Origin of the sequence: Aeromonas sp. S2(2024) (genome assembly GCF_041402505.1) — a bacterium.
GTDB lineage: Bacteria > Pseudomonadota > Gammaproteobacteria > Enterobacterales > Aeromonadaceae > Aeromonas > Aeromonas media.
This window is the reverse complement of sequence record NZ_JBGLRL010000001.1, coordinates 113,847-170,428: the sequence shown is the minus strand read 5'-3', so window position 1 is coordinate 170,428 and position 56,582 is coordinate 113,847. Positions and strand designations below refer to the sequence as shown.

Genomic DNA, 56,582 nt, shown 5'->3' with positions numbered 1-56,582 from the left:
GCGGGCGGGTTGACCCAGATGATGCGATCGCCGTGGGCCTGCGAGAGCGCGCGAGCGCAGCCCGGGTTGGTCTCGTGGTGCAGGATGCGCGACGCATGGGCGTAGAGCACCTTGTCTTCCTTCACCCGCTCGAACGCCGGCAGCTTGACGTAGGTCTTCTCCCAGGGTTTCTGCTTGGGCGGCTGCACCAGCACGGGCTTGGCCTCCTGCGCAGCCGGCGCGGTGCCTTCGTCGTCAGAGCAGGGCGCCCCTTCCATATAGGGGTTCATGATGGGATCGATGCGGCCAATCTGATCCAGCTTGCTCGAATCCACCCCGCGCCAGCCCGGCAGCGGCTCACGGCGGATGACGGCGGTGCCACGAATGTCCTGCATGGTGTCGATGGTCTCGCCACCCGCGATGCGGTGCGCCACCTCGATAAGCGGCCGCTCGGCGTTGCCGTAGATGAGGATGTCAGCCTTGGCGTCCAGCAGGATGGAGCGGCGGATGGTCTCGGACCAGTAGTCGTAGTGGGCGATACGGCGTAAGGAAGCCTCGATGCCACCGATCACCACAGGCACCTCTTTATAGGCTTCTTTGCAGCGCTGGGTATAGACCAGAGTGGCGCGATCCGGCCGCTTGCCGCCCACGTCGCCCGGGGTGTAGGCGTCGTCGTGGCGCAGCTTCTTGTCGGAGGTATAGCGGTTGATCATGGAGTCCATGTTGCCCGCGGTCACCCCGTAGAAGAGGTTGGGCTTGCCCAGGCGCATAAAGTCATCCTTCGATGACCAGTCCGGCTGGGCGATGATGCCGACCCGAAAGCCCTGGGATTCCAGCATGCGGCCTATGACCGCCATGCCGAAACTCGGGTGATCCACGTAGGCGTCACCGGTCACCAGGACTATGTCGCAGCTGTCCCAGCCGAGCTTGTCCATCTCCGCTCTGGACATGGGCAGGAAGGGCGCCGTGCCGTAGCACTCGGCCCAGTAGCGGGGATAGGAGAAAAGGTGGGTAACCGGCTGCATTTTGAACACCTGGAACAATTCGGGTCGCGCATTATACCGGCAGAGACAGGCGGGGGCGATGGCTTTTTGGCCCCACAATTCGCAGGGTAAGCGCGGGGTAAAGGCGAACCAGCCTGCGTAGGTGGCTCGCCTTTACGGAAGAAGGATCAGGCGGCCGGTTTGTCCCTCGTATTAGACGCGGCCTCCGGCGCCGGGGGGGCGCTGACGACATCAACCGCCAGCGCCTCGTCCACCAGCAGATCCCGCGCCCCCGTCATCCCCGCCCGTCTGGCCAGCAGGTGATAGATGGCGGGCACGATCAGCAGGGTGACCAGGGTCGCGAGCGACAACCCGAAGAAGACCACTGTGCCCACGGCCATCCGGCTCTCATACCCCGCCCCCATGGAGACCATCAGCGGCACCGCGCCTATGATGGCGGTCAGCGAGGTCATCAGGATGGGCCGCAGCCGACGCACCGAGCCTGCGATGATGGCCTCCTCGAAGGATTCCCCCCGCTGGCGCAACTGGTTGATGAACTCCACGATGAGGATGCCGTTCTTGGTCACCATGCCGATCAGCATGATCATCCCTATCTGGCTGTAGATGCTGAGCTCCTGTCCCGTCAGCCAGAGGCCAAGCAGGCCGCCGAAGATGCCGAGCGGCACCGTCACCATCACCACGGCCGGGGTCAGCAGGCTCTCGAACTGGGCCACCAGCACCAGATAGACCACCAGCAGGGCGAGGCCGAACACCATCACCATCTCCCCCTGGTTGTCGCGATAATCCTTGGACTCACCGGCGTAATCCACCGTCATGCCGGTGGGCAGGTGATCCGCGGCCCAGCCATCGAGGAAGTCGAGCGCCTCCCCCAGGGTGTGGCCGGGGGCCACGTCCGCGGTCAGGGCAATCGCCTTCTGACGCTGGTAGTGGTTGAGCCGCTGCGGGCTCGCCACCTGGGTGACGGTCGCCAGGGTGGAGAGGCTCACCATCTCGCCGCTGGCGGCCCTGAGATAGATGCGGCTCACATCCGAGATGCCGTTGAACTGGGCCTGGTTGGCCCTCAGGTAGACGTCATACTCCTCGCCTCTGTCCACATAGGTGGTCTGGCTGACGCCGCCGAGCAGGGCCTGCAGGGAGCTCGCCACGGTGGAGACCGGAATGCCGAGTTGGCTGGCCCGCTCCCGCTCTATGGTCACCTGCAGCTCCGGGGTCTTCTCGGCGTAGTCGAGATCCGGGGTCAGCATCAGCCCGCTCTGGCCGGCGGCCTGCTGCAGTGCCAATCCTTGCTGATAGAGCTCCCCATAGTCGGAGCCCTGCAGCACGAACTGCACGGCGGCGGTGGAGCCTCCCCTGAATCCGGGCTGGAAGGTGCGGATCATCACATCTGGAATGCCGGCCAGCCGCCCGCTCAAGCTGCGGCCAAAGTCGGTGGCGGTCTCGTCCCGCACCGCCCAGTCGGTGAGCTGGATGATGACCATCCCGGTCTGATCGCCGCCGCGCCCGAAGGCCGGGGTGCTGAAACTCATGGCCTGCACCACCCCCTTGCCGAGCAGCGGCATGATGGCTGCCTCCACCTGCTGCATGTTGCGCTTCATCCGCTCGATACTGGTGCCCTCGGCCCCTTTCACGAACACATAGATGACACCACGGTCTTCGGTCGGGGTCAGGCTCGCGGGCAGCTTGCCAAACAGGGCGCCGATGCCGCCGAGGCAGAGCAGCAGCACCAGCGGCATCCAGACGGAGCGGCGCAGCACGGCGCCCAGCAGGCGGCGGTACTGTGTCTCCACCCGGCCAAGGCCCCGATCCAGTAGCGCGGTCAGGGCATTGGGCTTGTCGACGGCACGCATCAGCCAGGAGCCCATGGCCGGGGTCAGGGTGAGCGCCACCAGGGAGGAGAAGAGCACCGCCAGGGAGAGCAAAATGGCAAATTCGGTAAAGAGCCGTCCGACCATGCCATCCATGAAGGCGATGGGCACGAACACCATCACCAGCACCGCCGTAGTGGCCACCACGGCAAAGCCCACCTCACGGGTACCGTGCCAGGCCGCCATCAGGGGGGATTCGCCCTGCTGCAGGTGGTGGTGGATGTTCTCCACCACCACGATGGCGTCATCCACCACCAGACCGATGGCGAGGATGAGCGCCAGCAGGGTGATGAGGTTGATGGAGAACCCCAGATACCAGGCGCCGATGAAGGCGGAGATAAGCGACACCGGTACCGTGATGGCCGGGATCAGCGTGGTGCGCCCCTGGCCGAGGAAGAGGTAGAGCACGGCAACCACCAGCACGGCGCAGATGGCGAGCGTCTCGTACACCTCGTCGATGGCCTGCTTGATGAAGACGGTGGAGTCGTAGTCCACCTCGAGCTGGGCCCCTTCCGGCAGGAAGCGCTGCATCTCGGTCATCTTGCGCTCTATGCCCTGGGCCACCGCCAGCGGGTTGGCGGTGGATTGCGCGACTATGCCTATCCCCAGGCTCTCGCGGCCGTTGCGCTGATAGGCGCTGTCTTCGTTCTTGGCCCCCACCTCCACGTCGGCGATGTCCGCCAGGTAGATGCTTTGGCCATTGGTGGCGGTCTTCACCGGCAGGGCACGAAAATCCTCGGCGCTATGGTAGAGACGGGCGATCTGCACCGCCATGGTCATGCTGTTGTTGCGGATCTCCCCCCCGGGCAGCTCGATGTTCTCCCGCTCGAGGGCATCCTGCACGTCGGCGACCGTGATGGCGCGGGCCGCCATGTCGGCGGGGCGCAGCCTGACATACATCACCTGGGTCAGATCGCCGGAGAGGGACACCTCGCTCACCCCGTCCACCAGGCTTAAGGAGTCGACCAGCATGCGGTTGGCATAGTCGGTCATGGCGGTGCGGTCCATCTGGGTGCTGCTGAAGTTGAGCCAGATCGCCACGTCACCGTTGCCGTTGTCCTTGGTGACCATGGGCTCGTCCGCCTCGTCCGGGAGCCTCGGCCGGGCGCGGGAGATGGCGTCGCGCACGTCCGAGGTGCCCTCCAGCATGTTCCAGCCGAGCTTGAACTCCACCGTGATGGAGGAGCGCCCCTTGCGGGTCACCGAGTTGATGTTCTTGATGCCGCTGATGCCGGAGAGCTGATCCTCGATGGGCTTGGTGACCTGGCTCTCCATCACCTCGGGGGCGGCCCCCTCATAGGTGGTGGTGATGGAGACGGACGGCGTCTGCACGTCCGGCATCTCCCGCACCGTCAGCTTGGCGAAGGCCACCAGGCCGAACACGGTGAGCAGGGCACTGATGACGACCGCCACCAGGGGGCGGCGCACAGACATATCGGAGAGCCACATCAGCCTTTCACCTCGGTCAGATCACGAACCAGGGCACCGTCACGCAGGTTGACCAGCCCCTCCACCGCGATGCGATCGCCGACGTTCAGCCCCTTGATGACCCAGACGGCCTCGCCGTGGGTATCGCCCAGTTCCACCGGGATGCGCTTCACCCGGCCGTCCGCCTCGAGACGGTAGACGAAGCGAAGCTCCCCCGCATACTCCACCGACTGGGCGGGGATCAGGGTCATCTTCTGGGCAGGCAGGGAAAGATCCACGTTCATCAGCATACCGGGCCGTAGCTGGCCGTCGGGGTTGGGAAGGATGACCCGCGCCTTGATGTTCTGGGTTTCGTTGGAGATGCGACTGTCGAGCGTCTCCAGCACGCCAGAGAAGGCTTGATCCGGCCAGGCCGAGCTGGTGGCCGTCACTGTCATGCCGGGTTTGAGGAGGGAGAGGTAGCGCTCGGGTACCGCCAGATCGAGCCGCAATCTGGCCAGTTCGTCCAGATGAAGCAGTACGTCACCGCTGTTGACCAGGGCCCCTTCGCTGAGATCGATCAGGCTGACGGTGCCGTCGAAAGGGGCCGCCAGGGTGCGCAGCGACAGCTCATAGCGCGCCGCATCGACCCGGGCCTGGGCCTGGGCCACGGTCGCCTTCTGCCCTTCCAGCTCGGAGGTGGTGATGGCACCGCGCGCCACCAGCCGGCGCATGTCCCGCAGCTTGCGGCTCTCGTCGCGCACGCTGGCGCTCTGCTCGGCGAGTTCCGCCTGCTGCTTGCCCGCATCCAGGGCGATCAGGGTCTGTCCCTGCTTGACCTGCTGACCGGAGCGCACCGCAATCCTGACGATGCGGCCGGTCACCTCGGGACTGACCACCACGGAGCGATTGGCCGCCAGCTTGCTGACCAGCTTGATGGAGGGCTCTGCCAGGCTCTGCCTGACCGTTTCCGCCCGGATGTTGACCTGCCTTGGGGCAGGTTTGCTGGCAGGTTCGGCCTGCCGAAGCGTCCAGGCGCCGGCCCCCAGCAGCAGGAGAAGGGGGACAAGCCACAGCCATATGCGCATTTTCATCAGACAATCCATGCAAGGTAAGAGAGAAGGAGAAGAGGAAACTTCATCAATGATGGCACCATGTTACCCCCTGACTATGCCGTGACTATGTATAAATGTGACAAAACGTAACAGCCCGGCGGGAAGATCATCAAAATCACATCCAGCTGAGACTGTGAATATTTTCTGCCTTACACTGATGTGCCGATCCCGTCATTTCCCGGTACGCCCATGCCCACACTGCCCCCTGCCTTTGCCAAATATCGCTTGCAGTGGCTGCTGCTGGGCTTCAGCCTGCTGTTGCTGCTGCTCGCCCTGCAACACGCATTTCGCCAGATCACCGAGCTGAACCGGCGCGACGTCATCAACACTGCGGCCCAGCTGAGCAACCAGCATCAGCGGATGGAGGCCTTCCTCGAGGCCATGCGCGGCCAGGCCGAGGAGCGCCTGCGCAGCAACCCCCAGTCAGTGCTCTCGCGCCAGCTCTATCAGGCGCTTCAGGTCGATGGGGAGCACGGCATCAACCTGGATCGCATCCCCGTCGATCTGCCGCCCGCCCTCATCGGCAACCTGACCGGGCTGAACCCGTTGCCCCATGGCGGCAGCCAGCGGGAGGCGAGAATGCATCTCGCCCTCAGCCTCTCTCCCCTGCTCGCCACCGCCAGCAAGCTGCTCGACAAGGACGTGGCCTGGATCTACTTCACCGGCACGGACGACTTCATCTATCTCTACCCCTGGGTGCCCTCCAGCCAGTTCCGTTTTGACCCCGCCATCTACCACAAGTCTTACTGGCAGGAGGTACTGGGCCGGCATCCGCCCTCCGAGCACGCCACGTTGTCACGCCCATATCAGGATTTTGCCGGCCGGGGACAGATGATCACCCTGTCCCAGCCCATCACCCAGAGTGACCAGATCATCGGCCTGCTCAGCATCGACATTCAGACCAGTACCCTGGAGCAGACCCTGCGCCGTCTCGCCCCCCAGATTGGCACCCTGTTTCTGGTCAATCAGCACCGGCAGATCCTGGCCAGCAGTCAGTCCGGCACGGCACCACCTCTGGCCAGGGAAGCCTCGCGGGAAGGGTATCACTGGCAGCAGAGTGCCTTGCAGCTGGTCTACCCCATTCCCGCTACGCCGCTCACCCTGATCCACCGCATCTCGCTGCTGCCCCTGCTGCAGATGCTGCTGTGGCAATCGGCAACGGCGCTCCTCACCTTGCTCTGCCTGGTGGTGGCGACGCTGTCGAGCCTGCGATCCCGCCGCCTCAACCGCCGGTTGAATTACCTGTCCAGCCACGATGCACTGACCGGCGCCTTCAACCGCCACCACTTCGACGCCGTCGAACGCCGTTACGCCCAGGCTGGCAGCCATCACATCGGGGCCATCATGTTCGATTGCGATCACTTCAAGCAGGTCAACGACCGCTTCGGGCACGGGATCGGCGATCAGGTGCTGATCCGGCTGGTTCAGCTCTGCCAACCCTTGCTGACCCGGGAGTGCACCCTGATCCGCTGGGGTGGTGAGGAGTTTCTGTTGCTGGTCGCAGACAAGGGTCTGCCCCTGGCCCCGCTAGCCGAACAGCTGCGGCTGCGCATCGCGGAACACGACTGGACCGAGATAGCCCCCGAGCTGAGGGTGACCATCAGTCTCGGCCATTGCCGTCAACGCCCGGAGATCAAGCTGCACGAGGCTATTCGTCGTGCCGATCTCGCCCTCTATCAGGCCAAGGCCAATGGTCGCAATCGCAGTGAAGGCTGGCAGGATGACGCACGGGGGAAGCAGGAGTAAGCTGAACCCCCAACTCACAGCAGGAGACGCACTGTGGCACGAAAACCCCGCCTGGGCCTGGCCCTTGGCAGCGGCGCCGCCCGAGGATGGGCGCACATCGGCATCATACGGGCGCTGGAGCGCCTCGGTGTCAAACCGGATCTGGTGGCCGGTTGCTCCATCGGCAGTTTCGTCGGTGCCGCCTATGCCGCCGGCGAGCTGGACAAACTGGAGTCCTGGGTACGCGGTTTCAGCCGCCTGCAGGTGATGGGGCTGCTCGATCCCGCCCTCTCCGGCGGTCTGTTCCGCGGCGACAAGGTGTTTGGCATCGCCGCCAACCATCTGGGGGATCCCGCCATCGAGAGCCTGCCGCTGCCCTTTGCCTGCGTCGCTACCGAACTCGATACCGGCCGCGAAATCTGGCTGCAAGAGGGGCCGCTGCGACAGTGCGTGCGCGCCTCCTGCGGCATGCCCGGCATTTTGACCCCGACCCGGATCGACGATCGCTGGCTGGTGGATGGCGCCGTGGTCAACCCGGTCCCCATCTCCCTGGCCCGCGCCATGGGAGCCGAGGTGGTGATCGCCGTCAACCTCAACACCGACCTGCATCAGCCCTGGACCGACGAGCCGGACCCGCCCGCACCGGGAGGCCTCTTCAGTCAGTGGCTGGGCCGGGGAGAACCCAGCACGCCCGGCATGTGGGGGGTGATGACCGGCTCCATCAACATCATGCAGGAGCGGATCACCCGCGCCCGCATGGCCGGGGATCCCCCCGAGATCCAGCTCTGCCCGCGCCTTGGCAGCCTCTCCATCATGGACTTCCACCGCGCGAGCGACGCCATCAACGAGGGGGAGGCTTGCGTCGAGCGCAACCTGGACCAGCTCAAGGAGGAACTCTCCCGACTCGGTCTGATATGAGGGCACCACCGGGACACGCCAATGAAAAAGAGCGCCATCAGGCGCTCTTTTGCTGTCCGGACCGCAGGCTCAGAACAGCCCCAGCCCCTTGAGCATCACGATCAGGATGAGCGGCGGCGACACGTAGCGGATGATGAAGAACAGCGGCTTGAGGATGGGCAGCTCCAGCTCGCCCCCATTGGTCAGCGCCGTCTTCATCCGCTCGAAGCCCCAGACCCAGCCCACGAACAGACAGAGGAAGATACCGCCCAGGGGCATCAGCACGTTGGAGGAGACGAAGTCGAACAGATCGAAGAAGGTCTTGCCGGCTATCTGCACGTCCGCCAGCGTGCTGTTGGAGAGCGCACAGGTCGACCCGACCGCCCCCAGCAGCAGCAGGTTGATCAGCGTCGCCCTCCTTCGGCTCATGTGAAAACGCTCGGAGAGCACGGAGACCGGCACCTCCAGAATGGAGAGCATGGCCCCCGTGGCCGCTATGGCGGAGAGCACGAAGAACAGCACCATGAACAGGTGGCCGAACGGGATGCTGGCAAACACTGCCGGAATGGTGATGAACAGCAGGGAGGGACCGGCGGTCGGCTCGAAACCGAACGCAAACACCGCCGGGAAGATGGCGATCCCCGCCAGCATGGAGACGAACAGATCGGCGCACATCACCCTGACCGTGGTGAGCGGAATGTGCTGATCGTCCCGAAAGTAGCTGCCATAGGTCATCATGCAGCCCATGCCGATGGAGAGCTTGAAGAAGGCCAGCCCCATGGCGGTCAGCACCACACCGGCGGTGACCTTGGAAAAATCAGGGGAGAACAGGAAATGCAGCCCCTCGCTCGCCCCGGGCAGGGTCAGACTGCGAATGCCGATCACCAGCAGCAGGATGAAAAGCACCGGCATCAGCCGCTTGGTGACCGCCTCTATCCCTTTCGACACCCCCATCAGCAATATGCCCCCCATCAGCGCCAGCACCAGCCACTGCCACAGCAGGCTCTGCAAGGGATCCGTGATGAGCGCATTGAAGGCCGCGCCGGTGACGGCGGGATCGGTCGAGAGGATCTCGCCACTGGCCGCCTTGAAGATGTAGGCGAATACCCAGGCCGCCACTTCGGAGTAAAACGACATAATGAGGAAGGCCGCCGTCACCCCCATGGCCGCGATCAGCCACCAGGGCTGCCCCTTGGGCGCCAGCTTGATGAGCCCGCTCACCGCATCGGATTTCGCCTGACGCCCCAGCATGATCTCCGAGATCATCACCGGCAGTCCCACCAGCAGGGTGGCGATGACATAGACCAGCAGAAAGCCGGCGCCGCCATTCTCCCCGGTCAGATAGGGAAACTTCCAGATGTTGCCAAGGCCGACCGCCGAGCCCAGGGTCGCGGCAAGCACGCCGAAGGTGCTGGTAAAGCCATCTCTGGCTTTGGGAAGGGTATTGCTCATGCTTGTCTCGCTCTGTGGATCAGGGACCTGAATTTAAAGGGTCGGAATTTTCCGGGGATTAATCCAGCTTGCCAAGATGATTTGGTTGAAATCGCCACATGAAGCACACAACGCATTACTTATTTAAATAACTGTCTGTTTTGACAAATAAAAAATGCCGCCTCGCGGGCGGCATTTTTATCAAGGCTCAGGCAATCAAGCCTTGGCAATATCGTCCGGACCGATCTGGCCGATTTCGGCGACTTTCTTGTCGGCCAGCAACCAGAGGGTGAACTTGTGCAGTTCAGGGTGATGAGCCAGGGCGACCAGGAAGGCGCCTCCAACTTCACGGTAACCCAGTTCATAGTTCTTCAGGGTAGTCGGGGGGACGCCCAGCAGATCGGCAAACTTGGGACGGCTCAGGCCAACCGCTTCGCGGATCTGACGGATCTTCTTGCCAACAGTTACGATATTTGAATTCATGTGTTCCATACTCCGTTCGGCGGATTCACTCCACCTTTATTTTTCGCGACGACTCGTAGTCAAGTGTATCAGTTTTGAACGGACTCGTTATGGTCGAGCCTCTATCTTTAATAAGCGTCTTTCGACGACAACCCTAACAAACCTCGGGGATGGTAATCGCAGAGTCGCCTCAGGTAAACAGTCTCGAAGAGAAACCTTTATTGTTGCCACGGCCATAACTCGTATAATTCGCCAGTTATCCCTTAAAGAGTATTCAGCATGGCATTCCCCGGCATCATCTCCCGACTTCACCCGGATTCAGACCCGGATTCCCTCCCCCGCCAGCTCCATCAGGGTCAGCAAACCCGGGCCGAGGCATTCTTGCTACCCGCCGTCATGCAGAGCGAGGCCGCTCCCGTGCTGGCTTCCCTCTCGGACAAGTGCAGCCTCTATCTCGAGCACCCCACCACGCTGTCCCTGCGCAGCCACGATGGGGTCTTTCTGGAAGATGGCTCCCTGCTGCTTGGCAATGGTAACCGCATGACACTGTCGACGGAGAAGAGGGATGGTGGACTGGTGCCCGAACAGGGCCTGCGCGAGATGGCCCAGTGGCTGGAAGCCGGTCATCAACATTTCATCTGTTCAGCCGCGATTCAGCCGGTCGCCAGGGCCATCCTCAATATCTGGCCCCTGGACCCCTATCTCGCCCGCCATTATTTACTCAGCTTCACACCCTTGCTGTGCGAAGCAACTGAGGCCGACTATCTCGCGGTTTTCGCGACCAGGGCCGCCATCGCCACCCCGCAGCACGCTTGGGCTGAGGCCTATATGAAGCTTGAGAGAAAGCTGCATCGCGCCTACTTGGATCACTAATAAATCCAGATAAACAGCCAGTTATCCATACGACACAATCTGCCCCACAGATTATCTGTGAGCTTGATCATGTTTTGAAATGAGCATAAAGTGCGCCACGTCATCGGAATGACATCGGCTGTTCGTGGCGAAGTATGCGCTCTCGATAGCGCAACTCGCACACTTGTGCACCCAGATAACGTGCCTCCTGGATGGATCTAGGATCCCTGCTCGGCGCAACCCTTGTTGCCCGGCAGAGCCAGCAGCTTACATAAATTACAAAGTGCGAAGCACGTGAACAACGTGCCATCTCAACGAGGATTAATTTTATGATGAAAATGGCTCCTTCCCTGATCGCCATCGCCATGGCTGCCATGGGTGCAACTGCTGCACACGCCGCTGATGATATCTACTTCGGTGCCGGTGTCGGTGCGACTCACTTCAACGGTCTGAACAAGATCGAAGGCGTGAACACTGGTGAAGAAGACGCGGCTGCTGCCAATGCCTTCGTCGGTTACAACTTCAACGAATACTTCGGTTCCGAGCTGGGCTACCAGTACACCGGCCGTGGCAACACCGATGGCAACCGTTACGAGAGCCAGGGTGCCACCCTGTCCGGTATCGCTCGTCTGCCGCTGGGCAACGATTTCTCCCTGTTCGGTGAAGCTGGCGCCTACTGGGGCCACACCGACGGTATGGGCACCAGCGATACCAAGGTATCCCCGCTGGCCGGTGCCGGTGTGACCTACAAGGTGAACGATGCGCTGGATCTGCAAGCTCGTTACCGCTACATGTGGGACGTAGCTGACCTGCACGCCGACAACGTACGCTACAAGTCCAACCAGAGCGTTGCGACCCTGGAAGCCGTTTACCACCCGTTCCGTACTTCCTACGTAGCACCGGCTCCGGCTCCTGTTGTTGAAGAAGCTCCGGCTCCTGCTCCGCAGATCGTTGAGAAGAACTTCGCCCTGAACTCCGACGTGCTGTTTGCCTTTGGCAAAGACAGCCTGAAGGCCGAAGGCGTGGAAGCCCTGAACGCTCTGTACCAGCAGATCGTCGAGTTCCAGCCGAAAGACGGTAACGCCGTTGTCGTTGGTTACACCGACCGCATCGGTTCCGACGCTTACAACCAGAAGCTGTCCGAAGCCCGTGCCCGCACCGTTGCCAACTTCCTGGTCAGCAAAGGTATGGCTGCCAGCAAGGTTGCCATCGAAGGTCGTGGCGAAGCCAACCCGGTTACCGGCACCAAGTGCAACGGCGTAACCGCCAAGGCTCAGCTGATCTCCTGCCTGGCCCCGGATCGTCGCGTAGAAGTGCGCGTATCCGGCGTACAGGAAGTTCAGCAGTAATCTGACTCCGTTCAGATAACGCGAAAAGGGGATGCCACGGCATCCCCTTTTGCATGTCTGTCACCGCAAACGTCACCTCCTGTCTCACCACCTTGTCTCCCCTTCCCTCTCTGGCCAGTCCGCATCCTCGTCGCACCAACCCCATCGCTGCATATCTGTGCAGAAACTTGATCAAGCTGGTTCAAAAGAATACAGTAGCAACGCTTGTAAGACATTGGATGAACTATTAAAAGTGCTTATTGCCCGGTTAGTTGTCCATGGAGAAACAGCTTCATGAGAATCCAGGTTACCATCCATTTTTTATTCAAGCCGTCCGTGACCAGGTCACGGAATCGCATCATGAAATGTCATCTGCGATCGGTATAACAAAGAGTGCGCAGTACGCCCGTAGCACGGCAACTCAACGAGGATAAAATGATGAAAATGAAAATGGCTCCAACCCTGATTGCTCTGGCTATTGCAGCCATGGGAACCTCCACCGCCCAGGCGGCCGATGACTGGTACACAGGTATGGGTGCAGGTTGGGCTTATGGCCATGACCTGGACTCCTTCGGTCTGGATGCCGACAAGGACGCCACCGCGATCTCCCTGTTCGGCGGTTACAACTTCAACGATTACTACGCGGCCGAGCTCGGTTATCTCTATGCAGGCAAGGGTGGCGTCGATGGCGTCGACTTCAAGACCCAAGGCGCCACCCTGTCTGCCCTTGGTCGTCTGCCGCTGGGTGACATCTTCTCCGTGTTTGCCGAAGGCGGTGCCTACTTCAACCATGTCAACGGCAACGGTGACAGCGACAACGGCACCTCGCCGCTGGCCGGTCTGGGCCTGAGCGCCAAGCTCACCGATCTGCTCGACCTGCAGGCTCGCTATCGCTACATCTGGGATCTGGGTGACGATCAGAAGACCTGGAAGACCGACATGAGCGTCACCACCCTGGAACTGGTGATGCACCCGAACCGCAAAGCCTATGTGGCACCTGTAGCAGCACCGGCTCCCGAGCCGGCCCCCGAGCCCGTCATGGTCGACAAGAGCTTCTCCCTGAGCTCTGACGTGTTGTTTGCCTTCGGCAAGTCCACCCTGAAGCCGGAAGGTACTGCCGCCCTCAACACCCTGTATCAGCAGATCGTCGACGTTCAGCCAAAAGATGGCAGCGCCGTGGTGGTGGGTTACACCGACCGTATCGGTTCTGACGCCTACAACCAGAAGCTGTCCGAAGCCCGTGCTCGCACCGTGGCCGACTTCCTGGTTGGCAAGGGTCTGCCGGCAGGCAAGGTCGCCATCGAGGGCCGTGGTGAAGCCAATCCGGTCACCGGCACCCAGTGTGACGGCGTCAAGGGCAAGAACCAGCTGATCGCCTGCCTGGCACCGGATCGCCGCGTCGAAGTGCGCGTCACCGGCGTACAGGAAGTGCAGCAGTAAGCGGTCAACCCGCAGCCAAACAAGGGGCCACTCGGCCCCTTTTTTTATTCGTTGCACCGCCCTCCACACCCTCTCACGGGGACCAAATAGTTGTCACCCTCCTCACAGATTTTCCATACAGGGTCGCCACTTAAGTGGTTAAACGTCTCATATGGCCTATACATAATGTTGGTTATACATAACAAAGGGCTGGGAGCCCTATAACACCCAACATCGACGAGGAAACGCGATGAACATAAGACTGAAACCGGTATGGATTGCATTGGCATTGGCGACAGGAGCGGCACAGGCGGCACCTGTCCATGACTGGTATATAGGGGCGGGGGCGGGCTGGGCATGGGCCCATGATCTCGATGACTTCAGCAAGGATGTCAGCAACGACGACACCGCGTACAACGCCTTCGCCGGCTACAACTTCACCGAAAACCTGGGGGCAGAACTGGGCTATCTGTCGGGCGGTGACTGGGACGTCAATGGTCACGAGTTCAGCAATCAGGGGGCAACCCTGTCGATCCTGGGTCGCCTGCCATTGAACGACATCTTCTCGGTGTTCGCAGAGGGGGGCGGTTACCTCTACAGCGTCAAGTCCATCAACGGCAGCGAGGACAACCTGGCGCCGCTGGCCGGGCTCGGCATGACCGCCAGGCTGCACGACTGGATCGACATCCAGGCCCGTTATCGCTACATGGTGCGGGTGGGGGATGACTCGGACAACGACAAGGTGGGCAGCGGCACCCAACGTTGGGTCAGCGACATCAGCACCGCCACCTTAGAGCTGGTGCTGCACCCCAACCGCACCGTGGCCGCAGTGCCGGTGGCCGCCCCCCTGGTGGTGACCCCGCCGCCGCCCCCCGAGCCGGTGGATCAGACCTTCAACCTGAGTTCCGACGTGCTGTTTGCCTTTGGCAAGGCCGAGCTCAAGCCGGAAGGCATGGCCGCCCTGGAAGACCTCTACCAGCAGATAGTCGACATCAAGCCCAAGGATGGCAACGCCGTGGTGATGGGCTATACCGACCGCATCGGCTCGGATGCCAACAATCAGGCATTGTCCGAGGCCCGTGCCAGCACGGTCGCCAACTTCCTCATCGGCAAGGGCCTGCCCGCCGACAAGGTGAGCATCCAGGGCAATGGCGAGAGCAATCCGGTCACCGGCACCCAGTGCGATGACGTCAAGGCGAGAGCCGCCCTCATCGACTGCCTGGCCCCGGATCGCCGGGTCGAGATCCGGGTGACCGGCGTGCAGGCCGCCGCACCAGCGGCCACCGAGCCAGCGGCCGAACCCGCTGCCGAGCAACCGGCACAATAACCCCTCATCCGCCTCTGCCGTGCACAAAAAAGGGATGCTTGCGCATCCCTTCTGCTTTTGCGGCCTCTTCGATCAGAACGAAGTGCGGCGATAGCGGCGGTATTCCGGCCGCCAGAAGTTCGCTTCTATGGCCTGGTCTATCACCTCGTCCGGGGTCTGCACCGCCTTGCCCTGCAGCATGGCGGTCTTGGCCACCATCTTGGCGATGTAGCGGGACACCCGATGGATATCCGCCAGATCCGGCAGCAAGGAGCCCTCCTCTCCCTTCACCAGGGGGGAGCACTCCGCCAGCGCCCGGCTGGCGGACATCAGCATGGCGTCGGTCACCCGGGTGGCGCCGGAGGCAATGACGCCAAGGCCTATCCCCGGGAAGATGAATGAGTTGTTGCACTGGGCGATGACGTAGCGCTTGCCCTTGTACTCCACCGGCGCGAACGGGCTGCCGGTGGCCACCAGCACCTGGCCGTCGGTCCAGCGGATGAGATCCGCCGGCGTCGCCTCCACCCGTGAGGTGGGGTTGGAGAGCGGGAATATGATGGGGCGGCTGCAGTGCTTGTGCATGGTCTTGACCACCTCTTCGGTGAACAGGCCCGGTTGGCCCGAGACCCCGATCAGGATGTCCGGACGACCGTGTTCCATCACCTCCAGCAGGGAGATGTTGTCCCCCACCGGCCACTCCTTGATCCGCTCCAGCGGCTGGGAGAGCTTGCGCTGGAAGTCGAGCTGATTGGGGATCTTGTCGGTGATGAGGCCGAAACGGTCCACCATGAAGACCCGGCCGCGAGCCTCCGCATCATTCAGCCCCTCGGCCTTCATCTGCGCCACTATCTGCTCGGCGATGCCGCAACCGGCGCTGCCCGCGCCGAGGAAGGCGACCCGCTTCTCGGAGAGCTTGGCCCCCGAGGCCTTGCAGGCGGCGATAAGGCTTCCCAGGGTCACGGCTGCCGTCCCCTGGATATCATCGTTGAAGCAGCACAGCTCGTCCTTGTAGCGGTTGAGCAGCGGGGTGGCATTGCCCTGGGCGAAGTCTTCGAACTGCAGCAGGATCTCGGGCCAGCGGCGCTTGACTGCCTGGATGAAGGCATCGACGAACTCGTCGTACTCCTCCCCGGAGATGCGCGGGTGGCGCCAGCCCATGTAGAAGGGATCGTTGAGCAGCTGCTGGTTGTTGGTGCCCACGTCCAGCACCACCGGCAGGCAGTAGGCTGGCGAGATGCCGCCGCAGGCGGTGTAGAGGGAGAGCTTGCCGATGGGAATGCCCATGCCGCCGATGCCCTGATCCCCCAGCCCCAGGATCCGCTCGCCGTCGGTGACCACTATCACCTTGACGTTCTGCTTGGTGGCGTTTTGCAGCATGTCATCGATCCTGTCCTTGTCCGGATAGGAGATGAAGAGGCCGCGGGCACGACGGTAGATGTTGGAGAACTCCTCGCACGCCTTGCCCACGGTCGGGGTGTAGATGACCGGCAGCATCTCGGTCAGGTGGTTGTTCAGCAGGCGATAGAACAGGGTTTCGTTGGTGTCCTGGATGTTGCGCAGATAGATGTGCTTGTCCATGTCATTGCCAAACGCCATGAACTGGCGATAGGCGCGCTCGGCCTGCTCTTCGATGGTCTCTATGTTCTGGGGCAGCAGGCCCTCCAGATTGAAGCTGCTGCGCTCCTCGCTGGTGAAGGCGCTGCCCTTGTTGAGCAGCGGGGTCTCCAGCAGGGCCGGGCCGGCGTAGGGAATGTAGAGGGGACGTTTCTGATTATTATCTTCAAACATGGATCTGTACCTTGACTGTGTGGCCCGCCGATCCTATGGGCTTGGGCCAACAATTTCAAAGGGTTTGCACCTCCGTGGCAACAGGTTTGCGACCCAGGCGACGAAAGGCGCCGGGGGTCTGACCAGTGAGGCGGCGAAAACGGTTCGCAAAGTTGGCACCGTCGCTGTAACCGACCCGGGCCGCCAGCTCGCCGAGGGGCCAGTTGGTATAGAGCAGCAGCTGGCGCGCCTTGTTCATCCTAAGCCCCGTCAGCCAGGCCATGGGCCCCATGCCGAACACCTGCTGGCAGAGCCGGTGCAGATGGGGCACAGAGCAGGCCATCTGGCTGGCGAGCAGGGTCACGCTCCAGGGTTCATCGAGACGCGCCTCCACCCGGCGAAACAGCGCCTGCAGCCTGAGCTCAGGGGTGCCGCGCACCTCCCCTTGCAGGGTTCTGTCCAGCAGGGCCAGCAACAGGCTGAGCAGCTGGGGCTGCAAGGGAGATCGCACTCCCTCCCCCTGCATCAGGCTGAGCAGATGGTAGAGCTGCTCCCCCTCCTCCCCCTGCCAGATGCGGTGGCCGAGCCGGTGCAGATGCTGCCAGCGCGGCACGTCATCGAGCAGGATCCAGCTGGTGCGCCACTCTTCTCCCACCAACCTGAGGCCGCCGGGCACGGCGGCGGGGAGAAAGACCAGGGCTCCCGCCGGGATGGACAGCTCTCCGTCATCGGTTAGCAGGACGCCCCCCTCGTCATGGCTCACCATCAGGATGTGGAACTCGGGTCTGTTGCGGCGAATAAGGTAGTGCTCCCGGATGTTCGAGAGACCGGTCAAGAAGACTCCCGCCTCCCCCAGCAGGGGCAGACCTTCGCGCCCCAGCATCCGCTCCTCGCAGCCGGGAGCTATCTCAAGACACTCGCTGACAAATGCCATAACGCCTCAACATGATAGTTTTGAACAAGAAAGCCGAGAGGTGCTCACAGTGAAGCCACCCGCATCACCCCCTATCATACCCATGACAAACCTTGCTTTTCACATACCCGGTTAACTTATATGAATTATTGGCAAGCGATTTTAAAACAAACCACCGATCGTGAGTTCATGACCCGACTGTGGCGACTGGCCCTGCCGGTGTCGCTGCAATCCATGATGTTCTCCCTGCTCGGTCTCATCGACATCATGATGGTGAGCCAGCTTGGCACCACGGCTGTGGCGGCGGTCGGCTTGGGTAACCGGGTCTTCTTCTTCAACCTGCTGGTGATAGCGGGGCTCTCTGGCGGGGTCTCGGTGTTGGCGGCCCAATACTATGGCCGGGGCGAGCTGGCCGGAGTGCGCCGCTCCCTGGCGCTGGCCCTGGTGGGCGCCCTGCTGGTGAGCCTGCCGTTTGCCCTCATCTATGTGCTCTCGCCGGGCAGCGTGCTCGGCTTTGCCAGCCAGGATCCCGCGCTGCGCCTGCTGGCCGACGAGTTTTTGATGATCACCGGTGCCACCATCCTCTGTACCGCCATAGTGGTGCCCCTGGAGGCGGCCCTGCGCTCCGTGGGCAACGCGGCGGCGCCGACCCGGATCGGCATCATTGCCATCATCGCCAACGTCATCCTCAACTACGCCCTCATCTTCGGCAACTTCGGCTTCGAGGCCATGGGGGTCGCGGGCTCGGCCTGGGGCACCACGATTTCACGGCTGCTGCAGACGGCGCTGCTGCTTGCCTATGTGTGGCGCCAGGAGCCGCGCCTCATCCCGCGCAGACAGGACTGGTGGGACGCCTTTCGGCGCAAGGAGGTGGTGCGCTTCACCCTGATCGCCCTGCCGCTCTTGTTCCACGACGGGCTCTGGGCCTTCGGCATGCTGCTCTACGGCTTCCTCTATGCCCACCTCGGCACGGATTCCCTGGCCATCATGACCACCCTGGGCACCCTCGAGAGCATCCTCATCTCTCTCTTCTTCGGGCTGGCGGTGGCCTGCTCCACCCTGCTCGGCCACCGGCTCGGGGCCGAGGAGTACGAGGTGGCCTGGCAGCACTCCCAGCTGTTCCTGCTGCTCGCCCCCATCGGCGCCCTGTTGGTGGGAATAGCCGTCTGGCTGCTGCAGACCAACCTGCTGCAGTGGGTCGGCAACCTGCCGGGGGAGCTGATGGGGGAAGCGGGCCAGGTGCTGGCCATCATGTGCCTCGGCATGTTGCTCAAGGTGTTTAACATGGTGGGCATTGTCGGGGTGCTGCGCTCGGGGGGGGACGTGAACTACAGCATCTTCATCGACATCGTCGCCATGTGGTGCATCGGCCTGCCGCTCGCCTGGGTGGCGGTAAGCCTGTTGGGCTGGCCCCTCTCCTGGGTGGTGGCAGTGGTGCTGCTGGAGGAGCTCTCCAAGGTACTGCTGGTGCAACGCAGGATCCGCCAGCGTCACTGGCTCAAGAATCTGGTGATGGGGTGACGGCTGCCCGCTGCCGGGCAAAAAGCGGGGTCATATCAATGACAGAAAATCCCCCCTTGCAGTATGCTAACCGCCTCTTCAATCAGCGGCGGGGCACACCGCGCCCTGCCAGTAGTCGTTTAAGGAGACGCACATGCAACCACAAAAAGAGCTGATCACCGAGACTGCCCTGCTGGAGATGGCCAACGGCATCATCAAGAGCCACGAAGATTTCATCCACGGCATGCGTGCCGATTCGGTGGAGCAGAAGGGGGAGATCCTGGTGTTCAAGGGGGAGTTCTTCCTGGCCGAGGATGGCACCCCGACCGGCAAGACAATGGCTGTGTTCAACATGTTCAAACTGCTGGCCCAGCAGTTGTCAGGCAAGTACCGACTGAGCTGAGATCGCAATCCCTCCGACAAGATGCCGCCTTCAGGCGGCATCCGTCTTGGTGGGCTTGCCCGGCGTCTTCGCCAGTTCGCCCACCACGCAGTTGCGACCCGCCATCTTGGCCATGTAGAGGCACTCGTCCGCCCGGTTGAGCAGCTCCTCGACCCCCTCCCCGCGCAGAGCCAGGGTCAAACCTATGCTCACCGTCACCTCCAGCAGTTCATCCGAGGTCGGGCTCTTCACCAGCCGCGCCTCCACCGCCACCCGCAGTCGCTCGGCGACCCGCTTAGCCTGGGTCAGCTCGGCGCAGTTGGGCAGCAGGATGGCAAACTCCTCCCCACCGTAGCGACCGAGCACCATACCGGGTTCCAGCTGCTCCGCCAGGGTCGCCGCCACCTCTTTCAGCACGGCGTCCCCCGCCAGATGGCCGAAGCTGTCATTGATGCGCTTGAATCTGTCCAGGTCCAGCAGCAGCACGGCAAAGGGAGCCTGCTTGCGGATCATGCTGACCCTGGCCTTCTCGAGCTGCTTCATCAGCAGGCGACGGTTCATCATGCCGGTCAGTTCGTCCGTGGTGGACTCCCGGTAGAGTTGCAACAGCATGTTGAGCTGGCCGCACTGCACCCAGGCACTCGCCACGGTGAACAACCCCAGCAGCCAGACCTGATTGAGGGTCTGCACGCTCAGGAGCGACTGACCCACCAGCAGCCAGTTGCCGGCCAGCATGGTGATCAGGATACCGCCTGCCAGTTGCAGACTGAGAGAGAGCGGGATGGGGAAGATGGCAAACAGGCTGATGAGCAGATAGGGGAACGCCATGTAACCCGCCTGCAACTCCTGATCCGTCCCGAAACTGTGCAGACAGATGAGGGAGAACAGCATCATCACCGCCATCAGATAGCCCAGCGCCAGCTTCATGCGTTCGCGTCTGAAGTGAATGAGATAGGAGAGGGGGATGAGCGGAGAGAGGGCCAGCAGGCAGAAGATCCGAACCTGAAACAGCTCGTCAAACTGGGGGGCGGGCAGGGTCAGCCAGTCCACCAGCGCCCAGGCGGGCAGCCCCACCATCAGTAGACAGGTGAGCAGCCGAAGACGCACCGTCATAAAGCCCATGCGGGTCAGGGTGAAATCTTCGGAGTGGGCACGGGCACTCCAGAACTCCGACAGCTTCAGCATCCAGAGCCTCCATTTTACAACTGAGGGCTCATTCTACACCGACCCTGCCGGTATGCATCAGCCTGCCCCCTATTTATAACGAGAACTGCCTCACACAAACCGGCGGATCATAATCGCCGCACGCAAACGTTTCAACCCATCAAAAAATAAACCTTTATCACTCCAATTAGCGCTGGTCAGCCCCCGTTCAACCACTAAAATAGCGCCCAATTTTCTCCCCCTCCCCACACACTTCGAGGTATTTATGGAACAGGCTGCCGCCGTGCGCGCGACTCCCGAGACCCATCCCCCCAGGCGAGCCCACAGTGAACTGATCTACGGCATCGACGAGGTTCCGCCCCTGCCCCAGACCCTGTTCGCCGCCCTGCAGCACATGCTCGCCATGTTTGTCGCCATCATCACCCCGCCCCTCATCATCGCCAATGCCCTCGGCCTCCCAGCCGCCGACACCCGCTACATCGTCTCCATGTCCCTGGTGATGTCCGGCATCGCCTCCTTCATCCAGACCCGCCGCTTCGGTCCCCTCGGCTCGGGTCTGCTCTCGGTGCAGGGCACCAGCTTCAACTTCCTCGGCCCCATCATCGCCTCCGGCCTCGCTCTCAAGCAGGCCGCCATGCCCACCGACGATCTGCTGGGCACCCTGTTCGGCACCATGCTGGTGGCCGCCCTCACCATTGTCGTGATGAGCCGCTTCCTGCACCTGGTCAAGCGCATCATCACCCCGCTGGTGACCGGCATAGTGGTGCTGCTCATCGGCCTGACCCTGATCAAGGTGGGGCTCATCAGCATGGGTGGCGGCTACGCCGCGCTCTCGGATGGCAGCTTCGCCAGCCACACCAACCTCTTTCTCTCCCTTCTGGTGCTCGGCCTCATCGTGCTGCTGCAGCGCAGTCGCAACCCCTGGCTGCGCCTCTCCGCCATCATGATCGCCATGCTGGCGGGCTACGCCGTGGCCCTGCTGCTGGGCAAGGTCAGCCCCCCTACCTTCGAGGGTCCCCTGATCATGGTGCCACTCCCGCTCCACTACGGCATCGGCTTTGACTGGCAGCTGTTCGTGCCGCTCGCCATCATCTTCGTGGTGACGGCGCTGGAAGCCATAGGCGACATGACCGCCACCTCGGACATCTCGGGCGAGCCCCTGGACGGGCCCGTCTACATGGCACGGATCAAGGGGGGCGTGCTGGCCGATGGCGCCAACTCCATGCTGGCGGCGGTCTTCTCCACCTTCCCCATGTCCACCTTCGCCCAGAACAACGGCGTCATCCAGCTGACCGGCGTCGCCAGCCGCCATGTCGGCCTCTTCATCGCCGCCATGCTGGCCCTGCTCGGCCTCTTTCCGGCGGTGGCCAGCCTGGTGCAGCAGATCCCCGAACCCGTGCTGGGTGGCGCCACCATAGTGATGTTCGGCACTATCGCCGCCGCCGGGGTGCGCATCATCTCCCGCGAGGAGCTGGACCGCCGCGCCCTGATGATACTGGCGGTGTCGCTCGCCATGGGACTGGGGGTGGCTCAGGTGCCTGAAGTGCTGCAACACCTGCCGGAGCTGGCCAGGAGCGTGCTCTCCTACGGCGTCGCCACCGGCGGCCTCACCGCTATCCTGATGAACCTGCTGCTGCCCAAGCACCGCGCCGCACAGGCCTGACGCTCTCCAGAGCGAACAGGTAAAGCCCCGCCGTGCGGGGCTTTACCTCCTCCTCCGTCACGGGTACTGTGCTGGGCAGCCTCTGCTCAGGATGCCCTTCATGACCTATACCCTGCTTTCCTCCCTGCCCACCAACTACACCCCGGATCAGATACTGGCCGAGGAGCAGCGTTGGCTACGAGAATGCGCCCATGATGGCCAGCCCCGCGCTCACCTCTGGCAGGCGCCCCAGTGCCTCATCGTCACCCGCAAAGACACCCGACTCCCCCGTTACGCAGTCGCCTGTGAACAACTCGCCACCGAAGGCTGGCCCGTATTTGTGCGTGACAGCGGCGGCACCGCCGTGCCCCACGGGGCGGGCATCCTCAACCTCTCCCTGCTGCTGCCCCGCACCACCACTGATCTTGGCCACTATTACCATCTGCTGGGGGCGCCGCTGCTGGCCCTGCTGGGCGAATACGGCCTGACGGGAAACTACGACTTCGTGCCCGGATCCTTTTGCGACGGCCAGTACAATCTGGTGATCGGGGGTCGCAAGGTAACCGGCACCGCCCAGCGCTGGCTGGCGCCAGGGCAGGATCACCAAGGCGCCGTGCTGGCCCAGGCCATGTTGCTGGTGGCGGGAGACGTGGACGAAGGTACCCGGATGGCGAGCCGCTTCTACGAACTGGCGGGCGGCGAACTGCGCTTTATGACAGGAACCTCCACCACGCTGGCAAGCTGCATTGACTGGCGCGGTGGCAACGAGGCGTTGGTGGACAAGGTACGAGCACGTCTGGATAGACTGCTGAGCGAGGGACTATCCCCCTCACCCTGACCCTCTCCCCGGGGGAGAGGGAACAGGCCCGTCCATGGAAATAGCGCAGCGCACAAAAAAGCCACGACCCGAGTCGTGGCTTGTTCTTTTCAAGGCGAACGTGAAACGAGCGGAGGAGTTCAGGCCGTCTGCGGCTCGGGCTCGGACTCCGTATCGCTGTCCCGGTCCCGACTGAAGTAGGCCCGGGTCTCGGCGATCACCACATGACGCAGGCCGATGAGGCCGATGAGGTTGGGTACCGCCATCAGGCCGTTGACGATGTCCGCCAGCAGCCAAATCATGTCCAGATGGAGGAAGGCGCCGCTCGCCACCAGCACCAGATAGACGATGCGGTAGGGCTTGATCGCCTTGACCCCGAACAGGTACTCGGTGCAGCGCTCGCCGTAGTAGTTCCAGCCGAGGATGGTGGTGAAGGCAAAAAACAGCAGCCCTATGCTCACCAGATACTGGCCGATGTGGGCATCCAACCCCTGGGCAAAGGCCTGGCTGGTCATGGCGGCACCGCTCAAGTCCCCGCTCCACACTCCGGTCACCACCAGGGTCAGGCCCGTCATGGTGCAGATGATGATGGTGTCGATGAAGGTACCGGTCATGGAGACCAGCCCCTGCTCCACGCAGGAGTCCGTCTTGGCCGCCGCCGCGGCTATGGGCGCAGAGCCCAGACCCGATTCGTTGGAGAAGACCCCGCGCGCCACCCCGGACTGGATCGCCAGCATGATGCCGGCACCGACGAAGCCGCCGGTGGCCGCATGGCCGGTAAAGGCGCTCTCGATCACCAGCATGACAGCATCGGGCAAGGCACCGGCGTTGTTCACCAGTACCCCGGCACAGGCGAGGATATAGAAGATGGCCATGAAGGGCACCACCTTGCTCGACACGCTGGAGATGGACTGGATACCGCCCAGGGTCACCAGCGCCACGATCAGAGTCAGCACCACGGCGGTCACTTCACGGGGCACCGAGAAGGAGAGGCTCATGGCGTCGGAGATGGCGTTGACCTGCGGGAAGGTACCGATCCCGAAGAAGGCGACGCCGATACCGAACAGGGCAAACAGCTTGGCGAGCGGTTTGGAACCGAGCCCCTTCTCCAGATAGTACATGGGGCCCCCAGCCATCTGGCCGTTGGCATCCTGCTCGCGGTATTTGACCGCCAGCAGGCATTCGGCGTACTTGGTAGCCATGCCGAACAGCGCCGCCATCCACATCCAGAACAGGGCACCGGGGCCGCCCAGCTTGATGGCGGTGGCAACCCCGACGATGTTGCCGGTACCAATGGTGGCAGAGAGGGCTGTGCAGAGGGCGGCGAAGCTGGAGACATCCCCCTGCTTGCCCTGACCCTGATCGCGGCCAAAGACCAGACGCAGGGCGAGAGGCAAGCGCACGACCTGAAGCAGACCCAATCGCAGGGTAAGATAGATACCGGTCCCGACCAGCAGGATCAGCAGGGGTGGACCCCAGACAAAGCTATCGATGGCGGCGAGCGCCGATTGAATTGATGACATGCATCCTCCTTAAAAAACAATGATTAAGGAGGAGAAGGATGATCTTCCCATAGGTGTCGCGATCCCCAAAGGCGATCGGATGCAGGCCAAAAACGTGTTCACACTCTTACTGCGAGGCCGTGATCAAGGCTCATGCGCTGCTCGGAAGCCTCATGTATTCACATACACTCCGGTTCCTGCGCTGCTCTTTACCTTGCTGACGACCTCTCGTGACAGATCGTGAACAGTTCCAAGCTCAGGTACAACCATCCCATCCCCTCTGTCCTTTTGCCTGAGAGTTTCCGGCACCAGCCTGCCCTTGCGGGTCGTCATGGTGCCTTGCTCCTTCGGCGCCCGATCTAACGGGTCTCTCCAGAGTATCGTCCAGTAGCAGTCCACACCGGTTGCCCGGTACCTGAAAGATTCACTTCTTCGGTGGATGGTCCCCCATCGCTCTCCTGCTACCTTCATCCGAACTAGTTTGGATTAGGAAGCGGGCATGTTAATCCAAAAAATGTGAGCTGTCTCCCACTCGGCCGGACTCCACGCCATTTTTTTCTGTCCCGACCGTCAGCGAAAAACATGTTAAATGTTCGTTAACTATCAATAGGTTATGAAGTCTTGTCTGATGATGACGCACACCAAAAGACGCAGACTGCCCCATATCAAGATGATGTTTCGTCTCGACCAGAAATACTTGCCAACATATCCAATCAAAATGCTTGCACACAAACTCAATAAGTCGATAATCCCGCGCATAACTAAGCACTTTGCAAGGGACTTATGCATTGTGCCTGGTCGGTCCCTCCGGACCACTCGCCTGAGCCGGCCGTCGCCGGTTCAATCGCATATGGCTTGGGCATATCACGCCCCCTAAGGATGATCAAAAGAGAATGAACGAGACCCTGGTCGCACAAGATTACCGTCAGCTGGTTGAACAATTTGGCTCCCCCCTGCTGCTGCTCGACAAGGCAGCCGTCCGCAAACAGTATCGGGCCCTGGCCGCCGCCCTGCCCGATGTGCGCTTGCATTATGCACTCAAGCCCCTGCCCCATGAGGCTGTGGTCTCTGTCTTGAAGGAAGAGGGGGCCTGTTTCGATCTGGCCACCAATGGCGAAGTGGATCTGGTGCGCAGCCAAGGGGTTCGTCCGGGACGCTGCATTCACACCCATCCCATCAAGCGCGACAGCGACATCCGTTATGCGCTGGAATTCGGCTGCACCGTGTTTGTCTATGACAACCCGCTGGAGCTGGAGAAATTCCTGCCCTACAAGGACGAGGTCAAACTGCTGCTGCGCGTCAGCTTCCCGAATCCCGAGACCAAGGTCGATCTCTCCAAGAAGTTCGGCTGCACCCCGGAGCAGGCGCTGCCGCTGCTGCAACTGGCCCAGGCCAAGGGGATCAAGGTGATGGGGTTGTCGTTCCACGTCGGTTCCCAGGTGCCCCACGCCCGTCGCCATGTGCAGGCCATCGATGCCTGCCGCGAGATCATGGAGCAGGCCTGGGATCTCGGCCTCAAGCCCTGGGTGCTGGACATCGGCGGCGGTTTCCCGGTGGATTATGAGGGCGGCGAGTTCGACATCGACGGCTTCTGCGCCCCGATCCGCGAGGCACTCGCCAAGCTGCCCGCCACCGTGCAGAAAATTGCCGAGCCGGGCCGTTTCATCAGCGCACCGGCCATGACCTCGGTGTCCAGCGTGATGGGCAAGGCCCACCGCGGTGACAAGATCTGGTACTACCTGGATGACGGCCTCTACGGCAGCTACAACGGTCAGCTCTATGACCACGTCACCTACCCGGTGAGCACCCCCTATGCCCATGGCGAGCTGCACAATGCCGTGCTCTCCGGCCCCACCTGCGACAGCGTGGACGTCATTCGCGACGGCATCATGCTGCCGGATCTGGCCATCGGCGAGCTGGTGGTGGGCCGGGTGATGGGGGCCTACACCTGGGCGTCGGCCTCCACCTTCAATTTCTTCCCCAAGGCGAGCATCCTCATTCTGGACAGCGCCCAGAAGCAGAAACTGGTGGCGGTGGCCTGAACGGTTTGACCACGAGTGTTGCATAGAGAAGGGGAGCCATTGGCTCCCCTTCTTGTTTGTCTTGTCATGCCATTATCAGAACTGGCTGGTCAGCAGCCAACCGGTATAGGCGACGAAGATGCAGAGCAAGATACCTCCTTCCACCCTGTTGATGCGGCCCTGTCCCTTGCGGCCCAGGCACATCACCAGCAGCAGCAGGGTCAGTCCCATCATCAGGCTCCAGTCGCGGGAGAGCACCGCCGGGTCCACGTCAAGGGGCGCTATGCCGGCAGCGATGCCGACCACGGCCAGGGTGTTGAACAGGTTGGAGCCGAGCACGTTGCCAAGCGCCAGGTCATGTTCCTTCTTCTTGATGGCCATCAGGGAGGAGGCCAGCTCCGGCAGCGAGGTACCCACCGCCACTATGGTCAGGCCGATGACCAGATCGCTGATGCCAAATGCCTGGGCTATGGTCACCGCACCCCACACCAGCAGGCGGGAAGCGCCTACCAGGAGTACCAGGCCCACGATCAACCAGAAGATGGCCTTCTTGAGCGGCATGGCTTCGCTGTCGATCTCCACATTCACATCGGCGTCCAGGGCATCTCCCTTCCCCTTGATCCCGGTCCATATGGACCAGCCAAGCAGCACGACGAAGACGCCACCCAGAATGAGGGCGTCGCTACGCCCCAGGTGACCATCGATGAGCAGGGCACCGGTCAGCAGGGTGATGCCGAGCAGTATGGGGATCTCCTTGCGCACCACCTGAGAGGAGACGGCAATGGGGCTGATGAGGGCTGTCAGTCCGAGAATGAGGGCGATGTTGGTGATGTTGGAGCCATAGGCATTGCCCAGGGCCAGGCCCGGGTTACCCTGCATGGATGCCAGGGCCGAGACCACCATCTCGGGGGCCGAGGTACCAAAACCGATGATCACCATACCGATCAGCAGCGGCGGCATGCCGGCATAACGAGCGGTGGCGGCTGCACCGTCCACAAATTTATCCGCACTCCAGACCAGCAACGCCAGTCCGGCAATCAGGGCAACAAAAGCCAGGGTCATATTCTTCCATCTCATCGACTGCAAACACGAGAGCCAGGCGGCTAGCCTGGCTCCATCCAAACGCGGCCTCAGTGTATCGAGCCGCCTTGCTATTTCAAGATGAAATCAAACAATGATTAACACCTCACAGCGCGGCCAGCAGACTCTGCGCATCAGACACCTCAAACTTGCCTGGAGCCTCCACGAACAGCTGCTCGACCACGCCATCATTGGCGATGAGGGCAAAGCGCTGGGCACGCAGGCCGCCGAAGGCGCCTGTCTCCTTGGCAAGGCCAAGCGCCTGGGTCCAGCTGCCGTCCCCATCCGCCAGCATGGTGATGGCGTCGGCATTCTGGGCCGCCTGCCACGCCTTCATCACGAAGGCATCGTTGACCGAGAGACAATAGAGGGCATCGACCCCCTTGGCCTTGAACTCGTCCGCCAACACCACATAACCGGGCAGATGGGCGTTGGAGCAGGTGGGGGTGAAGGCGCCCGGCACCGCGAACAGCACCACTCGCTTGCCGGTAAACAGGGCCTGGGTATCCTTCACCTGCTTGCCCTCGGCGGTGATGAAGGTAAATTCCCCTGCGGGCAGGGATTGACCGACCGTGATCATGATGTCTCGTCCTTAAGTGACTGAAAGAGGCCCAGTCTACTCCAACCAGAAAAGAGACGACACCGGCTCGCCCGTGTCGTCGCACCTGCCTGATGGCAATGTCAGCAGAAAATTCAACGTAAATTCGGCAGCCAGAACCTCTGCCTTATACCAGGCGCCGCGCCTGCCAGGTGGCGATGGCGAGCAATGAATCCGGGGTGAATTCATCGGCCCGCTCGGCTATCTCGGCCAGACTCATCCAATGCACCTCGCTCACCTCCTCCGCCTGGAGTTGCAGCGGCCCCTGATAATGACAACTGAACAGACCGCCCCAGACCCGATAGCCTCCCCCGCTCGCCTCCCCCTCGGCGTAGAAGGTGCCGAAGTCGTGCAGGGGCACATCACGGATCCCCAGCTCCTCGGCCAGCTCGCGCCGGGCGGAGGGCTCCATCGCCTCCCCCGTGGTCACCACACCACCGGCGCAGGCATCCAGCATGCCGGGACAGAAATCCTTGCTCAGGGTACGCCGCTGCACCAGCACGCGCCCGGCCTCATCGAGCACCAGAATATAACTGGCGCGATGGCGTAAATTCTCCTGACGCACCCGGGTGCGCTCGGCCACCCCGATCACCCTGTCCTGCTCGTCTACTACGTCCACCCACTCCACGTGCGGCACCTTGTCCATCCTGCGATGGCCGCAGTATATCGGTGCCGGGGCCGGGGTCTGCACTACTTTTTCAACGCCGGGAGCAGGACGCCAGCCCGCCATAACAAGGATTCATACAAACCTTCATCAAGTGTCACATCCGTGTCATGGTGAGACGGCATAGTGTGCCCTGTCCAAACAACAGGGTCTCTTGCCATGAAGGTGTTCAAGCAGTTGTCTCCTCGTCGAATTGCCCGCTATATCAAAAGCTTCCATCACGGCAGCTTCATGGTAGAGGCTCTGGGGCGGTTTGAATTTCAGGGGGGAATCATCGATGTGAGAACGCTGAGCTGCCGCCAGGCGCTGAGCCTGGCCCGGCAGATCAATCTGGCCGTGCGCGATCTGCGCACCAGCACCCTGTTGCCGGGCTGACATACTCCTTTCCGTTTGTAGTCTGCTTCCATGCACGTCTTTGCCCGCCGCTCACCGAGCGTGCGGGCTATTTTCAATGGGGTTGTCCCCGTCTGACCCGCATCAGTGCTGCAGGATCTGGGAGAGGAACAGCTTGGTTCGCTCCGACTGGGGGTGGTCGAAGAACTGGTCAGGCACGTTCTCCTCGATGATCTGGCCGCGGTCCATGAAGATCACCCGGTCCGCCACCTGCTTGGCAAAGCCCATTTCGTGGGTGACGCAGAGCATGGTCATGCCCTCATGGGCCAGCTCCACCATGACATCCAGCACTTCGCGCACCATCTCGGGGTCCAGCGCAGAGGTCGGCTCGTCAAACAGCATCACCTGGGGGTTCATACAGAGGCTGCGGGCAATGGCGACCCGTTGCTGCTGACCGCCGGAGAGCTGGCCCGGGTACTTGAGGGCCTGCTCCGGGATCCTGACCCGGCGCAGGAAGGTCATGGCGATCTCCTCCGCCTCCTTGCGTGGCAACTGCTTGACCCAGATGGGCGCCAGGCAGCAGTTCTCCAGCACCGTCAGATGGGGGAAGAGGTTGAAGTGCTGGAACACCATGCCCACCTCCCGGCGTACCGTCTCTATGTTCTTGAGATCCGACGTCAGGGCCGTCCCCTTGACCAGGATGTCACCGCTCTGATGCTCCTCCAGCCGGTTGATGCAGCGGATCATGGTGGACTTGCCCGAGCCAGACGGCCCGCAGATGACGATCTTCTCCCCCCTGCCCACCTGCAGATTGATGTTGCGCAGCACATGAAACTCACCGTACCACTTGTTGACATCCTTGAGTTCTACCACAGCGTCCGTTTTCATCTCGAAACTACTCCTAATGCTTGTGACCGGTGTTGAGTTTGCGCTCCAGATAGATGGAGTAGCGGGACATGCCAAAACAGAACATCCAGAAGATCATGGCGATGAACACATAGGCCTCGGTGGAGAATCCCAGCCAGGCCGGATCCGCCAGCGCCACCTTGGAGATGGCCAGCAGATCGAACAGCCCTATGATCAGCACCAGGCTGGTGTCCTTGAACAGGGAGATAAAGGTGTTCACCAGGGAGGGAATGGTGATCTTGAGGGCCTGAGGCATGATGACCAGCCCCATCACCTTCCAGTAGGAGAGCCCCAGCGCCTCCCCCGCCTCGTACTGCCCCTTGGGGATCGCCTGCAGCCCCCCCCTGACCACCTCTGCCACATAGGCCGCCTGGAACAGAATGATGCCGATAAGCGCCCTCAGCAGCTTGTCGAGCTCCACCTCGCTGGTCATGAACAGCGGCAGCATGACGGAGGCCATGAAGAGCACAGTGATGAGCGGCACCGCCCGCCAGAACTCGATATAGACGGTGGAGAGGCTGGAGATGACCGGCATGTGGGAGCGGCGTCCCAATGCCAGCAGGATCCCGAATGGCAGAGCGACCACGATGCCCACCACCGCCAGCACCAGGGTCAGCATCAGGCCGCCCCAGCGGTTTGTTTCCACCACCTCGAGACCGGCCCCGCCGTGGATCAGCACGAAGGCGATGACCGGGAATACCAGCAGGGTAAAGAGCGCCAGCCAGCCCTTGCGCGGGGTGCGCGGCCAGATCAGCAGCGCCAGCAGCACGGCCAGACCGGCGAAGGCCAGATTGATGCGCCAATACTGATCGACCGGATAAAAGCCGTAGAGATATTGTCCCAGACGACTCTCGATAAAGACCCAGCAAGCCCCGCCCTGGGCGCAGTCGGCACGGCTGCTCCCCTGCCAGTTGGCGGAGAAGATAGCCCAGTCCAGCGCCGACCAGAGCAGTGGCAACAGCAGGTAGGCCAGCACCAGGGTCAGCAGGCCGTTCCACCAGTTGGGGAAGAGGTTCTGCCTGACCCAGGCGACCGGCCCCCGGCGATGATCGGGAGGCGGTAGCGCCTCCTGCAACTCGTTCACATACATGACAGCTCCCTAGCGCTCGACCAGCGTCATCCTGCGGTTGTAGATGTTCATCAGGACTGAGGTGGCGATACTGATGATGAGATAGACCCCCATGGTCATGGCGATCACCTCGATGGCTTGCCCGGTCTGGTTGAGGGTGGTGCCCATGAACACCGAGACCAGATCCGGATAACCGATGGCGGTGGCCAGCGAGGAGTTCTTGGTGAGGTTCAGATACTGGCTGGTCAGCGGGGGAATGATGACCCGCATCGCCTGAGGAATGACTACCAGCCGCAGCGTCTTGGTGGGCGAGAGCCCGAGGGCGGAAGCGGCCTCGGTCTGCCCCTTGCTGATGGCCAGGATGCCGGATCGCACTATCTCGGCGATGAAGGCCGCCGTATAGATGGTCAACGCCAGCAGCAGCGCCGCGAGCTCGGGCAGCACCGTCAAGCCCCCACGGAAGTTGAAGCCCTGCAAGGCTGGCACACTCCAGGAGAGCGGGCTGCCTGCCAGCAGGAAGACGATGGCGGGGAGCAGGATCACCAGAGCGGCCACACAGCGCCAGAACGGGAAGATCCTGCCGGTCAGCGCCTGACGGCGCCGCGCCCAGCGACTCAGCCCCCAGCTCAGGACGACAGCGATCAGCAGGGCCCAAAGCACATAGCCAAATCCCTCTTCAAACAGGGGTTTGGGTAGATAGAAGCCCCGCACGTTCAAAAAGGCGAGCCCTCCCAGCTCCACGCTCTCACGGGGAGACGGCAGGGTGCGCAGCACCGAGAAGTACCAGAAAAAGATCTGCAGCAGCAGCGGAATGTTGCGAAACGTCTCTATGTAGACGGTGGCTATCTTGGCTACCAACCAGTTGCGGGAGAGACGCGCTATCCCGAGCACGAAGCCGAGCAGAGTGGCAAACAGGATGCCGAGCACCGAGACCAGCAGGGTATTGAGCAGGCCGACCACGAAGGTACGACCGAAGGTGTAGGTCTCGTCGTAGGGGATCAAGCTCTGCAAGATGCCGAACCCGGCGGTGTTGCCCAGAAAATCGAAACCTGTGGTGATGCCACGGGTCGCCAGATTGGTCAGGGCATTGTTGATGATGTAGAACAGAAACGCGAGAACGGCCGCAATGGCCAGGCACTGGAATATCTGCGCCCGCACCTTGGCGTCATACCACCAGCGGCCCTGTTCTTTCCTATGGTTTGATGCTTGTATCGCCATGAGGATGACTCCGACAAAGCCAGGGCAAGGGGGAAATGGGGGGCCAGGCCCCCCGACAGCTGTCTATTTAGCGGATAGGCGGGGCATACATCAGGCCACCCTTGTTCCAGAGTGCGTTGATGCCGCGGTCGATCTTGAGGGGAGAGCCGGCGCCGACGTTGCGATCGAACGACTCGCCGTAGTTGCCGACCTGTTTGACTATGTTGTAGGCCCACTTGTCATCCAGCCCCAGCACGCTGCCCTTGGGCTCTTCCAGCCCCAGCAGGCGACGAATGTCCGGGTTGGTGGATTTGAGCATCTCGTCCACGTTGGCACTGGTCACACCGGCCTCTTCGGCGTTGAGCATGGCGTAGAGACTCCAGCGCACCACCTTGAACCACTGCTCGTCACCCTGGCGAACCGCCGGGCCCAGCGGCTCCTTGGAGATGACCTCGGGTAGCACCAGGGCATCTTCCGGTTTTGTCAGCTTGATCTTGAGGGAGTAGAGCTGGGATTGATCCGAGGTCAGCACGTCGCAACGTCCCGCCTCGAAGCCTTTGACGGTCTGATCCGAGGTATCGAACACCACAGGGGTATATTTCATGCCGCCGTTGGCGCGGAAGTAATCCGCCAGGTTGAGTTCGGTAGTGGTGCCGGACTGGATGCAGACGGCGGCACCGTCCAGCTCCTTGGCGCTCTTGACCCCGAGGGACTTGTTGACCAGGAAGCCCTGACCATCGTAGTAGTTCACCCCGGCGAAGGTCAGGCCGAGCGACCCGTCCCGGGTCAGGGTCCAGGTGGTGTTGCGCGACAGCAGATCCACTTCACCGGATTGCAGGGCGGTGAAACGCTCCTTGGCGGTGAGGGACACATACTTGACCTTGCCAGCATCCCCGAGCACGGCCGCGGCGACCGCGCGACACACGTCCACGTCCAGCCCGATCCAGGTGCCCTTGGCGTCCGGATTGGAGAAACCGGGCAGGCCATCACCGACCCCGCACTGCACGAACCCCTTCTTCTTCACTGCATCCAGGGTGCCCTCCGCCCAGACATTGGCTGCCGCCAGCGACAGCACTATCACCATACCTGCCTTGTGTATCTGCTTCATGTCACTCTTCCCTGTGGTTTGATTCACATTGGCACCAGAACCTAGCAAGATGCCATCGTTTCCCTGCTTTTTCGCAGCTTATCCAGCGGTTCAAAAACTTGTCAATCGGTGCAACCCGGCCCAACCGTGGTGCAACAGCACAAAATGTTCGAACGAAGTGATATGCACTCTTAGAATCAAAAGTAGACCCTTATTCGCCAAATAGCCTGCTGTTAAAAGCCATTCCCGCTGTGAGGATTATTTTCGCAAAAAAATGGGATGCACCGGGATGGGGCAGCAAGATCTGCTTCCAACTGACTCATCAGGCTCGCTTTTCCACCAGCAGACCCAACCCTGGGAGCGGCAAACAAATAGAAGGCTTTGTCGATATTTCGCGATGTAGGGTGGCAAACTGATATCAACAGGGGATCTTCTGGTGGGGATGGGGCCTGAGCTCTAGCTCAGGGTGCCGGCCCGGGAGCAATACGCACCTCAACCACCGCGGGGACCGTCTTCAATCTCGGTGATGATGCCGTTTTCGACGGTGACGAACTGCATGAATTCGCTCCTGCCGAAGTTGTAGGTCCAGCGTTCGGCATACTTGACCGTCATCCGCGCCCCGAAGCCGTTCTCCTCGTAGCGTGTCAGATCTTCCTTGAGCAGCGGCTGACCGCAGCGGATCAGCAGTTCGGCCGTGGTGTCCCCCTCGGTCAACAGGGCGCTCTTGCAGCGCAGGGTGCCGGCATGCACCGGTAAGGCCGCTACCAGCAGCAACCACAGAATTGACTTCATTTTGCGCTCCATTTGAACAGCACCGCCCCCAGAGTGATGCACACCAGGGCAAACACCATGACTTGACCCAGGGTTCCCGCCACCGCCTGCCAGCCAGCCCCTTCCAGCATGACGGCACGGGCGGCCTCGATGATCTGGCTGAGCGGCAAGCGGGCCCCCACGGCCTGCAGCCAGGGAGGAGAGCCTTCCAGCGAAAACCAGACGCCGGATAAGAACATCATGGGCAAGCTGATGAGATTGAGCAAACCGCTCGCCAGCTCCTCGTTCTGAATGCGGGCGGCGATGAGCAGCCCGAGGGAGGCCATGGCGGTCCCGCCGACCAGGGCGATGAAGAGCAGCAGCCAGCCAGAGCCGAGCAGGGGCACATCCAGCAGCCAGTAAGCCACCAGAAAGACCAGCAGGCTCACCACCAGGGTGATCAGCACCCGTGACAACAGCTGGGCGCAGAGAAACTCGGCGGCCGAGAGTGGCGTGGCCCGCAAGCGCTTGAGTACCCCGTTCTTGCGATAGCGCACGATGACGAAGCCGACCCCGAACAGGCCGGAGAACATCAGGTTCATGCCGATCACCCCGGGCAACAACCAGTCGCCGTAGCGGATGGCCCGACCGCTCAGGGCCTCTCGTTGCAAGGGCGCGCGCACCGCCTGGCGCAGCAGGTATTCGGCCATGGCCCCCTGGGGGGCGTCCGGGTTGACCCAGTAGTGGCCGCGCGCCGGTGACAGCAGCAAGTCCAGCTGGTGATGGCGCACCTTGAGGGCCCCCCTCGCCTCGTCGTCATAGGGAATGAGCTTGAGCAGCGGGATATGGGTCAGGGGCTGATAGGCCGTCGTCAGCTCCCCCACCACCCCTATCTGTACCAGCGGCTTGGGGGGACCGGAGAAGATGAGGGAGAAGCCAATCACCAGCAAGAGCGGAAAAAGCAGGTTCCAGACCAGGGCCGCCCTGTCGCGCACGAACTCCAGGGTGCGGGCATAAAAGAGCGCACCTATGCGCTTGAGAGATCCCGTCATCTTCCGCTCCTTGAGCAGGTTGGCATCGGTAACATGCTGGCAGGCGCCGCAGCGGGGCGCCGCCATGAGGCGGCGTTCATGCGCCGCTCCGAAGGCTGTGGCCGGTCAGGTGCAGGAAGAGATCCTCCAGATTGGGGGAACGCACCTGCATGCCGGTCAGCGGTACCCCCAGGCTCAACAAGGTTGGCAGCAAGGCTGCCACGTCGGGGCAGTTCAGCTCCACCTGATCGCCGTGGGGCAGCAGCGGATAACCCAGGCTGGCGAGGGCCGGATGATCCGCGAGACGCACCAGCACACCGTCGAAGTGCTGTGCCAGCAGGGCCGCCGGCGTGTCCAGGCTGAGCAGATGACCGTGATCCACGATGGCGATGCGATCGCACAGTTGCTGGGCCTCGTCCATGTAGTGGGTGGTGAGCACCACCGTCTTGCCCTGGGCCTTGATCGCCTCGATCCGCTGCCAGAAGTGGTGGCGGGCCTGGGGATCCAGCCCTGTGGTGGGTTCGTCCAGAAACAGCAGTTCGGGATCCCCGAGCAGGGCCAGGGCCAGCAGCAGGCGCTGACGCTGACCGCCGGAGAGCTTGCGGCTGTCCCTGTCGATGAACTCCCCAAGGGCGCACAGATCGATGAGCAGTTCCCGTGGCAGGGGGTTGGGATAGAGGCTGGCGAACAGGCGCAGGGTGTCGCGCACCGTCAGAAAATCCTGCAGTGCCGTGTGCTGGAACTGGATGCCGATGCGGGAGCGATAGTCGGGGCCACGGGGGGTGCCATGAAACAGGATCTGGCCGCTGTCCGGGGTGAGGATCCCCTCGAGCAGCTCTATGGTGGTGGTCTTGCCCGCCCCGTTCGGGCCGAGCAGGCCGAAACAGCTCCCGGCGGGAATGGCAAAGCTGAGTCCGTCCACCGCCTTGACTCCGGGGAAGTTCTTGATGAGATCGACGACTTCGATGATGGCAGCCATGGCCTGTCTCCCTGGGTGGCCGAGAGTGCGACGTCCTGACTATATCCAAATCTCCCGAGAAGGCCATGGCTCATCCACCAGGGCGTGGCGGCGCGCAAAAAACAAACGGCGACCCAGGGGTCGCCGTTTGCATCACGCCAACCGGATCACAGGATGTCCAGCAGCTCCACTTCGAAGACCAGAGCGGAGTAGGGCGGGATGGAGCCGGCGCCACGGGCACCGTAGGCCAGATCCTGCGGAATGTAGAGCTTCCACTTGGAGCCAACCGGCATCATCTGCAGTGCTTCTACCCAGCCGGCAATGACGCCGGTGACCGGGAATTCGGCAGGTTGGCCGCGGGCGACCGAGCTGTCGAACACGCCACCGTGGGTGAAGGTACCGTGGTAGTGCACACGCACGGACTGACCGGCCACCGGCACGGCGCCATTGCCTTCTACCATGACTTCGTATTGCAGACCGGAGTCGGTCACTTTCACGTCGGCGCGCTTGGCGTTGTCGGCCAGGAAGGCTTCGCCATCGGCGGCGGCGGCCTTGGCAACGGCTTCCTGCTCTTCCTGCATGCGGGCGGTGATGACCTGGAAGGCATCATTGATATCGTCACGGCTGACCGCGAACTCCAGGCCGTTCAGGGCATCTGCCAGACCTTGTTGCAGGGCAGGGATATCCAGACCGGCAAAGGCTTGCTGCGCCAGCTGATCACCCATGTTGCGGCCGATGCCATAGCTGGCCTTCTGTTCGATAGAGTCGTATTGGGACATTGAGATGTTGCTCCGGGTCCTGAGGGTAAAAGAGACGGGATAATATCAGACTTTTTGGCGAGGTGCTGCCGACTGCCGTCCTGATTTCCCCGCCCATGGGAGAAACTTCACAGAAGAAGGGGATGAACGCCGCCCATCGGCGGCGATCTGCTCAGGCGCGATCCAGCAAAGCCCGCACCGCTGCCACCTTGGCACCGTCGGTGATATTGACCCGGCCGTCGTCCGAGGTGCCATGTTCACACACATGAGGAGGCACCATGCCACCGCGCGGCACCTATCAGGCCTTGTCCAGCAACGCCCGCACCGCAGCCACCTTGGCGCCATCGGTGATATTGACCCGGCCGTCGTCCGAGGTGCCCATGTTGACATCCCATGGAGAGGCACCATGCCGCCGCGCGACACCTATCAGGCCTTGTCCAGCAACGCCCGCACCGCTGCCACCTTGGCGCCGTCGGTGATATTGACCCGGCCGTCGTCCGAGGTGCCCATGTTCACTCCGTGGGGCACCATGCCGCCACGCCAGCCCATACCGGACATGTGCACCTCGCTCACCCCGGTGAACTCGAGTATGGTGCGCACATTGTCGGCATTGACCCCGGCGCCGGGCATCAGGCTGGCGCGGCCCGCCAGGGTCTGCTGCATCGCCTGCAGGGTCTCCAGACCCGCCAGGGCAGTCGGGGCATGGCCAGAGCTCAGGATCCGCTCACAGCCGGCCGCCACTATGGTCTCCAGATCGGCACGCCAGTTGGAGCTGAGATCGATGGCGCGATGGAAGGTGACCCCCAGGGGGCCGGCCGCCTCGACCAGCTGTTGCAACTGGGCGGCTGGCACTCTGCCCCCCTCGTCCAGCAAACCCACCACCACCCCTTGCAGGCCCGCAGAGCGCGCCGCAGCGATATCCAGCAACATGAGTTCGAACTCGGCGGCGCTGAAGCAGAAATCCCCGGCACGGGGGCGGATCATGGCGTAAACCGGCACGCTGGCATGGCGGGCAGCAAGCTGCATGAAACCATAGGAGGGGGTGAGACCACCCAGCCCCAGCGCAGAGCAGAGCTCGATGCGATCCGCGCCGGACCGCTCTGCGGTGAACAGGGATTCCAGGTTGTCGATGCAGATTTCAAGACGGGTCATGATGACTCCTTATCCAGGGAGATCAGACCCAGTGCCTGATCTCATAAATTGAGCAGGGCGGCGCCACGCACGCCACCGGCGCCGCCGAAGCGGGCCTGGCGGATAGCCGGCAGGGCGACACCGGGCAGCAAGTGGCCGGGCAGACGCTTGGGCAGCTCTTCATACAAGGCGGGCAGCCCGCTGAGGCCGCCCCCCAGCACCACCACCTCGGGATCGATCACCGAGATGGCGGTGGCGAGCCCGGCGGCCAGGATCTCCAGCCAGCAGTCGATGGCCGAGAGCGCCGCGGGTTCCCGGGCCTCGGCGCGGGCGACTATCAGGTGGCCACTGGCGCGCTCGCCACTGAAGTGGTGATAGAGCCGCTCCAGGCCGGTGCCCGAAGCGTAGGTTTCGAAACAGACCAGGCGGCCGCAGCCGCAACGGGGACGGGGCAGGTCGGGATATTTCATCAATATGGTGGCCGGCAGCGGGTAATGGCCTATCTCCCCCGCCAGCCAGTTGCGACCCTGGATGAGCTTGCCCGCCAGATAAACGGCGCCACCTATACCGGTGCCGATGGTCACCCCCAGCGCACTCTCGGCCTCGGCGGCGGCCCCCTGGTGCACTTCGGACCAGAGGAAGCAGTTGGCGTCGTTGTCGACGCTGACGGTGCGTGCCAGTCGTGCGGCCAGATCCGCCCCCAGATGACGACCGTGAATGGCGGGCAGGTTCGCCGCCACTATGCTCCCATCAAGGCGATTGATGATGCCGGGAAACCCGATGCCGACGGCGCCTTTCGCACCGAAGCGGGCGTCCGCCGCCTCGACCCGCGTCAGGATCAGCTGCAACAGCCCCTCGTAATCATTGCCTGGGGTGCTCATGCGCTCTTCGTGACAGAGGTTCAGGCCACCGTCATACACCGCGAAGGCAATCTTGGTACCACCAATATCAAATCCGTAATACATGCCACACTCCCTTGCCGGTGAACCGGGTCACCTCAGTCTGTCCAGATGGGGCACATTGTATTAATTCGCAAAAAAAATAAAGTATGCATGGGCAAAAAACGGGAGCCAGCTCAAAGCAAACGGAACATTTGTCGCTGAAGACAGGGTTGTCCCAGGCTCGTCAGTGTGCGCTCCTGGCCGTCAAACACGAAGCCGCGGCGCAGGTAGAACCCCTCGCCGATGTGATTGCCATCGAGCAGCCAGAGCCTGACGCACTCGCAGCCGGCCCGGCGCATCTGCACCGCCACCGCCTGCCACAGCCGCTTGCCATGGCCTCGACGCCAGTGATCCGGGTGCAGATAGAGCGCCCGGATGCGCGCCGTCATCAACCCCTCTTCATGGGCTGGGTGCCAATAGAGCAGGCCGATGACGACCTCGTCCTGACACAGCAGCATAGGGATGGGGGCGGGTTCGGCGAGCCGGCGGCGCCAGATCTGCAGGTGCTCGGTGACCGCCAGCTGGGCCAGCAGATCCTCCCCGAGCACACTGCCATAGGCCGCCAGCCAGCTGGCCCGCTGCATCACCGTCATGGCGGCGGCATCGGCGGGACGGGCCAGACGCAGGCTTATGCCTTGCACTTGGGCTCCAGCCCTGCCGCTCGCGCCTGCTGATACAGGGGCTGCACCTCGGCCTGCTGGGCCTGCAGTTCGGCGATGCGGTTCTCGTCGCTCGGGTGGGTAGAAAGCAGTTGCGGCGGTGCCTTGCCACCGGAGGCGGCACTCATGTTCTGCCACAGGGGGATGGCCTCGGCCGGATTGAAGCCGGCGCGGGCCATCAGCTCCAGTCCGAGTCTGTCGGCCTCGCTCTCCTGGGTTCTGCCATAGGGCAGGGCAATCCCCACCTGAACCCCGAGCCCGAGCGCCGCCATGGTGGCACCCCCCCCCTGGCTGCTGCCGATGGCGGCATCGGCCACCGCCAGCCCGATGCCGGTCAGCTGATCCCGGGAGAGGCGTTCGTTGGAGTGCTGTGCCAGCACATGGGTCAGCTCATGGCCGATGACGGTGGCGAGCTGATCCTGATTCTTGGCGACCTTGAGCAGGCCGCTGTAGACGCCGATCTTGCCGCCAGGCAAGGCGAAGGCGTTGACCTCCTTGGAGTCAAACACCACCACCTCCCAGCTGGTGATGCCATAGCTGGCAGGCACCTGGGCGGTGACCGCCCTGGCCACGCAGGAGACATAGGCATTCACCCTGGCATCCTTGCTCACCTTCTCCTGCTTCTTCATCTGCTCGAAGGAGTCGGCCCCCAACTGGTTCATCTGCTGGGGGGAGAAGAGCAGCATCTGGTTGCGGCCGGTCGGCGACTGGGCACAGCCGGCAAGCAGGGCACTGCACAAGGCTGCCAGGCCGAATTTGGACAGGGAAGATGCACGCATGAGAGGGTCCTTTACCGTGAAGTTGCCCTATTCTCGGGAATGCCGCCCTCCGGTGCAAGCCAGGCGCCACCCCATGCGACCAAAAAGATCCCATGGCGCCAAAATAAAAACGAGCCCGTTCGGGCTCGTTTGTTTGCGCTGCAAAAGCGGGATTACATGATGCCCAGCTTCTTCAGGTCGGCCTCAACAATCTTGGCCGGTACCGGCACATAGCCGTCCTTCGCCACTATGTTCTGACCAGCCTTGGAGAGCATCATCTTCACAAACTCCTGCTCCATCGGGGAGAGCGGCTTGTTCGGAGCCTTGTTTACGTAGACGTACAGGAAGCGGGAGAGCGGGTACTTGCCGGTCAGGGCGTTGTCTGCCGTCGCTTCAACGAAGGTCTTGCCATCCTTGGAGAGCGGTACGGCGCGCACGCCGGAGGTGACGTAGCCGATGCCGGAATAACCGATGCCGTTCAGGGACGCGGAGACGGATTGCACCACGGAGGCGGAGCCCGGCTGCTCGTTCACGCCGCTCTTGAAGTCACCGTTGCACAGGGCGTGCTCCTTGAAGTAACCGTAGGTACCTGAAACGGAGTTGCGACCGAACAGTTGCAGATCCTTGGAAGACCAGTTGCCATCCAGACCCAGATCAGACCATTTGGTGGCCGCCTTGGCTTCGCCGCACTTGAGGGTGCTGGAGAAGACAGCATCAACCTGCTCCATGGTCAGCCCCTTGATGGGGTTGTCCTTGTTCACGAATACCGCCAGGGCATCGACCGCGACGCGGATGGCAGTCGGCTTGTAGCCGTAACGCTTCTCGAATGCTTCCTCTTCACCGGCCTTCATGGCACGGCTCATGGGGCCAAACTGGGCAACGCCCTCGGTCAGCGCGGTCGGCGCGGTGGAAGAACCGGCGGCCTGGATCTGTACGTTGACGTTGGGGTAGACACGCTTAAATTCTTCGGCCCACAGGGTCATCATGTTGGCCAGGGTGTCCGAGCCGACGGAGGACAGGTTGCCCGAGATGCCACTGGTCGGGGTGTAATCCGGCAGGTTTTTATCCACACCGGCAGCCAGCGCGCTGACAGAAAACAGGGTTGCTGCGGTGAATCCGATTACACCAGCCAGTTTGTTGAGTTTCATCCAATCTCTCCAAAGTTACAGAAGGCAATTGCCAATACATGGCGCCGATTAACACTGTCTTGCGGTGATCAAGCTGGCTGTATCAGTCAGCTTGTTGAGTTTTATCCGTCCCCTCTTTCCCAAGGTGACGCTGGGTCTGTTCTTAAGACGGCGCCAGTATCTGACCTGGCAGTGACAAATTTATGGAATTTATATGACACTTTGATGACATGGGCCCGGCGCGGCACAAATGCCAAGGGGCCGCTCTCGCAGCCCCCTTTCTTATTGCTAACCCTTTGTCAAAAAAGACTATTTAACCACCACCATGCGGCCGGGAATGAGGAAGCTGAAACGACTGCCCTGGCCGACCCGGCTCTCTATCTCGAGCTGGGCGTCGTGATGGCTCAGGGCATGCTTGACGATGGCGAGACCAAGGCCGGAGCCACCGGTGTGGCGGGATCTCGCCTTGTCGACCCGATAGAAGCGCTCGGTGAGCCGCGTCAGGTGCTCCGGGGCTATCCCCTCCCCCTCGTCTTGCACCACAAAGAGCGCCATGGCCCCCTGCTTGCGCCACTCCACCGTGATCTTGCGACCGGCCGGGGTGTAGTGAATGGCGTTGTAGACCAGGTTGGAGACGGCGCTGCGCAGCTGATCCCTGTCCCCCTTAACGAACAGATTGGACTGCACCTGGAACTCTATCTGATGGGCACTCTCCCCCGACAGGGCACGGGCCTCCTGCTCCAGCAGCCCCAGCATGGCGGGCATGTCCACCAGATGGGAGAGATCCACGGTCGGGGCCGCCTCGATACGCGACAGGGTGAGCAGCTGATTGACCAGGTTATCCATGCGGATGGTCTGCTCCATCATCACCTTGTGCGCCTTGGCCCACATGGCAGGAGGTGGCGGCTCCTCCGTCATCTCCAGATAGCCCTTGAGCACGGTGAGCGGGGTGCGCAGCTCGTGGGAGACGTTGGAGACGAAGTGCTTGCGGGTCTTCTCCAGACTGCGCAGCCGGGTCACGTCCCGCACCACCAGCATGGCCTGATCCTCGGCATAGGGCATGATGCGAAACTCGAGAAACTTCTCCTCGTTGATGGGGGAGCTCATCTCGAACGGCTCGTCATACTGTCCCTTGCCGAGGTAGGCGACGAAACCGGGGTGACGGATGAGGTTGCCGATGTGCTGGCCGGCATCCTCGGGCCAGCGAAAACCGAGCAGTTGCTCCGCCAGCCGGTTGCACCAGAGAATGCTGCCGTCGGTGCGAAACACCACGGCGGCATCGGGCAGGGCCTCGGCCCCCTCCCGGAACCGGCGGATGAGGCCCGCCAGCTCGCGGCGCCTTGCACGGTGGCGCTGCTGCAACTTGTAGATGCCATTGAAGATGTATTCCCAACTGCCGCTGCCATGGGGCGGCACCAGGCTGCGATCGTGCCACAGCCAGTCCGACAGCCGCTTCTGGAAGCGGTAGTGCCAGCCCAGATGCAGCACGGTCGCCACCAGCAGGCAGAGGGCGAGGTGATCGACCAGCCAACCTACCAAGACGAAGGGGGCGTAGAAGAACGCCATTCGCCACAACTGTCGCCGCCAGGCGTAAGGTTGCAACATGTTATCCCCTAGAGACGGGTTGAGAAGCGGTATCCGGCTCCACGCACCGTCTGGATCAATCTGTCGTGCCCGGTCTCTTCGATGGCCTTGCGCAGGCGACGGATGTGCACGTCCACCGTCCTGTCTTCCACATAGACATTGGTGCCCCAGACGTTGTTCAGCAGTTGCTCACGACTGTAGACCCGCTCGGGATGGGTCATGAAGAAGTGCAGCAGCTTGAACTCGGTCGGCCCCATGTCCAGCGCCTTCTCTTCGGCGCTGACCCGATGGGAGACAGGATCCAGCTTGAGCCCCTGCACCTCGATCACCTCGTCCACCGAGGTGGGGGAGACCCGGCGCATTACTGCATGCAAGCGGGCGGTCAGCTCCTTGGGAGAGAACGGCTTGGTGATGTAGTCGTCGGCACCCGCCTCGAGGCCGCGCACCTTGTCCTCCTCTTCACCGCGGGCGGTCAGCATCACCACCGGGATCTGGCGGGTCACCTCGTCCTGTTTGAGCTGCTTGATGAACTGGATGCCACTGCCACCTGGCATCATCCAGTCCAGCACGATGAGCTCGGGGTAAGGTTCACGCACCTTCGCCAGTCCATCGGCATAATCTTCTGCCTCAATCGTCTCATATCCCTTTTGCTCGAGCACGAAGCAGAGCATCTCGCGGATTGGTGCCTCGTCCTCGACCACCAGAATTCGCTTAGCCATATCCCTTCTCTCTCCTCTGTGAAGATGGGTGCGCCAATTATTAGAACTTTCTGTGACACTTTTATGACTTTATGACAGGCGGGATGATAAACGTTTTCAGATTCAGTTGGCAGCAGCGAGTTGCAGCAGGTCCCAGCGGTTGCCACTGATGTCCTCGAACACCACCACGGTGCCGTAAGACTCAGTTCGCGGCTGTTCACAAAAATGCACGCCATAGTCCCGCATCCGCTGGTAATCCCCCCAGAAGTCGTCGGTCTCGAGGAACAAAAAGACCCGCCCGCCTCCCTGCCGACCGATGCCGGCCACTTGCTCGGGGGTGGCCGCACGGGCCAGCAGCAGGGCAGAACCGGGAGCGCCTTGCGGAGCGACCCGCACCCAGCGTTTGCCCGGTTTGCCCGGCTCATCGAGGGGAGTGTCTTCCAGCAGCTCGAACCCCAGCCCCTGGGTGAAGAAGGCGATAGCCTCGTCATAATCGGCCACCAGCAGGGCCAAGGCGCCCAGATGTTGTGACATGGGGATACTCCTCGATAGATGAATAAAGGGGCCAAGCCCCGGCTGGGGCGCATCATAACGGCTGGCGGGCCTGTGCTCCAGCCGCAATCACCTTCGCGAAGGCAAGGCTCTCGGTCGGTTGGCAGGCCTGCGCCCTAGCCCACCTCGACCCGGTTGCGACCCCGCTTCTTGGCCTGATAAAGCGCCTCGTCGGCCCGCTTGAGGGCCAGCTCCAGGGCGTCCCCGCGCCGCTCCGCCACCCCGAAGGAGGCGGTGATCCTGAGCCCGAGGGGCCAGCCCCGGTGCGCCTCGAGCGCCCCCCTCAGTCGCTCGGCCAGGGCGGTGGCCCGTCCCTCGTCGTAATGGAGGCAGACCAGCACGAACTCCTCTCCCCCCCAGCGCACCAGGCGGCACAGGCTGTCACAATGGCGCAGCAGCTCGCTCACCATGTGCTTGAGCACCTCGTCCCCCATGGGATGGCCGTGGGTGTCGTTGACCTCCTTGAAGTGATCGATGTCGATATAGATGAAGGAGAGCGGCATCTCCCCCAGTTCGCTCAAGAGCTTCTCGCCCCCGAGCCGGTTGAGGGCTCCGGTCAGGGGATCGTAACGGGCTTCTTCCTCGGTACGGCGGTTCTGCTCACACAGGCTTTGGCTGAGTGCTTCCGCCGCCAGCCGCGCCTCACGGGCCTTGCGCAGCCGGTCCCCCATCCACAGGTACTGGATCAGAAACAGCAATATCCCGTATATCAGCCAGCCCAGCAGCAGCTGGCGGTAGAAGTCCCCCGGCTTGCCCCAGCGGCCATAGAACTCCAGCTTATCCAGGGTCAATCGGTAGTCCCCGGGTTGCATCTTGTCGTCGGTGGCAAGCTCGATGGCATAGACATGATGCAGGTCCGGTCCCTGCTGCGCCAGCGGGATCCGGTACTGCTGCACCCACCAGGAGCTGGGTGCGAACACCTTGAGGGGGACGTCCTGGATGCGGCCGTAATCATCGGGGCGAAAGAGCACCTCGTTGAACTTATGGGAGGTCTCGTCCCCGACTGTCGAGTAGGCGGGATCATAATTGCGCAGATAGAGGCGCCAGCTCTGCGGCGCCTCCCCTTCCACCCGCAACTTGACCCGCACGCCATCGAAATGGGAGAGATCCATGCCCAGCTCGGGAGCAGACAGGGTCAGGATCAGCTCACAGAAGGGGGAGGCGTAGCCCGCACGCAGCCTGCAGTCGATGGCCGGTTTGTCGCCGGCGGCGAGCAGCGTCGTAACCGAATGGCCCCCATGTGAGCGATCATCCTGGGCCCTGGCGACTATGCCGGCCTGACTCAGGATATCCAGCCGCCGTTCAGGTCCGAACTCGAACGCCAGGATGGCCAGCAGGCTGCCGAGCAGCAGGCTCCAGAACAACAGATTGGTCATGCGGGAATAGGATGGGGTCATAATGATCACACCTGGAAAAGAGCCTTTACTCTACACCTTGTGATTCCGCACCGTGCTGATCCAGATCCAAGGTTATTACACGCGCCCCCTCGGGCGCCGGGCATTGGTCGGCTCAGTCAGCGCACAGGGCGTCGCTTGCCATCTGCCGGGCTGAATCCTGTCGGCATTGCACCGCAAGAGGCGGACGCCAGCTCTTGGGGAAACGGGTTCCCGATGTCATCATTCCTTTCACCACTGAGCACTCCATGCTATGGAAAAATAAAGAAAAATCATCGCAGAGCCCCAGTCTACACAAGCAAGCGATACCGCAACACCCCCTATTCCTCTTCCCGCAGCGCCCGGTAGAGGGTGGTGCGGCTGATGCCAAGCCGGCGCGCCGCCTCGCTCACGTTGCCGCCGCACTGGGACAGGGTCTGCTGCACCCGCAACCGGCTCTGTTCGCGCAAGGTGGTGGCGTCCCGGGGAGCCGGCATGGTGGCCACCTCGGGCAGATGCAGGTGGGCGAGGTCAATCCAGCCCTGCCCTTCCGCCAGCACGCAGGCCACCTCCAGCGCCTGCTTGAGCTGGCGCACATTGCCGGGCAGCGGGTGGGCCAGCAGTTGCCGCTCCGCCTCCGCCGTCAGTTGCAGGGCCGGGTCCATCTCGAGGAGCAGGCGCCGGATCAACTCCTGGCGCTCGCGGGGCGGCCAGGCCCGTAGCGGCGCCAGCAGCTGGCGCCAGCCGCAGATGCGGTAATAGAGGTCTTCACGAAACCCGCCACCTTGCACCATGGCTGCCAGATCCCGGTGGCTGGCGCTGACCAGCCAGAAGTCCACCGGTTCGGGCTTGTGGCTACCCACTGGGGTGACGGCACGCTCCTGCAATACCCGCAGCAGCCGGGTCTGGGCCGAGAGCGGCAGCTCGCCGATCTCATCCAGCATCAGGATGCCGCCGTGGGCGGCGCGCAGATAACCCTGGCTGCCCTGGCTGCGGGCACCGCTGAAGGCGCCACCCACATAGCCAAACAGCTCGGCCTCCACCAGCTCCGCCGGCAGGGCGCCGCAGTTGACACACACCAGGGGTTTGTCCCGCCGGCTCGATTGGCGGTGCAGGGCGCGCACCAGATGCTCCTTGCCACAGCCGGTCTCCCCCTCGATGAGCAGGGAGATGCCGCGCTCCAGCATCTTGAGGGGCACCCCGGCGGTGGCAGGCGGCGTTGCCGGCAGAGACTGGGTTTGAATCACCACAGGCTCGGGCATCAGCCGCAGGCCGCGGCGCTCGCGTAGTAGTTGCTTGCCATCGAAGGGGTGCTGGCCGAGCCAGAGCCGGCCAGCCCGGTTGGCCCCGAGCAGTTCGCCCCCCTCCCCCAGCAGCAGGCGGGCAGACCAGAGACTCTGAGGATCGAGATCCACCAGCCAGCCCGGCTGACGCGCCAGCAGGGCGTTTTCCAGGGTCATGGCCAACAGCCGCACCGTGCCCAGCATGTCGCCATCGTGATGGGCCGCATCGGTGGAGATGTCGAGCACGCCCAGCAGTTGCCCGTCCGGCCCGAGCAGGGGGCAGGCGCTGCAACTGAGGAAGCTGTGCTGGGCGAAGAAGTGCTGATTGCCGAGCACCTGTACTTCGCTCTGCTCGGCCAGCGCTGTGCCGATGGCGTTGGTGCCCTTGCTCGCCTCCCCCCAGCGGGCGCCGCTGCGCAAGAAGATGCGCTCGGCGTGGCGGGCGAAGCTGTCATCACCACTCACCGCCAGGATGGCCCCCTCACCGTCGCACAGCAACAGGCGACAGGGCCTGCCCGCCAGCAACTGGGCAAACAGCGGCAGCACGAAGCGCTGGAAGCAGGTGATAAGGGTTCTGTGCTGCTCCTGGCGGGCCGACAGCTCCCCCTGGGGCAGCAAGTCCAGCTCGGCGCTCTGCTGGCGGAGCAGGCCCTGATGCAGGCAGCGCTGCCAGGAACGCAAGATGGGACTGGGACTGGATTGAGGTAACTCGCTCATCACGCCTCCTGTTCACAAAGGGCACAGTGTCACGGCCACTGTCCAGAAACGGCACAGTTTTATCGGCACCGCCGCGGTCACTGGTTAATCAAGATACGCCGCCGCACCTCATTTGATAACGTTTTTGTAACTTTTGCCTGCTGGTCAGACCCTCTGGCACGGCCCTTGCGATACCGAGAAGCAACCGGACTGCCCGCCAGGCCGGTCAGGACCACACACACATAAGGATGATGAGATGATTTATACCGCTCCCGGTCAGGCAGGTGCCCTGGTCAGCTTCAAGTCCCGTTACGACAACTTCATCGGTGGCGACTGGGTGGCGCCCCGCGCCGGCCGCTACTTCGAGAACATCTCGCCAGTGGATGGCCGGGTGTTCTGCGAGGTGGCCAGATCCGATGCCGCCGACATCGAGCTGGCGCTGGATGCCGCCCACAAGGCATTTGCGAGCTGGAGCAAGACCAGCGTCACCGAGCGCAGCAACCTGCTGCTGCGCATTGCCGATCGCATCGAGCAGAACATCGAAGTGCTCGCCATCGCCGAGACCTGGGAGAACGGCAAGGCGGTGCGTGAGACCCTGGCCGCCGACCTGCCGCTGGTGGTGGATCACTTCCGCTACTTCGCCGGCTGCATCCGCGCCCAGGAAGGGTCTGCCGCCGAGCTGGATCAGCACACCGTCAGCTACCACTTCAAGGAGCCCATCGGCGTGGTCGGCCAGATCATCCCCTGGAACTTCCCGCTGCTGATGGCGGCCTGGAAGCTGGCCCCTGTGCTGGCGGCTGGCTGCTGCAGCGTGCTCAAGCCCGCCGAGCAGACCCCGGTCACCATCATGCTGATGATGGATCTCATCAAGGACATCCTCCCCCCTGGCGTGGTCAACGTGGTCAACGGCTTCGGCGCCGAGGCGGGCCAGGCGCTGGCAACCAGCGACAGGATCCAGAAGCTCGCCTTCACCGGCTCCACCGAGGTGGGCGCTCATATCCTGCGCTGCGCCGCCGACAAGCTGATCCCCTCCACCGTGGAGCTCGGCGGCAAGTCCCCCAACATCTACTTCGCCGACGTGATGCAGCACGAGAGCAGCTACATCGACAAGGCGGTGGAAGGCATGTTGATGACCTTCTTCAACCAGGGCGAGGTGTGCACCTGCCCCTCCCGCGCCCTGGTGCAGGAGAGCATCTACGACGACTTCATGGACCGTGTGCTGGCCCGCGCCCGCACCATAGTGCAGGGCAACCCCCTGGACACCGCCACCCAGGTCGGCGCCCAGGCGTCCCGCGAGCAGTTCGACAAGATCCTGAGCTACATGGAGATCGGGCGCGGCGAAGGGGCCAGGATGCTGATCGGCGGTGGCCCGGCCAAGGTGAGCGGGCTGGAGGGGGGCTTCTACATCCAGCCCACCATCTTCTCGGGCCAGAACAAGATGCGGGTGTTCCAGGAAGAGATCTTCGGGCCGGCGCTTGGGGTCACCACCTTCAAGGACGAGGCGGAGGCGCTGGCGATTGCCAACGACACCCAGTACGGGCTGGGGGCGGGCCTGTGGACCCGGGACAGCAACCTGGCCTGGCGCATGGGACGCGGCATTCAGGCCGGCCGGGTCTGGGTCAACTGCTACCACGCCTACCCGGCCCACGCGGCCTTTGGCGGCTACAAGAAGTCAGGGATCGGCCGCGAGACCCACAAGATGATGCTGGACCACTACCAGAACACCAAGAACCTGCTGGTGAGCCACGACATCAATCCCCTCGGCTTCTTCTAAGCCCCTCCCATGATCAACAAGGGCGCCTGCGGGCGCCCTCTCTTTTTCCACCGTGATCATCATCAGCCCCCGGGTTGGTCCAACTGCTGGCGATAGCGCTGGGGGGCGCCCCCCTGCTCGCGCTGGAACATGGCGATAAAGGCCGAGGTCGAGGCGTAACCCAGACGCCAGGCGATCTCCTGCACCGGCATGTCGCCCCGCAGCCAGTCCAGCGCCTTGACCAGCCGCAGCCGGGTGCGCCACTGCCCGAGACTCATGCCCAGCTCCTTCTGGCAGCGCCGCGCCAGGGTACGCTCAGTGGTGTGCAGCACCCTGGCCCACTCGGCCAGGGTGCGGTTGTCCTCGGGGGCAGCCTGCAGCGCCGCCAGCAAGGGGGCGAGCAGGCGATCCCGACTCTGGGGCAGGTAGCTCGGCTGGCAGCGAGTGCGGGCCAGCTTCTCGATGAAGAGCTCACCCTGGCGCGCGTCCCACTCGTCTTCCATGTGACCGACACGGCGCTGGGTAAAGTCCTCCAACAGGGCGCGCAGCAAGGGGGTCAACGCCAGCAGCTGGGGTTCGCTTGGCAGGCGTGGGGCCAGCGCGTGGCTCACGTAGATGGAGGTGTAATCCAGGGTCTGCTCGTTGAAGGCACTGTGGGGCAGGTCCGCCGGCACCCAGATGAGGTAGTCCGGGGGCGCCACCAGCCGCTCTTCCCCGACCTCCACCACCATGACCCCCAGGCTGATGAGGCTGAGCTGACCCCAGGGATGGGCGTGCTCGGCGCAGGCGTTGCCCCCCTGGATCTGGCTGTAGCGAAAGTAGAGGGGGTTGGGGTCGGCCAGCAGGCGATCCTGCTCGGCCAGGGTGAGGCTGCCCATGAAGATTGTCCCAAAGCGGTTATGACATGTCTTATTTACGCTACTTACATCGTTCAAGACAAGGCTAGACTCTCGTCATCGAACCAAGGAGTCCCTATGCCTTTTCTCTTCCCCCTGCTCGCCATCCTGATCTGGGCCGCCAATACCGTGGTGGCCAAGGCCGCCGCCGGGGTGGTGGATCCCGCCGCCATCTCCTTCTACCGCTGGGTGATCGCAGCCCTCGCGCTCTCTCCCTTCTGCCTGCCGCAGTTGTGGCGCCGCCGCACCGAGATCCGCCCCTTGCTCGGCAAGCTGCTGGTGCTCTCCCTGCTCGGCATGGTGCTCTACCAGTGCCTGGCCTACTACGCCGCCCACAGCACCTCCGCCACCAACATGGGGGTCATCGGCTCCCTGCTGCCCCTGCTCACCCTGCTCATCGGGGCCTGCTGCTTTGGCCAGAAACCGGGCAAACAGGCGCTGCTCGGCATGAGCCTCTCCCTGTTCGGGGTGCTCTGGCTGCTGGGTCAGGGCAACCCCCTGGCGCTGCTGCACAGCGGCATCAACCCGGGGGATGGCATGATGCTGCTGGGGGCGGCCAGCTATGCGCTCTATGGCCTGCTGATCCGACGCTGGCAACTGCCGTTCGGTCCCTGGCTCAACCTCTACCTGCAGATCCTGCTGGCGGTGCTGCTGCTCATCCCTGTCGCCCTCTCTGCCGACTCCCTGGCCATTCCCGCCCAGGGCTGGAGCATGGTGCTGTTCGCCGGGCTCGCCTCCTCCATCTTCGCCGCCTACTGCTGGATGCGCGGCCTCGCCAGCCTGGGGGCGGAGCGCACCTCGGTATTCATGAACCTGATGCCCCTGTGCACTGCGCTGTTGGCCGTCATCACCCTGGGGGAGCCCATCCATGGCTATCACCTGCTGGGGGGCGGCCTCATTCTGACTGGCGTCATGATCTCCCAGTTCAGGCCGAGGGTGCGTCCCGCCCTGGTGGAAGGGGCATAAGCCGGCACCATCAACCGTGGCCGGCAAAAAGGGAGCCGAGGCTCCCTTTTTGTTTGCAATGCTGTGGTCACGCCGCCTCAGCTGCTGCGGCGCCAGTGGTAGCGGCGCTCGGGGCGACCGCGCTGGCCGTAGTTGAGATCCACGTCCAGCTTGTCTTCGGACTCCAGAAACTCAAGGTAGCGGCGCGCCGTGGTGCGGCTAAGCGACAACCGCAGCGCCACCGTGTCGGTGGAGAAGGCGGTGTCCGGCTCCCCCGCCAGCAGCTCCAGTACCTGGCGCAAGGTGATGGCGTCTATGCCCTTGGGGGTGTCGCGCACCTCCCTCGGCTGAATGCGCCCCTTGCCCATCAGACGGTCGAGATCGCTCTGCTCCAGCAGGCCGCGCTCGCACAAGCGGCGATGCAGGGTCAGGATCTCGTCCAGGCTCTGCTGGATGCGAAACAGCCGCAGCGGCTTGATGATGTAATCCTGCACCCCGAGATTCAGGGCCTGCTGTATGGTCTCCACGTCGCAGGAGGCGGTCACCATGACCACCAGCACCTCCCGGTTGTGGCTGCGCAGCCGGTTCACCCACTCCAGGCCCGAGCCGTCTGGCAGGGAGATGTCCACCACCAGCAACTGGGGTTCGGTGGCACGCATCATGAGATCGGCCTGGGCCAGGCTCTCGGCCCGCCCCAGCAGGGAGTAGCCCGGGGTCGAGGAGATAAGCTCGGCCAGGATGGCGCCGATCCGCTCGTCGTCCTCGATAACAAGAGTGAAGATTGGCTTCATGACTCACACCAATTGGTTTTTATTCAAATAGATACCGAACAAAGTCGTCTGTTCGGCGGTGCGGCGCCATTCTATCATACCCCCACGGCGAGCCACCGTCTTCTTGACCAGGAAGAGGCCGACCCCGTGATCCCCGGTCTGGCGGCTGACCCCATAGTCGAACAGGTGATCCGCCAGCGCCTCGTCCACCCCCTCGCCACTGTCCTCCACCTCGATCACCAGCCGGCGCCCGAAGTCATCCACCGAGATGAGCACCCGGGGGGCGCACCGCTGGCGGTTCGCCCAGGCGGCCCGGATGCCGTTGTCCAGCAGGTTGCCGATGCAGGTGATGAGATCCGCCGACACCTCGGCCGGGTACTCCCCGAGCGCCGAGCCGGGATCCAGCACCAGCTCGACCCCGAGCTCCCGCGCCCGGCTGAACTTGCCGAGGATGAGACCGGCCACCGGCTTGTTCTCGATGGAGCGCAGCAGATCCTGCAGCATGGTCTGGCAGGCCTCGTTCTCCTGCTGGATGAGCTCCACCGCCTGATCCACGTGACCGAGCTGCAGCAGGCCGGAGAGGCTGCTCAGCTTGTTGGCAAACTCGTGGGTCTGAATGCGCAGCATCTCGGCATACTGGCGCAGGTGGGTCACCTGCATGCCGAGGCTGCCGGTGCCGTCCGGCCGGCTGAAGATCAGCATGCGCCCCGGCTCGCGGCCGCCGAGCTCCTGCCAGTGGCCGACGAAGGCCTCCCCCTGCACGGTGAAGTTCACCCCCCCCTCCTGCTCCAGGGCGGGCAGCAGGCCGGGGGCCAGCTCGGCCAGGGAGTGCCCCAGCAGGGCGTGGCGACCGGTGCCCGGCAGCCGCAACTGGTAGAAGGCCGCGCTGTTGAGCATCTTGATGCGATGGTTGCCATCGAGGGCAACTATCCCCTCCGAGATGCTCTCCAGCACCAGATCCTGCTGGGCGAAGCGGTTGACTATGGTCTCCGGCTCCAGATCCAGCAGGGTGCGCCGCAGCCGGTGCTGCAACCAGAACGCCAGCAGCAGACCGCAGCCCAGCACGGCGCCGATGGCGCTGATGAGCAGGGCTATCCGCTCCAGATAGATGCCCTCCACCGTGCGCATCAGGTAGCCCACCGCCACCGCGCCTATGGCGCGCCCGTCCGCCCCTATCACAGGCGAGAAGCAACGGATGGCCGGGCCCAGGGTGCCCGCGTCCCTGGAGCAGTAACTGCGCCGCCCCTGGATCGCCGGCCAGATGTCCTCGCCACGGAAGGTCGCGCCGACCAGCTCGGGGGAGGGGTGGCTCAGGCGGCGGGCATGCTCGTCGGTCACCACCATGTAGGCGGCATCGGTGCGGCTGCAGATCCCCTGCACATAGTCCCGCAGGCCGGGATCGCTGCCCTGCTGCAAGGCCTGCACCACCCGGGTATCCGCCGCCAGCACCCGGGCCAGATCGCTCCCCTTCTCCTCCAGGTTGCTCTCCAGCAGGTGGCGGATGAAGAGGGCGAGCAAGCCGCCCAGGATCAGGATCAGCAGCAGTGACAGCCCGAGGGAGAGGGTGACCAGTTGGTGGCGCAGTTTCATCGAGTTACCTTGCAGCGTCAGGAGGCGGACCAATAGTGCGGGCGCCACCAGGTCTGGTCAATGAGCGGTGCGGGATCACCGGCAAAATCCGCCAACCCCTCCTCGCGGGCGGCCAGGGCCACTGCTCTGGCGACGGCACGGGCCACCTCCCCCACCTGATCGATGGGAGGCAGCAAGCGGCCGGTCTCCAGGGGATAGGCCCCGACCGCCCGCACCGCCGCCTGCAACATGCCATCGCTGATGCGCCGCGCCTTGACCGCGCAGGCCCCGAGGCCAATGCCCGGGAAGACATAGACGTTGTTGCACTGGGAGACCACCCGCGCCTCTTCCGCCACCATGACGGGAGCGAACGGGCTGCCGGTGGCGAGCAGGGCGCGCCCCTCGGTCGCCCGCCACACCTGCTCCGGCGTCGCCTCGGCACTACGGGTCGGGTTGGAGAGCGGCAGGATCACCGGACGCTCGCACGCCTCCCCCATGGCCGTCAGCACAGCCTCATCGAACAGGCCCCCCTGGCCGCTCACCCCGATCAGCACCCCGGGGCGCAACCGGGCGATAAGCTCGGGCAGGGAGGTGCATGCCTCCTGTGACGGGCGGGCGAAGGGCTGCTGGGAGGGGGTCAGGTTGACCCTGTCCAGGCAGACCAGACCATCCTGATCGAACAGTTGCACCTGCTGTGGGCTGCCCGCCAGCCGGGCCAGCATGGCGGCGATCCCGCACCCCGCCGAGCCGGCGCCGACGATGAGCACCGGGGTGTCGGCCAAGGTGTTGCCCGCCTGCTGCAAGCCCGCCAGCACGCAGGCGGAGGCGACCGCCGCCGTGCCCTGGATGTCGTCATTGAACATGCAGAGCTCATCCCGGTAGCGGGCCAGGAGGTTGGCGGCATGCTTGCCGGCAAAATCTTCAAACTGCAGCACCACCTCGGGCCAGCGCCGTCGGATGGCCGCCACCACCTTGTCCATGAAGTGGTAGTAGGTCTCGCCGTCGATGCGCGGGGCCTGCCAGCCGAGGTAGGAGTCATCCTCCAGCAGCGCCGGGTTGTTGGTACCCACGTCTACGCACAGGGGCAGGGTACGGGCCGGATTGATGCCGCCGGCGGCGCTGTAGAGCGCCAGCTTGCCGATGCAGATCCCCATGCCGCCGATGCCGAGATCGCCAAGCCCCAGCACCCGCTCCCCGTCGGAGATGACGATGACGTCCACCTCCTGCTCCACCGCGGCGAAGATGTCGTCCAGCTCGTCCCTGTCGTGCCAGGAGAGGTAGAGGCCGTGGCTGCGCAGATAGAGATCGCTGTGGCGCTGGCAGGCCTCCCCCACCACAGGGGTGTAGATGATGGGCAAGAGCTCCGGCAGGTGGTGGCGCACCAGATCGTAAAACAGCACAGGGTTGTCCTCCTGCAACTGGCGCAGCAGCAGGTGTTGGTCGAAGGGACTCTGCATGGCCGAGACCAGGCGGTAGATGCGGCGCCGCTGCTGGGAGAGGGATTCCTCCTTGTGGGGCATGCGCCCCATCAGCCCCTGACGCTTGCGTTCGGCATAGGGCAGGCTGGTGCCCATCATGGTGTCGTTCATATCGGTTTCCTGTATCCAGTCGTCACGCGAACAGAGAGATGAGGGCGGTGGCCAGGATCAGCATCACGGCCCCGCCAAGGCGAGAGGAGATCTGGGCGAACGGCATCAGCTTCATGCGCTGGGCCGCCGACAGCACGGCCACGTCGCCGGTGCCCCCCATGTTGGCCATGCACAGGCCGCCGGTGATGGCCGCCTCGATGGGATAAAAACCTATCATGCGCCCCACCAGGGCCGCCCCCAGAGCGCCGCCCACCACTGTGGTCAACACCATGATGAAGTAGTTGACGGAGAAGGCGCCGATGAGCTCGGGGATGCTGGTGTAGGCCACTCCTATGCCCACCAGCAGGGAGGGGGTGAGGTTGCTCACCACAAACTGGTACCAGTCGGCCGCTGCCTGCTCGTAGCGGCGCGGCAATACACCACTCACCTTGATGAAGGCCACCGCCAGTATCATCAGGGCGAAGGGGTGCATGGGGATGAGGTTGCCGAGCAGGGAGCCCAGCACGAACATGCTGGAGCTGATGAAGAGGCCCATACCCAGGCTCTGCAGGGTCGGCGCTTCGGCCTGCTCGTCGGCGACGCTCTGGCCACTCTCTTTCACCATCAGCCTGCCGTTGCCGGTCAGGGAGGGGTAGCGGCGACCGAGGCGCGCCAGCAGGGAGCCCACCAGTATGGCCAGGGTGTTGGCGATCACCACGGCGGGCACCATGCGTGACAGCAGGTCGGCGCTGGACATCTGCAAGGGGCCGGAGAGGATCTCCACCAGCGGCACGGCGCCGGCGCCCATGCCGCCCCCCATGATGGGCAGGCCGATGAGCAACACCGCATTCTTGAAGCCGTACCCCATCAGGGAGCCGACCAGGCCGACGCTCAGCAGCGCCAGCGCCACGCCTCCCAGGATCACCGGCAGGTAGCGCATGGCAGCGTTTTTCAGCAGGGCGCTGCTCATGCCGAACACGGAGCCGGTCACCAGGCTGGCGATGAAGAAGTTCAGAAAGCCTCCCTCCTTCATGAAGCGGGTGATCACCTCACCCGCTTCGGCCGGCAGGATTCGGTACTCGAACAGGGCGGCGCCGCCGAAGATGGCGAGTATGGTGCCACCCCCCAGATATTCCCGGATGGGGGGGATGCGCTCGCCCAGCTCGCTCAGCAGGGTGCCGAGCACGAACATCAGCGCCAGGGCGCCGACCATGCCGAGTGGCAGGGAGCCGTTCCAGCCGGCGTAGAGGACGCAGGTGGCGAGCCCGAGGAAAATCATCATGGGCATGCCGGCGATCTGCTGGTCGCCCCAGGCGCTCTTCATCTGTACTTCAGGGGTAGAGAGGTTTT

General features: G+C 63.0%; 50 protein-coding genes, 1 pseudogene and 1 riboswitch (2 of these 52 cut by a window edge). Of the genes and pseudogenes, 14 read left to right on the top strand and 37 right to left on the bottom strand.

Features of this window, described 5'->3' with window-relative positions:
- The 3 genes from ACB039_RS00775 to ACB039_RS00765 all read right to left on the bottom strand — a co-directional run.
- Nucleotides 1-1,004 carry the start of a YgiQ family radical SAM protein gene (locus ACB039_RS00775; RefSeq protein ID WP_371164929.1) on the bottom strand. Its footprint begins 1,357 nt before the window's first position, so the window shows 1,004 of its 2,361 coding nt (coding positions 1-1,004); its start codon is at nt 1,002-1,004; the stop codon falls past the left edge of the window.
- A gap of 146 nt (nt 1,005-1,150) precedes the next feature.
- A complete protein-coding gene (locus ACB039_RS00770) occupies nt 1,151-4,297 on the bottom strand; it encodes an efflux RND transporter permease subunit (protein WP_371164928.1) in 3,147 nt (1,048 codons plus the stop codon).
- Nucleotides 4,297-5,349: an efflux RND transporter periplasmic adaptor subunit gene (locus ACB039_RS00765; protein ID WP_371164927.1), complete on the bottom strand. Its 1,053-nt coding sequence runs from the start codon at nt 5,347-5,349 to the stop codon at nt 4,297-4,299. Before ACB039_RS00765 ends, ACB039_RS00770 begins: the two co-directional genes overlap by 1 nt.
- 210 nt (nt 5,350-5,559) lie before the next feature.
- Here ACB039_RS00765 and ACB039_RS00760 point away from each other — a divergent pair, with 210 nt between their 5' ends.
- The gene (locus ACB039_RS00760) at nt 5,560-7,116 is read left to right on the top strand and encodes a sensor domain-containing diguanylate cyclase (protein WP_371164926.1); all 1,557 of its coding nucleotides are present in this window, start codon (nt 5,560-5,562) and stop codon (nt 7,114-7,116) included.
- A 33-nt stretch (nt 7,117-7,149) separates the two neighbouring features.
- On the top strand, nt 7,150-8,013 hold the full coding sequence (locus ACB039_RS00755; RefSeq protein ID WP_263685673.1) for a patatin-like phospholipase family protein: 864 nt from the start codon (nt 7,150-7,152) through the stop codon (nt 8,011-8,013).
- A 69-nt stretch (nt 8,014-8,082) separates the two neighbouring features.
- Here ACB039_RS00755 and ACB039_RS00750 read toward each other — a convergent pair whose 3' ends face one another.
- Both ACB039_RS00750 and ACB039_RS00745 read right to left on the bottom strand, forming a co-directional pair.
- The gene (locus ACB039_RS00750; RefSeq protein ID WP_005333069.1) at nt 8,083-9,444 is read right to left on the bottom strand and encodes a sodium-dependent transporter; all 1,362 of its coding nucleotides are present in this window, start codon (nt 9,442-9,444) and stop codon (nt 8,083-8,085) included.
- 195 nt (nt 9,445-9,639) lie between these two features.
- Complete coding sequence (locus ACB039_RS00745) at nt 9,640-9,906, bottom strand: DNA-binding transcriptional regulator (protein ID WP_005298604.1); 267 nt, start codon at nt 9,904-9,906, stop codon at nt 9,640-9,642.
- A gap of 258 nt (nt 9,907-10,164) precedes the next feature.
- On the opposite strand from ACB039_RS00745, the gene ACB039_RS00740 reads away from it, so the two are divergent.
- From ACB039_RS00740 to ACB039_RS00725, 4 genes are all read left to right on the top strand, one after another.
- Nucleotides 10,165-10,758, top strand: a complete 594-nt coding sequence (locus ACB039_RS00740) for a hypothetical protein (protein ID WP_171272361.1) — start codon at nt 10,165-10,167, stop codon at nt 10,756-10,758.
- Between the two features lie 308 nt (nt 10,759-11,066).
- Nucleotides 11,067-12,086: a porin OmpA gene (gene ompA / locus ACB039_RS00735; RefSeq protein ID WP_041206213.1), complete on the top strand. Its 1,020-nt coding sequence runs from the start codon at nt 11,067-11,069 to the stop codon at nt 12,084-12,086.
- A 417-nt stretch (nt 12,087-12,503) separates the two neighbouring features.
- The gene (ompA, locus tag ACB039_RS00730) at nt 12,504-13,505 is read left to right on the top strand and encodes a porin OmpA (protein ID WP_371164925.1); all 1,002 of its coding nucleotides are present in this window, start codon (nt 12,504-12,506) and stop codon (nt 13,503-13,505) included.
- 229 nt (nt 13,506-13,734) lie between these two features.
- Complete coding sequence (locus tag ACB039_RS00725; protein WP_371164924.1) at nt 13,735-14,811, top strand: OmpA family protein; 1,077 nt, start codon at nt 13,735-13,737, stop codon at nt 14,809-14,811.
- Nucleotides 14,812-14,883: 72 nt separating this feature from the next.
- Here ACB039_RS00725 and ACB039_RS00720 read toward each other — a convergent pair whose 3' ends face one another.
- Complete coding sequence (locus tag ACB039_RS00720) at nt 14,884-16,578, bottom strand: NAD-dependent malic enzyme (RefSeq protein WP_371164923.1); 1,695 nt, start codon at nt 16,576-16,578, stop codon at nt 14,884-14,886.
- A 55-nt stretch (nt 16,579-16,633) separates the two neighbouring features.
- Entirely contained in the window at nt 16,634-17,491 is an 858-nt protein-coding gene (locus tag ACB039_RS00715) for a helix-turn-helix transcriptional regulator (RefSeq protein WP_371164922.1), read from the bottom strand.
- A gap of 120 nt (nt 17,492-17,611) precedes the next feature.
- On the opposite strand from ACB039_RS00715, the gene ACB039_RS00710 reads away from it, so the two are divergent.
- Together ACB039_RS00710 and ACB039_RS00705 are read left to right on the top strand one after the other, a co-directional pair.
- Nucleotides 17,612-18,991, top strand: a complete 1,380-nt coding sequence (locus ACB039_RS00710; RefSeq protein ID WP_371164921.1) for an MATE family efflux transporter — start codon at nt 17,612-17,614, stop codon at nt 18,989-18,991.
- 133 nt (nt 18,992-19,124) lie between these two features.
- A complete protein-coding gene (locus tag ACB039_RS00705) occupies nt 19,125-19,373 on the top strand; it encodes a DUF2498 family protein (protein WP_371164920.1) in 249 nt (82 codons plus the stop codon).
- Nucleotides 19,374-19,403: 30 nt separating this feature from the next.
- On the opposite strand, the gene ACB039_RS00700 is transcribed toward ACB039_RS00705, so the two are convergent.
- The gene (locus ACB039_RS00700; RefSeq protein ID WP_005328966.1) at nt 19,404-20,537 is read right to left on the bottom strand and encodes a diguanylate cyclase; all 1,134 of its coding nucleotides are present in this window, start codon (nt 20,535-20,537) and stop codon (nt 19,404-19,406) included.
- Between the two features lie 244 nt (nt 20,538-20,781).
- On the opposite strand from ACB039_RS00700, the gene ACB039_RS00695 reads away from it, so the two are divergent.
- Together ACB039_RS00695 and ACB039_RS00690 are read left to right on the top strand one after the other, a co-directional pair.
- Entirely contained in the window at nt 20,782-22,179 is a 1,398-nt protein-coding gene (locus tag ACB039_RS00695) for a nucleobase:cation symporter-2 family protein (protein ID WP_041206218.1), read from the top strand.
- Nucleotides 22,180-22,279: 100 nt separating this feature from the next.
- Nucleotides 22,280-22,996 (top strand): protein ligase, encoded by a 717-nt coding sequence (locus tag ACB039_RS00690; protein WP_041206220.1) that lies wholly within the window; start codon nt 22,280-22,282, stop codon nt 22,994-22,996.
- 119 nt (nt 22,997-23,115) lie between these two features.
- Here ACB039_RS00690 and ACB039_RS00685 read toward each other — a convergent pair whose 3' ends face one another.
- Entirely contained in the window at nt 23,116-24,498 is a 1,383-nt protein-coding gene (locus ACB039_RS00685; RefSeq protein WP_005328962.1) for a sodium:alanine symporter family protein, read from the bottom strand.
- Between the two features lie 249 nt (nt 24,499-24,747).
- Nucleotides 24,748-24,863, bottom strand: a riboswitch (glycine riboswitch).
- A gap of 507 nt (nt 24,864-25,370) precedes the next feature.
- On the opposite strand from ACB039_RS00685, the gene ACB039_RS00680 reads away from it, so the two are divergent.
- Nucleotides 25,371-26,519: a type III PLP-dependent enzyme gene (locus ACB039_RS00680; RefSeq protein ID WP_005328960.1), complete on the top strand. Its 1,149-nt coding sequence runs from the start codon at nt 25,371-25,373 to the stop codon at nt 26,517-26,519.
- Between the two features lie 75 nt (nt 26,520-26,594).
- Here the strand turns inward: ACB039_RS00680 and ACB039_RS00675 are convergent, their stop codons facing one another.
- The 3 genes from ACB039_RS00675 to yfcD all read right to left on the bottom strand — a co-directional run bounded on the left by ACB039_RS00675 (nt 26,595) and on the right by yfcD (nt 28,822).
- Nucleotides 26,595-27,560: a calcium/sodium antiporter gene (locus ACB039_RS00675; RefSeq protein WP_139751202.1), complete on the bottom strand. Its 966-nt coding sequence runs from the start codon at nt 27,558-27,560 to the stop codon at nt 26,595-26,597.
- 124 nt (nt 27,561-27,684) lie between these two features.
- A complete protein-coding gene (locus tag ACB039_RS00670) occupies nt 27,685-28,158 on the bottom strand; it encodes a peroxiredoxin (protein WP_005328958.1) in 474 nt (157 codons plus the stop codon).
- A 145-nt stretch (nt 28,159-28,303) separates the two neighbouring features.
- Entirely contained in the window at nt 28,304-28,822 is a 519-nt protein-coding gene (gene yfcD, locus ACB039_RS00665) for an NUDIX hydrolase YfcD (RefSeq protein WP_139751220.1), read from the bottom strand.
- Between the two features lie 177 nt (nt 28,823-28,999).
- On the opposite strand from yfcD, the gene ACB039_RS00660 reads away from it, so the two are divergent.
- Nucleotides 29,000-29,215 (top strand): DUF1107 family protein, encoded by a 216-nt coding sequence (locus ACB039_RS00660; RefSeq protein ID WP_139751203.1) that lies wholly within the window; start codon nt 29,000-29,002, stop codon nt 29,213-29,215.
- Nucleotides 29,216-29,317: 102 nt separating this feature from the next.
- Here ACB039_RS00660 and ACB039_RS00655 read toward each other — a convergent pair whose 3' ends face one another.
- From ACB039_RS00655 to ACB039_RS00560, 20 genes and pseudogenes are all read right to left on the bottom strand, one after another.
- Complete coding sequence (locus tag ACB039_RS00655; protein WP_005328952.1) at nt 29,318-30,061, bottom strand: amino acid ABC transporter ATP-binding protein; 744 nt, start codon at nt 30,059-30,061, stop codon at nt 29,318-29,320.
- A 13-nt stretch (nt 30,062-30,074) separates the two neighbouring features.
- Nucleotides 30,075-31,169 (bottom strand): amino acid ABC transporter permease, encoded by a 1,095-nt coding sequence (locus ACB039_RS00650; protein WP_171272363.1) that lies wholly within the window; start codon nt 31,167-31,169, stop codon nt 30,075-30,077.
- A gap of 9 nt (nt 31,170-31,178) precedes the next feature.
- Nucleotides 31,179-32,366: an amino acid ABC transporter permease gene (locus ACB039_RS00645; protein ID WP_232534747.1), complete on the bottom strand. Its 1,188-nt coding sequence runs from the start codon at nt 32,364-32,366 to the stop codon at nt 31,179-31,181.
- Nucleotides 32,367-32,433: 67 nt separating this feature from the next.
- Nucleotides 32,434-33,453, bottom strand: a complete 1,020-nt coding sequence (locus ACB039_RS00640) for an amino acid ABC transporter substrate-binding protein (RefSeq protein ID WP_139751205.1) — start codon at nt 33,451-33,453, stop codon at nt 32,434-32,436.
- A 471-nt stretch (nt 33,454-33,924) separates the two neighbouring features.
- Complete coding sequence (locus ACB039_RS00635) at nt 33,925-34,236, bottom strand: DUF2845 domain-containing protein (RefSeq protein ID WP_005324667.1); 312 nt, start codon at nt 34,234-34,236, stop codon at nt 33,925-33,927.
- Entirely contained in the window at nt 34,221-35,234 is a 1,014-nt protein-coding gene (locus ACB039_RS00630; protein WP_139751222.1) for an ABC transporter permease, read from the bottom strand. Before ACB039_RS00630 ends, ACB039_RS00635 begins: the two co-directional genes overlap by 16 nt.
- Before the next feature lie 76 nt (nt 35,235-35,310).
- Nucleotides 35,311-36,192, bottom strand: coding sequence for an ABC transporter ATP-binding protein (locus ACB039_RS00625; RefSeq protein WP_005324670.1), 882 nt, complete (start codon nt 36,190-36,192; stop codon nt 35,311-35,313).
- Between the two features lie 146 nt (nt 36,193-36,338).
- Nucleotides 36,339-36,950: an FKBP-type peptidyl-prolyl cis-trans isomerase gene (locus ACB039_RS00620; protein ID WP_005324672.1), complete on the bottom strand. Its 612-nt coding sequence runs from the start codon at nt 36,948-36,950 to the stop codon at nt 36,339-36,341.
- 151 nt (nt 36,951-37,101) lie between these two features.
- Nucleotides 37,102-37,209, bottom strand: coding sequence for a copper homeostasis protein CutC (locus ACB039_RS00615; protein WP_139751206.1), 108 nt, complete (start codon nt 37,207-37,209; stop codon nt 37,102-37,104).
- A gap of 18 nt (nt 37,210-37,227) precedes the next feature.
- Nucleotides 37,228-37,317 (bottom strand): annotated as a pseudogene (locus tag ACB039_RS00610) (copper homeostasis protein CutC); the annotation flags it as partial.
- Between the two features lie 38 nt (nt 37,318-37,355).
- The gene (locus ACB039_RS00605; RefSeq protein ID WP_005324680.1) at nt 37,356-38,081 is read right to left on the bottom strand and encodes a copper homeostasis protein CutC; all 726 of its coding nucleotides are present in this window, start codon (nt 38,079-38,081) and stop codon (nt 37,356-37,358) included.
- A gap of 41 nt (nt 38,082-38,122) precedes the next feature.
- Nucleotides 38,123-39,025 (bottom strand): ROK family protein, encoded by a 903-nt coding sequence (locus ACB039_RS00600; RefSeq protein WP_139751207.1) that lies wholly within the window; start codon nt 39,023-39,025, stop codon nt 38,123-38,125.
- A 110-nt stretch (nt 39,026-39,135) separates the two neighbouring features.
- On the bottom strand, nt 39,136-39,642 hold the full coding sequence (locus ACB039_RS00595; protein WP_371164919.1) for an N-acetyltransferase family protein: 507 nt from the start codon (nt 39,640-39,642) through the stop codon (nt 39,136-39,138).
- Nucleotides 39,630-40,439, bottom strand: coding sequence for a M48 family metallopeptidase (locus tag ACB039_RS00590; protein WP_371164918.1), 810 nt, complete (start codon nt 40,437-40,439; stop codon nt 39,630-39,632). The genes ACB039_RS00595 and ACB039_RS00590 overlap by 13 nt, the downstream gene beginning before the upstream one ends.
- A gap of 152 nt (nt 40,440-40,591) precedes the next feature.
- On the bottom strand, nt 40,592-41,566 hold the full coding sequence (locus ACB039_RS00585) for a PstS family phosphate ABC transporter substrate-binding protein (protein ID WP_043131083.1): 975 nt from the start codon (nt 41,564-41,566) through the stop codon (nt 40,592-40,594).
- Between the two features lie 288 nt (nt 41,567-41,854).
- Nucleotides 41,855-43,150, bottom strand: a complete 1,296-nt coding sequence (gene phoR / locus ACB039_RS00580) for a phosphate regulon sensor histidine kinase PhoR (protein ID WP_371164917.1) — start codon at nt 43,148-43,150, stop codon at nt 41,855-41,857.
- A gap of 8 nt (nt 43,151-43,158) precedes the next feature.
- Nucleotides 43,159-43,848 carry a phosphate regulon transcriptional regulator PhoB gene (phoB, locus tag ACB039_RS00575; RefSeq protein ID WP_005338414.1) on the bottom strand — a complete coding sequence of 230 codons (690 nt, stop codon included), beginning with the start codon at nt 43,846-43,848 and terminating at the stop codon, nt 43,159-43,161.
- Between the two features lie 102 nt (nt 43,849-43,950).
- Nucleotides 43,951-44,361 carry a VOC family protein gene (locus ACB039_RS00570; protein WP_371164916.1) on the bottom strand — a complete coding sequence of 137 codons (411 nt, stop codon included), beginning with the start codon at nt 44,359-44,361 and terminating at the stop codon, nt 43,951-43,953.
- A 134-nt stretch (nt 44,362-44,495) separates the two neighbouring features.
- Nucleotides 44,496-45,776: a GGDEF domain-containing protein gene (locus ACB039_RS00565; RefSeq protein ID WP_371164915.1), complete on the bottom strand. Its 1,281-nt coding sequence runs from the start codon at nt 45,774-45,776 to the stop codon at nt 44,496-44,498.
- Nucleotides 45,777-46,093: 317 nt separating this feature from the next.
- A complete protein-coding gene (locus ACB039_RS00560) occupies nt 46,094-47,752 on the bottom strand; it encodes a sigma-54-dependent Fis family transcriptional regulator (protein ID WP_371164914.1) in 1,659 nt (552 codons plus the stop codon).
- 235 nt (nt 47,753-47,987) lie between these two features.
- Here ACB039_RS00560 and ACB039_RS00555 point away from each other — a divergent pair, with 235 nt between their 5' ends.
- The gene (locus tag ACB039_RS00555) at nt 47,988-49,505 is read left to right on the top strand and encodes an aldehyde dehydrogenase family protein (protein ID WP_371164913.1); all 1,518 of its coding nucleotides are present in this window, start codon (nt 47,988-47,990) and stop codon (nt 49,503-49,505) included.
- Nucleotides 49,506-49,567: 62 nt separating this feature from the next.
- On the opposite strand, the gene ACB039_RS00550 is transcribed toward ACB039_RS00555, so the two are convergent.
- Nucleotides 49,568-50,362 carry a helix-turn-helix transcriptional regulator gene (locus ACB039_RS00550; RefSeq protein WP_043131067.1) on the bottom strand — a complete coding sequence of 265 codons (795 nt, stop codon included), beginning with the start codon at nt 50,360-50,362 and terminating at the stop codon, nt 49,568-49,570.
- Nucleotides 50,363-50,458: 96 nt separating this feature from the next.
- Here ACB039_RS00550 and ACB039_RS00545 point away from each other — a divergent pair, with 96 nt between their 5' ends.
- Nucleotides 50,459-51,346 carry a DMT family transporter gene (locus ACB039_RS00545; protein WP_371164912.1) on the top strand — a complete coding sequence of 296 codons (888 nt, stop codon included), beginning with the start codon at nt 50,459-50,461 and terminating at the stop codon, nt 51,344-51,346.
- Between the two features lie 77 nt (nt 51,347-51,423).
- On the opposite strand, the gene ACB039_RS00540 is transcribed toward ACB039_RS00545, so the two are convergent.
- The 4 genes in view from ACB039_RS00540 to ACB039_RS00525 are tightly spaced (at most 22 nt apart) and all read right to left on the bottom strand, a layout consistent with a single transcriptional unit that may run on beyond the window.
- A complete protein-coding gene (locus ACB039_RS00540; protein WP_005324712.1) occupies nt 51,424-52,116 on the bottom strand; it encodes a response regulator in 693 nt (230 codons plus the stop codon).
- A gap of 3 nt (nt 52,117-52,119) precedes the next feature.
- Entirely contained in the window at nt 52,120-53,685 is a 1,566-nt protein-coding gene (locus ACB039_RS00535; RefSeq protein ID WP_005324714.1) for a sensor histidine kinase, read from the bottom strand.
- Between the two features lie 17 nt (nt 53,686-53,702).
- Nucleotides 53,703-55,253, bottom strand: coding sequence for an oxaloacetate-decarboxylating malate dehydrogenase (maeA, locus tag ACB039_RS00530; RefSeq protein WP_005324716.1), 1,551 nt, complete (start codon nt 55,251-55,253; stop codon nt 53,703-53,705).
- 22 nt (nt 55,254-55,275) lie between these two features.
- On the bottom strand, nt 55,276-56,582 hold the 3' portion of the coding sequence (locus ACB039_RS00525; protein WP_005324719.1) for a 2-hydroxycarboxylate transporter family protein. Its footprint extends 4 nt past the window's final position; 1,307 of the gene's 1,311 nt are visible here — the last part of the coding sequence; its start codon lies off the right edge, out of view; its stop codon occupies nt 55,276-55,278.

Excerpts from the sequence above, each read along its gene's own strand:
- ACB039_RS00565 (WP_371164915.1), bottom strand. The coding sequence starts at position 45,776 with ATGACCCCATCCTATTCCCGCATGACCAATCTGTTGTTCTGGAGCCTG.
- ACB039_RS00745 (WP_005298604.1), bottom strand. The coding sequence starts at position 9,906 with ATGAATTCAAATATCGTAACTGTTGGCAAGAAGATCCGTCAGATCCGC.
- ACB039_RS00695 (WP_041206218.1), top strand. The coding sequence starts at position 20,782 with ATGGAACAGGCTGCCGCCGTGCGCGCGACTCCCGAGACCCATCCCCCC.
- yfcD (WP_139751220.1), bottom strand. The coding sequence starts at position 28,822 with ATGGACAAGGTGCCGCACGTGGAGTGGGTGGACGTAGTAGACGAGCAG.
- ACB039_RS00750 (WP_005333069.1), bottom strand. The coding sequence starts at position 9,444 with ATGAGCAATACCCTTCCCAAAGCCAGAGATGGCTTTACCAGCACCTTC.
- phoB (WP_005338414.1), bottom strand. The coding sequence starts at position 43,848 with ATGGCTAAGCGAATTCTGGTGGTCGAGGACGAGGCACCAATCCGCGAG.
- ACB039_RS00675 (WP_139751202.1), bottom strand. The coding sequence starts at position 27,560 with ATGACCCTGGCTTTTGTTGCCCTGATTGCCGGACTGGCGTTGCTGGTC.
- ACB039_RS00620 (WP_005324672.1), bottom strand. The coding sequence starts at position 36,950 with ATGTCCCAATACGACTCTATCGAACAGAAGGCCAGCTATGGCATCGGC.
- ACB039_RS00600 (WP_139751207.1), bottom strand. The coding sequence starts at position 39,025 with ATGTATTACGGATTTGATATTGGTGGTACCAAGATTGCCTTCGCGGTG.
- ACB039_RS00660 (WP_139751203.1), top strand. The coding sequence starts at position 29,000 with ATGAAGGTGTTCAAGCAGTTGTCTCCTCGTCGAATTGCCCGCTATATC.
- ACB039_RS00715 (WP_371164922.1), bottom strand. The coding sequence starts at position 17,491 with ATGGCATTTGTCAGCGAGTGTCTTGAGATAGCTCCCGGCTGCGAGGAG.
- ACB039_RS00570 (WP_371164916.1), bottom strand. The coding sequence starts at position 44,361 with ATGTCACAACATCTGGGCGCCTTGGCCCTGCTGGTGGCCGATTATGAC.
- ACB039_RS00670 (WP_005328958.1), bottom strand. The coding sequence starts at position 28,158 with ATGATCACGGTCGGTCAATCCCTGCCCGCAGGGGAATTTACCTTCATC.
- ACB039_RS00635 (WP_005324667.1), bottom strand. The coding sequence starts at position 34,236 with ATGGAGCGCAAAATGAAGTCAATTCTGTGGTTGCTGCTGGTAGCGGCC.
- ACB039_RS00590 (WP_371164918.1), bottom strand. The coding sequence starts at position 40,439 with ATGCGTGCATCTTCCCTGTCCAAATTCGGCCTGGCAGCCTTGTGCAGT.
- ACB039_RS00585 (WP_043131083.1), bottom strand. The coding sequence starts at position 41,566 with ATGAAACTCAACAAACTGGCTGGTGTAATCGGATTCACCGCAGCAACC.
- ACB039_RS00605 (WP_005324680.1), bottom strand. The coding sequence starts at position 38,081 with ATGACCCGTCTTGAAATCTGCATCGACAACCTGGAATCCCTGTTCACC.
- ACB039_RS00725 (WP_371164924.1), top strand. The coding sequence starts at position 13,735 with ATGAACATAAGACTGAAACCGGTATGGATTGCATTGGCATTGGCGACA.
- ACB039_RS00740 (WP_171272361.1), top strand. The coding sequence starts at position 10,165 with ATGGCATTCCCCGGCATCATCTCCCGACTTCACCCGGATTCAGACCCG.
- ACB039_RS00555 (WP_371164913.1), top strand. The coding sequence starts at position 47,988 with ATGATTTATACCGCTCCCGGTCAGGCAGGTGCCCTGGTCAGCTTCAAG.
- ACB039_RS00685 (WP_005328962.1), bottom strand. The coding sequence starts at position 24,498 with ATGTCATCAATTCAATCGGCGCTCGCCGCCATCGATAGCTTTGTCTGG.
- ACB039_RS00705 (WP_371164920.1), top strand. The coding sequence starts at position 19,125 with ATGCAACCACAAAAAGAGCTGATCACCGAGACTGCCCTGCTGGAGATG.
- ACB039_RS00700 (WP_005328966.1), bottom strand. The coding sequence starts at position 20,537 with ATGCTGAAGCTGTCGGAGTTCTGGAGTGCCCGTGCCCACTCCGAAGAT.
- ACB039_RS00560 (WP_371164914.1), bottom strand. The coding sequence starts at position 47,752 with ATGAGCGAGTTACCTCAATCCAGTCCCAGTCCCATCTTGCGTTCCTGG.
- ACB039_RS00550 (WP_043131067.1), bottom strand. The coding sequence starts at position 50,362 with ATGGGCAGCCTCACCCTGGCCGAGCAGGATCGCCTGCTGGCCGACCCC.
- ompA (WP_371164925.1), top strand. The coding sequence starts at position 12,504 with ATGAAAATGAAAATGGCTCCAACCCTGATTGCTCTGGCTATTGCAGCC.
- ACB039_RS00765 (WP_371164927.1), bottom strand. The coding sequence starts at position 5,349 with ATGAAAATGCGCATATGGCTGTGGCTTGTCCCCCTTCTCCTGCTGCTG.
- phoR (WP_371164917.1), bottom strand. The coding sequence starts at position 43,150 with ATGTTGCAACCTTACGCCTGGCGGCGACAGTTGTGGCGAATGGCGTTC.
- ACB039_RS00630 (WP_139751222.1), bottom strand. The coding sequence starts at position 35,234 with ATGACGGGATCTCTCAAGCGCATAGGTGCGCTCTTTTATGCCCGCACC.
- ACB039_RS00645 (WP_232534747.1), bottom strand. The coding sequence starts at position 32,366 with ATGGCGATACAAGCATCAAACCATAGGAAAGAACAGGGCCGCTGGTGG.
- ACB039_RS00625 (WP_005324670.1), bottom strand. The coding sequence starts at position 36,192 with ATGGCTGCCATCATCGAAGTCGTCGATCTCATCAAGAACTTCCCCGGA.
- ACB039_RS00655 (WP_005328952.1), bottom strand. The coding sequence starts at position 30,061 with ATGAAAACGGACGCTGTGGTAGAACTCAAGGATGTCAACAAGTGGTAC.
- ACB039_RS00710 (WP_371164921.1), top strand. The coding sequence starts at position 17,612 with ATGAATTATTGGCAAGCGATTTTAAAACAAACCACCGATCGTGAGTTC.
- ACB039_RS00720 (WP_371164923.1), bottom strand. The coding sequence starts at position 16,578 with ATGTTTGAAGATAATAATCAGAAACGTCCCCTCTACATTCCCTACGCC.
- ACB039_RS00640 (WP_139751205.1), bottom strand. The coding sequence starts at position 33,453 with ATGAAGCAGATACACAAGGCAGGTATGGTGATAGTGCTGTCGCTGGCG.
- ACB039_RS00540 (WP_005324712.1), bottom strand. The coding sequence starts at position 52,116 with ATGAAGCCAATCTTCACTCTTGTTATCGAGGACGACGAGCGGATCGGC.
- ACB039_RS00615 (WP_139751206.1), bottom strand. The coding sequence starts at position 37,209 with ATGGTGCCTCCTCATGTGTGTGAACATGGCACCTCGGACGACGGCCGG.
- ACB039_RS00545 (WP_371164912.1), top strand. The coding sequence starts at position 50,459 with ATGCCTTTTCTCTTCCCCCTGCTCGCCATCCTGATCTGGGCCGCCAAT.
- ompA (WP_041206213.1), top strand. The coding sequence starts at position 11,067 with ATGATGAAAATGGCTCCTTCCCTGATCGCCATCGCCATGGCTGCCATG.
- ACB039_RS00760 (WP_371164926.1), top strand. The coding sequence starts at position 5,560 with ATGCCCACACTGCCCCCTGCCTTTGCCAAATATCGCTTGCAGTGGCTG.
- ACB039_RS00650 (WP_171272363.1), bottom strand. The coding sequence starts at position 31,169 with ATGTATGTGAACGAGTTGCAGGAGGCGCTACCGCCTCCCGATCATCGC.
- ACB039_RS00535 (WP_005324714.1), bottom strand. The coding sequence starts at position 53,685 with ATGAAACTGCGCCACCAACTGGTCACCCTCTCCCTCGGGCTGTCACTG.
- maeA (WP_005324716.1), bottom strand. The coding sequence starts at position 55,253 with ATGAACGACACCATGATGGGCACCAGCCTGCCCTATGCCGAACGCAAG.
- ACB039_RS00680 (WP_005328960.1), top strand. The coding sequence starts at position 25,371 with ATGAACGAGACCCTGGTCGCACAAGATTACCGTCAGCTGGTTGAACAA.
- ACB039_RS00690 (WP_041206220.1), top strand. The coding sequence starts at position 22,280 with ATGACCTATACCCTGCTTTCCTCCCTGCCCACCAACTACACCCCGGAT.
- ACB039_RS00770 (WP_371164928.1), bottom strand. The coding sequence starts at position 4,297 with ATGTGGCTCTCCGATATGTCTGTGCGCCGCCCCCTGGTGGCGGTCGTC.